Source organism: Streptomyces violaceorubidus (assembly GCF_000717995.1).
GTDB classification, from domain to species: domain Bacteria; phylum Actinomycetota; class Actinomycetes; order Streptomycetales; family Streptomycetaceae; genus Streptomyces; species Streptomyces violaceorubidus.
Genome location: NZ_JODM01000029.1, coordinates 1 through 54,749 on the forward strand (window position 1 = coordinate 1; position 54,749 = coordinate 54,749).

Annotated in this window: 54 protein-coding genes, 3 tRNA genes and 3 pseudogenes (1 of these 60 running past the window's edge); 38 read left to right on the top strand and 22 right to left on the bottom strand. The window is 73.6% G+C overall.

Going from position 1 to position 54,749, the window contains the following annotated elements; genetic code table 11:
* A pseudogene (locus IE94_RS36135) lies at positions 1-391 on the top strand (3-hydroxyacyl-CoA dehydrogenase); the annotation flags it as partial.
* Positions 392-428: 37 nt separating this feature from the next.
* Entirely contained in the window at positions 429-2,267 is a 1,839-nt protein-coding gene (locus IE94_RS0127455; protein WP_030189427.1) for an AMP-dependent synthetase/ligase, read from the top strand.
* 217 nt (positions 2,268-2,484) lie between these two features.
* Here IE94_RS0127455 and IE94_RS0127460 read toward each other — a convergent pair whose 3' ends face one another.
* A complete protein-coding gene (locus tag IE94_RS0127460; RefSeq protein WP_030189429.1) occupies positions 2,485-3,624 on the bottom strand; it encodes an acyl-CoA dehydrogenase family protein in 1,140 nt (379 codons plus the stop codon).
* 74 nt (positions 3,625-3,698) lie between these two features.
* On the opposite strand from IE94_RS0127460, the gene IE94_RS0127465 reads away from it, so the two are divergent.
* Positions 3,699-4,295, top strand: a complete 597-nt coding sequence (locus IE94_RS0127465) for a TetR/AcrR family transcriptional regulator (protein ID WP_030189431.1) — start codon at positions 3,699-3,701, stop codon at positions 4,293-4,295.
* A 13-nt stretch (positions 4,296-4,308) separates the two neighbouring features.
* Here the strand turns inward: IE94_RS0127465 and IE94_RS0127470 are convergent, their stop codons facing one another.
* A complete protein-coding gene (locus IE94_RS0127470; RefSeq protein ID WP_030189433.1) occupies positions 4,309-5,814 on the bottom strand; it encodes an aldehyde dehydrogenase family protein in 1,506 nt (501 codons plus the stop codon).
* 359 nt (positions 5,815-6,173) lie between these two features.
* Between IE94_RS0127470 and IE94_RS0127475 the strand changes: the two genes are divergently transcribed.
* From IE94_RS0127475 to mnhG, 19 genes are all read left to right on the top strand, one after another.
* Complete coding sequence (locus tag IE94_RS0127475) at positions 6,174-8,030, top strand: sensor histidine kinase (protein ID WP_030189435.1); 1,857 nt, start codon at positions 6,174-6,176, stop codon at positions 8,028-8,030.
* A gap of 80 nt (positions 8,031-8,110) precedes the next feature.
* Positions 8,111-8,545, top strand: a complete 435-nt coding sequence (locus IE94_RS0127480; RefSeq protein WP_030189437.1) for a roadblock/LC7 domain-containing protein — start codon at positions 8,111-8,113, stop codon at positions 8,543-8,545.
* A 2-nt stretch (positions 8,546-8,547) separates the two neighbouring features.
* Positions 8,548-8,922, top strand: a complete 375-nt coding sequence (locus tag IE94_RS0127485; protein WP_003972202.1) for a DUF742 domain-containing protein — start codon at positions 8,548-8,550, stop codon at positions 8,920-8,922.
* Positions 8,900-9,529, top strand: a complete 630-nt coding sequence (locus IE94_RS0127490) for a GTP-binding protein (protein ID WP_030189441.1) — start codon at positions 8,900-8,902, stop codon at positions 9,527-9,529. Before IE94_RS0127485 ends, IE94_RS0127490 begins: the two co-directional genes overlap by 23 nt.
* Positions 9,526-10,101 (top strand): GAF domain-containing protein, encoded by a 576-nt coding sequence (locus tag IE94_RS0127495; protein ID WP_030189443.1) that lies wholly within the window; start codon positions 9,526-9,528, stop codon positions 10,099-10,101. The genes IE94_RS0127490 and IE94_RS0127495 overlap by 4 nt, the downstream gene beginning before the upstream one ends.
* Before the next feature lie 202 nt (positions 10,102-10,303).
* A complete protein-coding gene (tdh, locus tag IE94_RS0127500; protein WP_030189445.1) occupies positions 10,304-11,332 on the top strand; it encodes an L-threonine 3-dehydrogenase in 1,029 nt (342 codons plus the stop codon).
* Positions 11,333-11,360: 28 nt separating this feature from the next.
* On the top strand, positions 11,361-12,554 hold the full coding sequence (locus IE94_RS0127505) for a glycine C-acetyltransferase (protein WP_030189447.1): 1,194 nt from the start codon (positions 11,361-11,363) through the stop codon (positions 12,552-12,554).
* A gap of 29 nt (positions 12,555-12,583) precedes the next feature.
* Positions 12,584-13,486 (top strand): LysR family transcriptional regulator, encoded by a 903-nt coding sequence (locus IE94_RS0127510; protein WP_030189448.1) that lies wholly within the window; start codon positions 12,584-12,586, stop codon positions 13,484-13,486.
* 46 nt (positions 13,487-13,532) lie between these two features.
* The gene (locus IE94_RS0127515; RefSeq protein WP_030189450.1) at positions 13,533-14,111 is read left to right on the top strand and encodes a helix-turn-helix domain-containing protein; all 579 of its coding nucleotides are present in this window, start codon (positions 13,533-13,535) and stop codon (positions 14,109-14,111) included.
* Positions 14,108-14,653, top strand: a complete 546-nt coding sequence (locus tag IE94_RS0127520; protein WP_030189453.1) for a GNAT family N-acetyltransferase — start codon at positions 14,108-14,110, stop codon at positions 14,651-14,653. The genes IE94_RS0127515 and IE94_RS0127520 overlap by 4 nt, the downstream gene beginning before the upstream one ends.
* A 30-nt stretch (positions 14,654-14,683) precedes the next feature.
* A complete protein-coding gene (locus tag IE94_RS0127525) occupies positions 14,684-15,043 on the top strand; it encodes an MmcQ/YjbR family DNA-binding protein (RefSeq protein ID WP_030189454.1) in 360 nt (119 codons plus the stop codon).
* A gap of 138 nt (positions 15,044-15,181) precedes the next feature.
* Positions 15,182-16,489 carry an MFS transporter gene (locus IE94_RS0127530; RefSeq protein WP_030189456.1) on the top strand — a complete coding sequence of 436 codons (1,308 nt, stop codon included), beginning with the start codon at positions 15,182-15,184 and terminating at the stop codon, positions 16,487-16,489.
* Positions 16,490-16,595: 106 nt separating this feature from the next.
* Positions 16,596-16,669 (top strand) — tRNA-Pro (locus IE94_RS0127535).
* A gap of 116 nt (positions 16,670-16,785) precedes the next feature.
* The gene (locus IE94_RS0127540) at positions 16,786-19,689 is read left to right on the top strand and encodes a Na+/H+ antiporter subunit A (RefSeq protein WP_030189458.1); all 2,904 of its coding nucleotides are present in this window, start codon (positions 16,786-16,788) and stop codon (positions 19,687-19,689) included.
* Positions 19,686-20,450 (top strand): Na(+)/H(+) antiporter subunit C, encoded by a 765-nt coding sequence (locus IE94_RS0127545; RefSeq protein ID WP_030189460.1) that lies wholly within the window; start codon positions 19,686-19,688, stop codon positions 20,448-20,450. The genes IE94_RS0127540 and IE94_RS0127545 overlap by 4 nt, the downstream gene beginning before the upstream one ends.
* Positions 20,447-22,090 carry a Na+/H+ antiporter subunit D gene (locus IE94_RS0127550; RefSeq protein ID WP_030189462.1) on the top strand — a complete coding sequence of 548 codons (1,644 nt, stop codon included), beginning with the start codon at positions 20,447-20,449 and terminating at the stop codon, positions 22,088-22,090. The genes IE94_RS0127545 and IE94_RS0127550 overlap by 4 nt, the downstream gene beginning before the upstream one ends.
* Entirely contained in the window at positions 22,087-22,686 is a 600-nt protein-coding gene (locus tag IE94_RS0127555) for a Na+/H+ antiporter subunit E (protein WP_030189464.1), read from the top strand. The genes IE94_RS0127550 and IE94_RS0127555 overlap by 4 nt, the downstream gene beginning before the upstream one ends.
* A gap of 47 nt (positions 22,687-22,733) precedes the next feature.
* Positions 22,734-23,000 carry an MrpF/PhaF family protein gene (locus IE94_RS0127560; protein WP_166661578.1) on the top strand — a complete coding sequence of 89 codons (267 nt, stop codon included), beginning with the start codon at positions 22,734-22,736 and terminating at the stop codon, positions 22,998-23,000.
* Positions 22,997-23,362: a monovalent cation/H(+) antiporter subunit G gene (gene mnhG / locus IE94_RS0127565; protein ID WP_030189468.1), complete on the top strand. Its 366-nt coding sequence runs from the start codon at positions 22,997-22,999 to the stop codon at positions 23,360-23,362. Before IE94_RS0127560 ends, mnhG begins: the two co-directional genes overlap by 4 nt.
* A 26-nt stretch (positions 23,363-23,388) precedes the next feature.
* Here the strand turns inward: mnhG and IE94_RS0127570 are convergent, their stop codons facing one another.
* The 8 genes from IE94_RS0127570 to IE94_RS0127605 all read right to left on the bottom strand — a co-directional run bounded on the left by IE94_RS0127570 (position 23,389) and on the right by IE94_RS0127605 (position 30,153).
* The gene (locus IE94_RS0127570) at positions 23,389-23,916 is read right to left on the bottom strand and encodes an NUDIX hydrolase family protein (RefSeq protein ID WP_030189470.1); all 528 of its coding nucleotides are present in this window, start codon (positions 23,914-23,916) and stop codon (positions 23,389-23,391) included.
* 80 nt (positions 23,917-23,996) lie between these two features.
* Positions 23,997-25,145: an amidohydrolase family protein gene (locus tag IE94_RS0127575; protein ID WP_030189472.1), complete on the bottom strand. Its 1,149-nt coding sequence runs from the start codon at positions 25,143-25,145 to the stop codon at positions 23,997-23,999.
* Position 25,146: 1 nt separating this feature from the next.
* On the bottom strand, positions 25,147-26,547 hold the full coding sequence (locus IE94_RS0127580; protein WP_030189474.1) for a type I glutamate--ammonia ligase: 1,401 nt from the start codon (positions 26,545-26,547) through the stop codon (positions 25,147-25,149).
* 111 nt (positions 26,548-26,658) lie between these two features.
* On the bottom strand, positions 26,659-27,528 hold the full coding sequence (locus IE94_RS0127585) for a hypothetical protein (protein ID WP_030189476.1): 870 nt from the start codon (positions 27,526-27,528) through the stop codon (positions 26,659-26,661).
* Between the two features lie 442 nt (positions 27,529-27,970).
* Positions 27,971-28,621 (bottom strand): HhH-GDP family DNA glycosylase, encoded by a 651-nt coding sequence (locus IE94_RS0127590; RefSeq protein WP_030189478.1) that lies wholly within the window; start codon positions 28,619-28,621, stop codon positions 27,971-27,973.
* A 2-nt stretch (positions 28,622-28,623) separates the two neighbouring features.
* Complete coding sequence (locus IE94_RS0127595; RefSeq protein ID WP_030189480.1) at positions 28,624-28,956, bottom strand: DUF3140 domain-containing protein; 333 nt, start codon at positions 28,954-28,956, stop codon at positions 28,624-28,626.
* A 10-nt stretch (positions 28,957-28,966) separates the two neighbouring features.
* Positions 28,967-29,242, bottom strand: coding sequence for a WhiB family transcriptional regulator (locus IE94_RS0127600; RefSeq protein ID WP_051777706.1), 276 nt, complete (start codon positions 29,240-29,242; stop codon positions 28,967-28,969).
* A gap of 101 nt (positions 29,243-29,343) precedes the next feature.
* Positions 29,344-30,153 carry an alpha/beta hydrolase gene (locus tag IE94_RS0127605; RefSeq protein ID WP_030189484.1) on the bottom strand — a complete coding sequence of 270 codons (810 nt, stop codon included), beginning with the start codon at positions 30,151-30,153 and terminating at the stop codon, positions 29,344-29,346.
* 177 nt (positions 30,154-30,330) lie between these two features.
* Here IE94_RS0127605 and IE94_RS0127610 point away from each other — a divergent pair, with 177 nt between their 5' ends.
* The 3 genes from IE94_RS0127610 (at position 30,331) to IE94_RS0127620 (ending at position 33,934) form a co-directional block, all read left to right on the top strand.
* Positions 30,331-31,518, top strand: a complete 1,188-nt coding sequence (locus tag IE94_RS0127610; protein WP_030189486.1) for a thiolase family protein — start codon at positions 30,331-30,333, stop codon at positions 31,516-31,518.
* Positions 31,519-31,575: 57 nt separating this feature from the next.
* A complete protein-coding gene (locus IE94_RS0127615; RefSeq protein ID WP_030189487.1) occupies positions 31,576-33,099 on the top strand; it encodes a long-chain-fatty-acid--CoA ligase in 1,524 nt (507 codons plus the stop codon).
* A 61-nt stretch (positions 33,100-33,160) separates the two neighbouring features.
* A complete protein-coding gene (locus tag IE94_RS0127620; protein ID WP_030189489.1) occupies positions 33,161-33,934 on the top strand; it encodes a sulfite exporter TauE/SafE family protein in 774 nt (257 codons plus the stop codon).
* Between the two features lie 26 nt (positions 33,935-33,960).
* Here the strand turns inward: IE94_RS0127620 and cobF are convergent, their stop codons facing one another.
* The gene (gene cobF, locus IE94_RS0127625; protein WP_030189491.1) at positions 33,961-34,734 is read right to left on the bottom strand and encodes a precorrin-6A synthase (deacetylating); all 774 of its coding nucleotides are present in this window, start codon (positions 34,732-34,734) and stop codon (positions 33,961-33,963) included.
* Positions 34,735-34,791: 57 nt separating this feature from the next.
* Positions 34,792-35,331 (bottom strand): DUF309 domain-containing protein, encoded by a 540-nt coding sequence (locus IE94_RS0127630; RefSeq protein WP_030189493.1) that lies wholly within the window; start codon positions 35,329-35,331, stop codon positions 34,792-34,794.
* Between the two features lie 100 nt (positions 35,332-35,431).
* On the opposite strand from IE94_RS0127630, the gene IE94_RS0127635 reads away from it, so the two are divergent.
* Positions 35,432-35,505 (top strand) — tRNA-Pro (locus IE94_RS0127635).
* A gap of 67 nt (positions 35,506-35,572) precedes the next feature.
* Here the strand turns inward: IE94_RS0127635 and IE94_RS0127640 are convergent.
* Positions 35,573-35,995, bottom strand: a complete 423-nt coding sequence (locus IE94_RS0127640; protein ID WP_030189496.1) for an ankyrin repeat domain-containing protein — start codon at positions 35,993-35,995, stop codon at positions 35,573-35,575.
* A gap of 97 nt (positions 35,996-36,092) precedes the next feature.
* Here IE94_RS0127640 and IE94_RS0127645 point away from each other — a divergent pair, with 97 nt between their 5' ends.
* A complete protein-coding gene (locus IE94_RS0127645) occupies positions 36,093-37,079 on the top strand; it encodes an aldo/keto reductase (protein WP_030189497.1) in 987 nt (328 codons plus the stop codon).
* Positions 37,080-37,085: 6 nt separating this feature from the next.
* On the opposite strand, the gene IE94_RS0127650 is transcribed toward IE94_RS0127645, so the two are convergent.
* The 5 genes from IE94_RS0127650 to iolC are packed head-to-tail and all read right to left on the bottom strand — an operon-like array spanning position 37,086 to position 42,587.
* Positions 37,086-37,871 carry a GntR family transcriptional regulator gene (locus tag IE94_RS0127650; RefSeq protein ID WP_030189499.1) on the bottom strand — a complete coding sequence of 262 codons (786 nt, stop codon included), beginning with the start codon at positions 37,869-37,871 and terminating at the stop codon, positions 37,086-37,088.
* A gap of 50 nt (positions 37,872-37,921) precedes the next feature.
* On the bottom strand, positions 37,922-39,796 hold the full coding sequence (gene iolD / locus IE94_RS0127655) for a 3D-(3,5/4)-trihydroxycyclohexane-1,2-dione acylhydrolase (decyclizing) (RefSeq protein ID WP_030189501.1): 1,875 nt from the start codon (positions 39,794-39,796) through the stop codon (positions 37,922-37,924).
* Positions 39,793-40,689 (bottom strand): 5-deoxy-glucuronate isomerase, encoded by an 897-nt coding sequence (gene iolB / locus IE94_RS0127660; RefSeq protein WP_030189503.1) that lies wholly within the window; start codon positions 40,687-40,689, stop codon positions 39,793-39,795. Before iolB ends, iolD begins: the two co-directional genes overlap by 4 nt.
* 25 nt (positions 40,690-40,714) lie before the next feature.
* Entirely contained in the window at positions 40,715-41,611 is an 897-nt protein-coding gene (locus IE94_RS0127665) for a Cgl0159 family (beta/alpha)8-fold protein (protein WP_030189505.1), read from the bottom strand.
* Positions 41,612-41,624: 13 nt separating this feature from the next.
* Positions 41,625-42,587: a 5-dehydro-2-deoxygluconokinase gene (iolC, locus tag IE94_RS0127670; RefSeq protein WP_030189508.1), complete on the bottom strand. Its 963-nt coding sequence runs from the start codon at positions 42,585-42,587 to the stop codon at positions 41,625-41,627.
* Positions 42,588-42,839: 252 nt separating this feature from the next.
* Here iolC and IE94_RS0127675 point away from each other — a divergent pair, with 252 nt between their 5' ends.
* The 5 genes from IE94_RS0127675 to IE94_RS0127695 all read left to right on the top strand — a co-directional run bounded on the left by IE94_RS0127675 (position 42,840) and on the right by IE94_RS0127695 (position 47,391).
* Entirely contained in the window at positions 42,840-43,862 is a 1,023-nt protein-coding gene (locus IE94_RS0127675; protein WP_030189510.1) for a sugar ABC transporter substrate-binding protein, read from the top strand.
* On the top strand, positions 43,862-44,938 hold the full coding sequence (locus IE94_RS0127680; RefSeq protein WP_030189512.1) for an ABC transporter permease: 1,077 nt from the start codon (positions 43,862-43,864) through the stop codon (positions 44,936-44,938). Before IE94_RS0127675 ends, IE94_RS0127680 begins: the two co-directional genes overlap by 1 nt.
* 6 nt (positions 44,939-44,944) lie before the next feature.
* Positions 44,945-45,958: an ATP-binding cassette domain-containing protein gene (locus tag IE94_RS0127685; RefSeq protein ID WP_030189514.1), complete on the top strand. Its 1,014-nt coding sequence runs from the start codon at positions 44,945-44,947 to the stop codon at positions 45,956-45,958.
* Positions 45,959-45,960: 2 nt separating this feature from the next.
* Positions 45,961-46,863: a sugar phosphate isomerase/epimerase family protein gene (locus IE94_RS0127690; protein WP_030189516.1), complete on the top strand. Its 903-nt coding sequence runs from the start codon at positions 45,961-45,963 to the stop codon at positions 46,861-46,863.
* 114 nt (positions 46,864-46,977) lie between these two features.
* Positions 46,978-47,391, top strand: a complete 414-nt coding sequence (locus IE94_RS0127695; protein WP_030189518.1) for a VOC family protein — start codon at positions 46,978-46,980, stop codon at positions 47,389-47,391.
* Between the two features lie 32 nt (positions 47,392-47,423).
* Here the strand turns inward: IE94_RS0127695 and IE94_RS0127700 are convergent, their stop codons facing one another.
* Positions 47,424-48,428, bottom strand: a complete 1,005-nt coding sequence (locus tag IE94_RS0127700; protein WP_030189519.1) for a Gfo/Idh/MocA family protein — start codon at positions 48,426-48,428, stop codon at positions 47,424-47,426.
* A gap of 68 nt (positions 48,429-48,496) precedes the next feature.
* Positions 48,497-49,669, bottom strand: a complete 1,173-nt coding sequence (locus IE94_RS0127705; protein ID WP_030189520.1) for a phytanoyl-CoA dioxygenase family protein — start codon at positions 49,667-49,669, stop codon at positions 48,497-48,499.
* Positions 49,670-49,799: 130 nt separating this feature from the next.
* On the opposite strand from IE94_RS0127705, the gene IE94_RS0127710 reads away from it, so the two are divergent.
* The gene (locus IE94_RS0127710; RefSeq protein WP_030189521.1) at positions 49,800-50,846 is read left to right on the top strand and encodes a LacI family DNA-binding transcriptional regulator; all 1,047 of its coding nucleotides are present in this window, start codon (positions 49,800-49,802) and stop codon (positions 50,844-50,846) included.
* Between the two features lie 12 nt (positions 50,847-50,858).
* Here the strand turns inward: IE94_RS0127710 and IE94_RS0127715 are convergent, their stop codons facing one another.
* Entirely contained in the window at positions 50,859-52,022 is a 1,164-nt protein-coding gene (locus IE94_RS0127715) for a Gfo/Idh/MocA family protein (RefSeq protein WP_030189522.1), read from the bottom strand.
* Positions 52,023-52,145: 123 nt separating this feature from the next.
* Between IE94_RS0127715 and IE94_RS38455 the strand changes: the two are divergent.
* From IE94_RS38455 to IE94_RS0127735, 5 genes and pseudogenes are all read left to right on the top strand, one after another.
* A pseudogene (locus IE94_RS38455) lies at positions 52,146-52,298 on the top strand (GntR family transcriptional regulator); the annotation flags it as partial.
* Between the two features lie 11 nt (positions 52,299-52,309).
* On the top strand, positions 52,310-52,921 hold the full coding sequence (locus IE94_RS0127720) for a PIG-L deacetylase family protein (RefSeq protein ID WP_425337986.1): 612 nt from the start codon (positions 52,310-52,312) through the stop codon (positions 52,919-52,921).
* Positions 52,918-53,309 (top strand): annotated as a pseudogene (locus IE94_RS36140) (4-carboxy-4-hydroxy-2-oxoadipate aldolase/oxaloacetate decarboxylase); the annotation flags it as partial. The gene IE94_RS0127720 and the pseudogene IE94_RS36140, both read left to right, overlap by 4 nt.
* Before the next feature lie 194 nt (positions 53,310-53,503).
* Positions 53,504-53,577, top strand: a tRNA-Pro gene (locus IE94_RS0127730).
* Positions 53,578-53,779: 202 nt separating this feature from the next.
* A complete protein-coding gene (locus IE94_RS0127735) occupies positions 53,780-54,454 on the top strand; it encodes a glutathione S-transferase C-terminal domain-containing protein (protein ID WP_051777708.1) in 675 nt (224 codons plus the stop codon).
* Positions 54,455-54,615: 161 nt separating this feature from the next.
* Here the strand turns inward: IE94_RS0127735 and absR1 are convergent, their stop codons facing one another.
* A protein-coding gene (absR1, locus tag IE94_RS0127740; RefSeq protein ID WP_030189531.1) for a beta-glucuronidase AbsR1 crosses the window boundary here: on the bottom strand, positions 54,616-54,749 show its 3' end. The gene runs 946 nt beyond the window's last position; only the last 134 of its 1,080 coding nucleotides appear in the window; the start codon falls outside the window, past its right edge — the gene reads right to left on this strand; its stop codon occupies positions 54,616-54,618.

The window sequence follows — 54,749 nt, forward strand, 5'->3', positions numbered from 1 at the left end:
CGGTGGGGCGGGCTTCTACGCGTACGGCGAGGACGGCAAGCGCGCCGGGCTGTGGCCGGGGCTGCGCGAGCACTTCACCAAGCCGGGGTACGCGATCCCCTTCGAGGACATGCGGGAGCGCATGCTCTTCGTGGAGGCACTGGACGCGGTGCGCTGCCTGGAGGAGGGCGTGCTGACCTCCGTCGCCGACGCCAACATCGGCTCGATCCTCGGCATCGGCTTCCCGGGCTGGACCGGCGGCGTCCTGCAGTACATCAACGGCTACGAGGGGGGCCTGCCGGGCTTCGTCGCCCGCGCCCGGGAACTGGCCGACCGCTACGGCGAGCGCTTCACCCGGCCCGCGCTGCTGCTGCGCAAGGCGGAACGCTGCGAGACCTTCACGGACTGCTGACTCCGGCGTTTTCCATCCGACCCGCAAGGAGACCCCGATGACTCCAGAGCCCCGCACCGCCGGCGAACCACCCGACGCTCCGGCCCGGCCCACCCTGCCCCGGCTGCTGGCCCGCAACGCCCGCGACCACCCCCGACTCCCCGGCCTGTCCTGGCAGCCGCCGCAGGAGGACGGGAACGGCGACTGGACGACGCTCACCTGGGCGGAGATCCACGAGCACACCGAGCGCCTCGCCGCCGGCTACGCGGGGCTGGGCGTCGGCCGGGGCGACCACGTGCTGATGATGATGACCAACCGGCCCGAACACTGGCTGTCCGACCTCGCCCTGGTCCGCCTCGGAGCCGTCCCGGTCAGCGTCTACGGCACCTCGGCCCCGGAGCAGATCACCCACATCGCCCGCAACTGCCGGGCTCGGGTCGCCGTGGTGGAGGGGGCGGACCAGGCACGGGTGTGGGAGCCGTTGTTGGCCGACGCCGGCACCCCGCTGGAGCGGCTCGTGGTGACCGAGCCGGGCGCCGAGGGCGCCCACGTACCGTACGCCTCTCTCCTGCGGGAGCCGGTACCGGAGCGGTTCGCCAAGGAGCTGGACGCCGCGAGCCCCGAGGACCCGCTGACCGTCGTCTACACCTCCGGCACCACCGGCGAGCCCAAGGGCGTCGTCCTGACCCATCGCCAGGTGATGGCCAACGCCCTCGCGCTGGACGCCGTGGTGGAGCTGCCGCCGCACGTCGAGCACATCTGCTACCTGCCGTTCGCCCACATCGCCGAGCGGATGCTGGGCATCTACCTGCCCTGCCACCGGGCCTCGCACGTCTACCTCTGCGCCGACCCCACCCGCGTGGGAACGGTGGTGCGCAAGGTGCGGCCCGCGCAGTTCTTCGGCGTGCCCCGGATCTGGGAGAAGTTCTGCGCCGCCGTGCGGGCCGTCCTCTCCCTGATGCCGGCCGAGCAGCGCGAGGTCATCGACGCGGCGTCCGCCGTGGCCCGTGAGCACGTCGGCTACCGGGAGCGGGGCGAGGCGCCGCCCGCGGAGCTGGAGGAGCGCTACGCCCACGCCCGCGAGGAGGTCCTGCTGCCGCTGCTGGCCGCCGGCGGTCTCGACCGGGTGACATGGGCGGCGAGTGCGTCGGCGCCGATGCCGGTGGACGTCGTGGATTTCTGGGCCGGGTTCGGCATCGTGATCATGGACGCCTGGGGGCTGACCGAGACCACCGGCGTGGCCACCACCAACAGCCCGCGGACCGGGTTCCGGATCGGCTCGGTGGGGCGCCCCGTGGAGTCCGTGGAGGTCCGGCTCGCCGCGGACGGCGAGATCGAGGTGCGGGGCGAGTCCGTCTTCTCCGGCTACCTCCAGCCGGACGGATCGGTGCGCTCCGCCCTGGACGCCGACGGCTGGCTGGCCACCGGCGACCTCGGGCGGACGGACGAGGACGGGTACCTGTGGCTCACCGACCGGAAGAAGGAGATGATCATCACCTCGACCGGCAAGAACGTCTCTCCGGCCCTGGTGGAGAACGCCCTCAAGGAACACCCGCTGATCGGTCAGGCCCTGGTCCACGGCGACCGGCGCTCCTACCTCGTCGCCCTGCTGGTGCTGGACCCCGAGGCCGCCCCCGCCTGGGCCGCGGCCCACGGCGTCGAGGCGGACGGTACGGTCGCCGGGCTGGTGGCGCACCCGGCCGTGCGGGCCGAGGTGGACCGGGCGGTGGCCGCCGCCAACTCCCGGCTCAACCGCACCGAGCAGGTGAAGCGGTACGAGCTGCTGGCACGGGAGTGGGGCCCGGCGACCGGCGAGCTGACGCCCTCACTGAAGATGCGGCGCCGGGTCATCCGGGACAAGTACGCCGAGGCGCTGTCCGGCCTGTACGGGGACTGAACAGAGCCCGGTGCCGACGGCCTCCGGCGCCGACGGGCGCCGACGGGCGCCGACGGGCGCCGACGGGCGCCGACGAGCGCCGACGAGCACCGAGGAGCGGCCGTACCCGCCACCGACCGGTGGCGGGTACGGCCGCTCCTCGGTGAACCGGCTCGGTGAACCGGCTCGGTGAACCGGCTCGGTGAACCGGCTCGGTGAACCGGCTCGGTGAACCGGCTCAGAGGCCGTAGGTCTTCCCGATCACGTCCCGCTGGATCTCGCTGGTCCCGCCGTAGACCGTGGAGACGACCGCGGCCCGCAGATGGCGCTCCATGTCGAACTCGGTGGTGTAGCCGTAGCCGCCCATCATCTGCATGCCCTCCAGGGCAGCCCGCTTGGCGACCTCCGTGGCCTTCAGCTTGGCCATCGACGCCTCCCTCGGGAAGAGCCGCTCCGGCTCGGCGTCGCAGTCCAGGGCCACCTCGCGCACCAGCAGCCGGGTGCACTCGATCTCCGTGGCGAGGTCGGCCACCCGGTGCCGCAGGGCCTGGAAGGACCCGACGGGCCGGCCGAACTGCTCGCGCTCGCGGACGTAGCCGACGGCGTCGTCGAAGGCGCGCCGCGCCAGGCCCAGCATGTTCGAGGCCAGGAAGAGCCGCTCGTAGTTGAGTCCGGCCATCAACTGCCGCCAGCCGTCGTCCACCCGCCCCACCACCGCGTCGGCGGGCAGCCGGACCCCGGTGAGGAACACGTCGTTCACCTCCCGGCCGCCCATGGTCTCGATGCCCCGCACCTCCACGCCCGGGGTGCCGGCCGGCAGGTGGAACATGGTCAGCCCGCCGTGCTTGTCCTCGCCGGTGCGGGCCACCAGCAGGATGCTCCGCGCGCAGTGGGCGTTGGATATCCAGGTCTTCTGCCCGTCGATCAGCCACGTCCCGTCGGCCTCCCGCCGGGCCCGGCAGCGCAGCGCGCCGACGTCCGAACCGGCCTCCGGCTCGGACATGGCGATGGACAGGACGTCGCCGCCCACGGCGCCGGACAGCACCTCGTGCCGCTGCTCCTCGCTGCCGAACCGTTCGTAGGCCTTGGCGGCGATGACGGTGGTGATGAAGCCGCCCGCCGGGACCATCCCGTAGGAGGTCTCCTCCAGGAAGAGGCAGGCGTCGGCCAGCCCGCCCCCGGCGCCCCCGTACTCCTCGGGCAGGCACACTCCGAGCCAGCCCAGTTCGGCGAGCCTGCCGTACAGCCCGGGATGGTGGGCCTCGCGGCCCTCGCCGGTCAGCGCGTCGCGCTGCTGGCGGGTACCGCACTCGCGCTTGGCGAAATCTCTGACGGCCGCGACGAACGCGGACTGCTCCTCGGTGAGGCGACTGCCCATCAGGTCCTCCAGAAGTCGTGTGACAAAGTGGTGGTAGTTGTTTCTCGATCGCCCGGGACGGAGGTGTCGAACTCGTGACCACGGCCACGAAGACCGAGACGGAGGACCCGACGGCGCGACGCATCCTCGACGCCGCGCTGGAGCAGTTCACCGTGTTCGGGTTGCGCCGCTCCTCCATGGACGACGTCGCCAAACGGGCCGGCGTCTCCCGGGTCACCGTCTACCGGCGCTTCGGCACCAAGGACACGCTGGTCGAGCAGACCCTGCTGCGCGAGAACAGCCGGTTCTTCCAGCGCCTCGACCAGGCGGTGGCGGCCCTGCCGACCATGGAGGAGCGGGTCGTCGAGGGATTCGTGGTCGCCCTGCGCCACACCCGCGCGCATCCCCTCTTCGGCGGCCTGCTGCGCCTGGAGCCCGAGGTGGTGCTGCCGTACCTGACCGTGCACGGCGGATCCTCGCTCGCCGCCACCGTCGACTACCTGACGGCTCACCTGCGCCGTGCGCAGCAGGCCGAGGGCCGGCTCGGGGACGATCCGCGGCCCGTGGCCGAACTCATGGTGCGGGTGGCCGTCTCCTTCCTGCTCAACCCCGCCAGCTGCATCGAGATGGAGGACGAGGACCAGGCCCGCGCCTTCGCCCGCCGCTACCTGGCCCCCCTGCTCACCGCCTGAGCCGCCCGGCGGTTCAGTGCCGCAGATGCAAGGCCCGGGCCAGCCGTACGGCGCGCTCCCTGGTGGCCGCCGGCACCTCGAAGGAGGTCAGCGCGACCGGCGGGGCGAACCGCTGCACGGTCGTCGACTGCACCGCCGTGAAGGCCCGCAGCCCCTCCGCGCCGTGGATCCGCCCGAAGCCGGAGTCCCCCGAACCGCCGAACGGCAGCGCCGGTACGGCCGCGAAGCCCAGCACCGAGTTCACCGACACCGCCCCCGCGCGCAACCGCGCCGCGATCGCGGCCCCGGTCCGGCGGGAGCCGCAGAACACCGCGGCGCCCAGGGCGTAGCGGGAGTCGTTGGCCCGGGCCACCGCCTCGTCCACGTCGGCCACCGCGTTCACGGCGACGACCGGTCCGAAGGTCTCCTCCGTCATCGCCGCCGACTCCTCGGGAACCGAGGTGAGGACGACGGGCGCGACGAACGGTGCCCGCACCGACTCGGGCCCGCCCAGCACGGCCCGCGCGCCCGACGACACCGCGTCGGTCACATGGCGCTCCACGGTCGCGATCTGACCCGGCAGGGTCATCGGACCGTAGTGCGCGTCGCCGTCGGCGCCCGGCCGCAGCGCACCGGCGCGCCGTACCACCCGTTCGCACAGGTCCGCGTGGATCTCGCGCACGGCGTAGACGCGCTCCACGCCCGCACAGGTCTGCCCGGCGTTGCTCAGCGCGCCCCACACGATCGCGTCGGCGGCGGCGTCCAGGTCCGCGTCCGCGGTGACGATCACGGCGTCCTTGCCGCCGCACTCGGCGAGGAACGGGGTCAGCGTCTCGGCGCAGACCGCCATCACCTTGCGCGCCGTGCCGGGGGACCCGGTGAACGCCAGCTTGTCGATCCCGGAGCGGGCCAGCGCCTCCCCGGTGGCCGCGGCGCCGGTGACGACGGTGAGCAGCCCGGCGTGCGCGGGCACGGCCCGGTCGAACAGCTCGGCGAGCAGGAGACCGGTGCCCGGGGTCAGTTCGGAGGGCTTGAGGACCACCGCGTTCCCGGCGGCCAGGGCGTACCCGACGGAACCCATCGGGGTGTAGCAGGGGTAGTTCCAGGGGCCGATCACGCCGACCACTCCCACCGGCCGGTGCGTCAGCCAGGCCCGTTGGTGCACCGTGAACAGCCCGGTGCGCACCCGCCGCCGGCCCAGCACGCGGTCGGCGTTGCGGGCGGCCCAGCCCAGGTGCTCCAGCGTGAGGACGACCTCCAGAGCGGCGTCACCGGCCGGCTTCCCGGTCTCCTCGGCGATGGTCCGGGCGACGGCGTCCAGATCGGAGGCGAGGGCCCGTTTCCAGCGCAGCAGGTGCGCACGGCGCCGGGGCGCGGACAGCGCGGCCCACCCCGCCTGGACCTGCCGGGCCCGGGCCACGGCACGGGCGACCTCCTCGGGACCGTCGACCGGATGCTCGGCGAGCGGCGCGCCGGTCGCCGGGGAGCGGAGGGTGAAGGTCGAGGAACGGGGTGCGGCGTCCGGGGCGGTGTCGGTCATCGGTCCCCCAGCGAGTCGAAGATACAAAATCCATTTACTTGTTTCATGCGGTGCGCCGGGGCGTCAATGGGTGCGGCGGGACCGCGGTCCTTTCGAGGGGGCCGCCCCGGGCGCGAACCCCCGGGGGGCGTCACTCGCCGTGACTGAATCTGATCGAGTTCGACCGGTCCTCATCGCTTCCCGAACGCGGACTTCACCGGCTTATCGGTCTGTCGTACGAGGCCTCATACCAGAGCGGGACCTTGTCCGGGGGACTTTGGCAACTGCCCACCGCACATGAGGAGCAGACGACTACTGTCAGTGTCCGTCGGGCGACGTAGGGCCGACGGACCAGTACACGGACCAGTACGAGGACACCGATGTCTCACCTCCGCGCCCCGGCCGCGCGAGCAGACCGCCGCGAGGGCGGGCGGCACGGCCGGCCGGCCCCGCGCACCACCGCCGCGCTGCCCGAGACCCCCATACGGTCCCAACTCCTGAGGCTGGCCGTCCTGCCGCCGGTCGCGGTCGCCCTCAGCGCCTGCGCGGTCGTCCTGTTCACCGTCCGCTCCACCGGCGCCCGGCCCGCCCCCGTCCTGTGGGGCGTCCTGGCCGGCGCGGTCTCGGTGACCCTCGCGGCCGTGGCCATCGCCGCCGTCGCCGCCGACCGGGCCGCGCGGTCCGTGCACGACCGCGTCGGCGCCCTGCGGCGCAGCACCGCGCGCCACGAGGGCGACCTGCGCGCCGTCGTCGAGACCTTGCGCCGCGGTGAGACCCCGCCCCCGCGCAGGTCGCGCGGCGGACCGCCGGACGACGCCGACGACCTCGAACTGCTCGCCGCCGACCTCTCCCGCGCCCACGACGGCGCCGTCACCGCCGTCGTCCGGGCCGCCCAGCTCTCCAGCCAGGCGGGCAGCGAACAGAAGCTGGAGGTCTTCGTCAACCTCGCCCGGCGCCTGCAGTCCCTGGTGCACCGGGAGATCTCCATCCTGGACGAGCTGGAGAACGAGATCGAGGACCCCGACCTCCTCAAGGGCCTCTTCCACGTCGACCACCTCGCCACCCGCATCCGCCGCCACGCCGAGAACCTCGCCGTGCTCGGCGGCGCCGTCTCCCGCCGCCAGTGGAGCAACCCGGTCGACATGACCGAGGTGCTGCGCTCGGCCATCGCCGAGGTCGAGCAGTACTCCCGGGTCCGGCTGGTCCCGCCGATCGACGGGACCCTGCGCGGCCACGCCGTCGCCGACGTCATCCACCTGCTGGCCGAACTCGTCGAGAACGCCACCCTGTTCTCCGCCCCGCAGACCCAGGTGCTGATGCGCGCCAACCTCGTCACCTCGGGCCTGGCCGTCGAGGTCGAGGACCGCGGACTGGGCATGCCCGTCGGCGAACAGAGCCGGATGAACGCCCTGCTCGCCGACCCCGACCAGGTCAACGTCGCCCGCCTGCTGGCGGACGGGCGCATCGGGCTGTTCGTCGTCTCCCAGCTCGCCAAGCGGCACGGGATCACCGTGCGGTTGCAGACCAACATCTACGGCGGTGTCCAGGCCGTCCTGGTCGTGCCGCAGGCGCTGCTGGGCGCGGAGCCGGGTGCGCTCGCCGCGGGCGCGGTCCGTGTGGCGGAGGCCGCCGGGGGCGGGCCGGTGCCCGTAGCGCCGCCCCGGCAGCAGCCCCGGGCCGTGGCCCCCGCGACGCCGCCGGCGGTGCCGGCCCCACCCGCTCCGGCCCCGCCCGCTCCGGCCCCATCCGCGCCGGCCCCATCCGCGCCGGCCCCATCCGCTCCGTCGCCGCCCGCTCCCGCCCCGCCTGTGCCCGCTCCCGCTCCCGCGGCGACGGGCCAGGTCCAGGTGCGCGCGGCCGACGGCGAACCCGTGCCGCTGCCGGTGCGCGGTACGCACCGCAACCGTCCCACCCCGGCCGCCGCCGTGCCCGGTGTGCGGCCCGAGGACCGGGGAGCCCTCGCCGAGCACGCGGCCACCCCGCCCGTCCCGCGGCACAGCGCGGTGCGCGGCACCATGGGCAAGCCCCGGCTGCCGCTCCGCCGTGCCCAGGAGCACATCGCGCCCCAACTGCGCGGCGGCCCCGCACCCCGCCAGGAACCCGAGCAGTACACCGGTCACGACCCGGGCCTGATGGCGGCCTTCCAGCGCGGCGTCGGCCTCGCGGAGGCCCAGCAGCACGCCGAACCCGCGCCCCTGACACCGCCCCGCGACGAACCGGGCGTGACAGCCGAATGACCATCCCCACAACCACCTCCACCCCCCACCCCACGACCAGCGCTCCCGCAGCCCTTCGTACCCCAAGGAGTCGATCCACCATGGCGAGCGATGCGCCGACCGGCCAAGTGTCCGACCTCGACTGGCTGATGAGCGGCCTCGTCCAGCGCGTGCCGCACACCAGCAGCGCGGTGCTCCTGTCCGCCGACGGACTCGTCAAGTCCGTCCACGGACTCGACGCCGACAGCGCCGACCACATGGCGGCCCTGGCCTCCGGCCTGTACTCCCTCGGCCGCAGCGCCGGCGTCCGCTTCGGCGACGGCGGGGACGTGCGGCAGGTCGTCGTCGAACTCGACTCGACCCTGCTCTTCGTCACCACCGCGGGCTCCGGCACCTGCCTCGCCGTGCTGGCCGGCCGCGAGGCCGACGCGGCCGTGCTCGGCTACGAGATGGCGATGCTCGTCAAGAGCGTCCGCCCCTACCTGGTCACCGCGCCCCGGCAGCACGCCGTCGAACCCCCGGCGATGAGGCCTTGACGGTGGCCGCGGCCGGCGACGGGCCCTGGCTCGACGACGCGGCCGGACGGCTGGTGCGCCCCTTCACCGTCAGCAACGGCCGTACCCGGCCCACCGTCGCGCTCGACCTGATGTCCCAGGTCATGGCCACCGGGGCGACCCCCCTCGGTTACCTGGGACCCGAGCACACCCAGGCGCTCGACCTGTGCCGGGCGCCCCTTCCGGTCGCCGAGCTCGCCGCCCATCTGCGGCTTCCGGTGGCGGTCACCAAGGTGCTGCTCTCGGACCTCGTCGACTGCGGCGCGCTGACCACCAAACCCCCCGCCGCGTTCCACCACCACCCCACGGACCGGGCCCTTCTGGAGGCAGTGCTCGATGGACTACGACGACAGCTCTGACCACGCACACGGCGAAGGCGCCGACCCGTTCCCCACCGCCCTGAAGATCCTCGTGGCGGGCGGCTTCGGCGTCGGCAAGACGACCTTCGTCGGCGCGGTCAGCGAGATCGCACCGCTGAGCACGGAGGAACTGCTCACCACGGTCAGCGCCGCGACCGACAACCTCGACGGAATCGAGAACAAGCTCGAAACGACCGTGGCCATGGACTTCGGCCGCATCACCCTCGACGCCGAACACGTCCTGTACCTCTTCGGAACGCCCGGCCAGGAACGCTTCTGGTTCATGTGGGACGAGTTGTGCGAGGGCGCGCTCGGGGCGGTGATCCTCGCGGACACCCGCCGTCTGGAGGAGTCCTTCGCCGCCATCGACTTCTTCGAGGAACGCGGACTCGGCTTCGTCGTCGCGATCAACGAGTTCGACGGCGCCTACCGCTACGACCCCGAGGAGGTGCGCGCGGCCATGGACCTGCACCCCGAGATCCCGATCGTGCGCTGCGACGCCCGGATCTCCAGCTCCGGCGTCCAGACACTGCTCACCCTCGTACGCCACCTCATCGCCCACACCCCGGCCCCCACCACGGGGTTCGGCGCCGGAGTCCGCCCATGAGCTACGACCCGCCGCGCCCGGCCGGACGTCTGCTGCTCACCCCCGAGGACCGGGAGGCCCCCGAGCGGGTACGGCGCCTGCGCCGGCTCGGTCTCGCGGACCGCGCCGACCCGGCCCTCGACGCCTTCGCCGCGCACCTCGCCGTCCTCGCCGAGGCACCGTACGCGATGGTCAACTTCCCTGTGGAGGGCGGGCAGTTCTTCGCCGGCCTGCGGGTGCCGGAGGTCCCGCCGGTGACGCGGGGCGACGGGACCAGCCCCGAGTTCGGCCGGGTCCAGCCCCGGGACCACGGCTTCTGCCCCCACGTGGTGGTCCGGCGCAAGGCACTGGTCCTGGAGGACGTGCGCGACTACCCGCGCTTCGCGGGCAACCACGTCGTCGACGCGTTCGGCATCCGCTCCTACCTCGGCGCGCCCCTCATCGACAGCACGGGGACGGTCCTCGGCACGGTGTCCGCCGCCGACGTGCGGCCCCGGACCTGGGGGACCCCGGGGCTGGCCACGATCAAGTCGGCGGCGGCCGACCTCGTACGGCGCATCGAGCGCAGCGCGGAGGACGGGCTGCCCCTGTGAGCCGCGGGCGGGCCCGCGCGGCGGCCTGAGCGGTGGCCCGTGCGGAGGGCGTGAAGGAAAGCTGCGGCCGGGCTTAAGAAAGGCTCGATGGACCGGGGGCGGTGCCGTACGGCAGATTGCTGTGCGATTCCCTCCCCTCCCCGGACGCGGGCCGCTTCGGCGTGCCCACCGCCGGGACCTCACCCCGTCAGGAGCCGTAGCGTTGAAGGCGCTGGTCAAGGAGAAGGCGGAGCCCGGCCTGTGGCTCGCGGACGTGCCGGAGCCCGCCGTGGGACCCGGTGACGTCCTCATCAAGGTGCTGCGCACCGGCATCTGCGGCACCGACCTGCACATCCGGGCCTGGGACGGCTGGGCGCAGCAGGCCATCCGCACCCCGCTCGTCGTCGGCCACGAGTTCGTCGGCGAGGTCGTCGGGACCGGGCGCGACGTCACCGACATCAAGATCGGCGACCGCGTCAGCGGCGAGGGCCACCTGGTCTGCGGCAAGTGCCGCAACTGCCTGGCCGGACGGCGCCACCTGTGCCGGGCCACGGTCGGCCTCGGCGTCGGCCGGGACGGGGCGTTCGCCGAGTACGTCGCCCTGCCCGCGACCAACGTCTGGGTGCACCGCGTCCCCGTCGACCTCGACGTCGCCGCGATCTTCGACCCCTTCGGCAACGCCGTGCACACCGCGCTGTCCTTCCCGCTGGTCGGCGAGGACGTCCTCATCACCGGCGCCGGACCGATCGGCCTGATGGCCGCCGCCGTGGCCCGGCACGCGGGCGCCCGCAACGTCGTGATCACCGACGTGAGCGAGCAGCGGCTGGAGCTGGCCCGCAAGGTCGGCGTCAGCCTCGCCCTGAACGTCACGGACGCCACCATCGCCGACGGACAGCGCGAGTTGGGCCTGCGCGAGGGCTTCGACATCGGCCTGGAGATGTCCGGCCGCCCCGAGGCCATGCGCGACATGATCGCCAACATGACGCACGGCGGCCGGATCGCCATGCTCGGCCTGCCCGCCGAGGAGTTCCCGGTCGACTGGGCCCGGATCGTCACCTCCATGATCACCGTCAAGGGCATCTACGGCCGCGAGATGTTCGAGACCTGGTACGCCATGTCCGTGCTGCTCGAAGGCGGCCTCGACCTCGCCCCGGTGATCACCGGCCGGTACTCCCACCGCGACTTCGAGGCCGCGTTCGCCGACGCCGCGAGCGGCCGGGGCGGCAAGGTCATCCTCGACTGGACCGCGTAAGTCATCTGCTTTACAAGGAGCTTGTGAGATGTTCGACTCCGTGCGCGACGACCTGCGCGCCACCCTCGACGAGATCCGCGCCGCCGGCCTGCACAAGCCCGAGCGCGTGATCGGCACCCCGCAGTCCGCGACCGTCAACGTCACGGCGGGCGGGCGCCCCGGCGAGGTCCTCAACTTCTGCGCCAACAACTACCTCGGCCTCGCCGACCACCCCGAGGTCGTCGCCGCCGCCCACGAGGCACTGGACCGCTGGGGCTACGGCATGGCCTCCGTGCGCTTCATCTGCGGCACCCAGGAGGTGCACAAGGAGCTGGAGGCCCGGCTCTCCGCGTTCCTCGGCCAGGAGGACACGATCCTCTACTCCTCCTGCTTCGACGCCAACGGCGGCGTCTTCGAGACCCTGCTGGGCCCCGAGGACGCGGTGATCTCCGACGCCCTCAACCACGCCTCGATCATCGACGGCATCCGGCTGTCCAAGGCGCGCCGCTTCCGCTACGCCAACCGTGACCTCGCCGACCTGGAGCGGCAGCTCAAGGACGCCTCCGACGCCCGGCGCCGCCTGATCGTCACCGACGGCGTCTTCTCCATGGACGGCTACGTCGCCCCGCTCGCCGAGATCTGCGACCTCGCCGAGCGCTACGACGCCATGGTCATGGTCGACGACTCGCACGCCGTCGGCTTCGTCGGCCCCGGCGGGCGCGGCACCCCCGAGCTGCACGGCGTCATGGACCGCGTCGACATCATCACCGGCACCCTCGGCAAGGCGCTGGGCGGCGCCTCCGGCGGCTACGTCGCCGCCCGCGCGGAGATCGTCGCCCTGCTGCGCCAGCGCTCCCGCCCGTACCTCTTCTCCAACACCCTCGCCCCGGTGATCGCCGCCGCCTCCCTCAAGGTGCTCGACCTGCTGGAGTCGGCCGACGACCTGCGCGTCCGCCTCGCCGAGAACACCGCCCTGTTCCGCCGCCGGATGACCGAGGAGGGCTTCGACATCCTCCCCGGCGACCACCCCATCGCGCCCGTCATGATCGGCGACGCGTCGAAGGCGGGCCGCATGGCGGAGCTGCTCCTGGAGCGCGGGGTGTACGTGATCGGCTTCTCCTACCCGGTCGTCCCGCAGGACAAGGCCCGCATCCGCGTCCAGCTGTCCGCCGCCCACTCCACGGACGACGTGAACCGCGCGGTAGACGCCTTCGTCCTCGCCCGGGAGCAGCTCGCCGCCTGAACCCCCGGTGACCTGAGAGAATCGATCCCATGATCGAGGCGCGGCGGCTGCACATCCTGCGAGCGGTGGCGGACCACCGCACCGTGACCGCGGCGGCCGCCGCGCTGTACCTCACCCCGTCCGCGGTCTCCCAGCAGCTCGCCGCCCTGGAGCAGGAGACCGGGCACCGCCTGGTCGAGCGCGGCGCCAAGGGCGTACGGCTGACCCCGGCCGGGGAGATCCTGCTCAGCCACACCAACGCCGTCCTCGCCCAGCTGGAGCGGGCGGAGGCCGAACTGGCCGCCTACGGCTCGGGCCAGGCCGGCACCGTCACGGTCGCCTCCTTCGCGACCGGCATCGCCCTCGTCGTCGCGCCCGCCCTGGCCCGCCTCGCCCGATCGGCGCCCGGCATCCGCGTGCGCGTCCAGGACGCCGAGGGCGACGCCAGCCTGCCGATGGTCCTGGACCGGCAGCTCGACGTGGCGGTCGCCGTCGAGTACCGCGGGGCGCCGTCCGCCGACGACCCGCGCCTGACCCACGTCCCGCTGTACGCCGAGCCCTTCGACGCGGTCGTGCCGGTCGCCCACCGCCTCGCCGACGCCGAGGAGGTGCCGCTCGCCGAGCTGGCCAAGGACACCTGGATCGGCCCCTACCCGGGCAACCCCTGCCACGACGTGGTCGTCCTGGCCTGCGAGAGCGCCGGGTTCCAGCCGCGCCTCGAACACTCCTCGGACGACTTCCGCGCCGTGGTGTCGCTCGCCGCGGCCGACGCCGGAGTGGCGCTCGTCCCGCGCTCGGCGCTGCACGGCACCGACCTCACCGGCGTGGTCGTCCGCCCCGTCGACGGGGTCGCGCCCACCCGCCGCGTCTTCGCGGCCGTACGCCGGGGAGCCGAGGAACACCCGCTGATCCGCCCGGTCCTCGGCGCACTCGGCGAGGCGGCCCGGGCGTGAGGCTTCCGTAACACGGACGTCTCATATTCGGGATAGCGTCCCGGATATGAGAGACGACGATTCCAGCACGGATGCGGTGGACGCCCGGCTCGCCGCCCGGCTGGCCGCACTGCGGGCCGAACGCGGCTGGTCGCTGGGCGAGCTGGCGGAGCGCAGCGGGGTGAGCCGGTCCACGCTGTCGCGGGCCGAGCGGGCGGAGACCAGCCCCACCGCGGCCGTGCTGAACCGCCTGTGCGCGGTCTACGGACGGACCATGTCCCGGCTGCTCAGCGAGGTCGAGGCGGAACCCGCGCTGCTGGTGCGGGCCGCCGAACAGCCCGTGTGGGAGGACCGCCCGGCCGGATTCGTACGCCGCTCGGTCTCCCCGCCGCACGCCGGACTGCGCGGCGAGCTCGTCGAGGGACGGCTCACCGCGGGTGCCGACATCGCCTACGACCGCCCGCCCGTGCCCGGCCTGGAACAGCACGTCTGGGTCCTGGAAGGGGCCCTGGAGATCACGGCACAGGACGTGGAGCACCACCTCGCCGCCGGGGACTGCCTGCGGATGCGCGTGTGGGGGCCGACCCGGTTCCGGTGCGCCGCGTCCGAGGGCGCGCGCTACGCGCTGGCGGTGGTGCTGCCGTGATCGTGGAACGGGTCGACGAGCGCGGGGCGACGGCACTGCTGGACGGTTTGGCCGCTCTGCTGACCGACACCGTCGCGGGCGGCGCCTCCGTCGGATTCCTCGCCCCGCTCGGCCACGCGGAGGCCGCGCACTGGTGGCGGGGGCGGGCCGCAGCCGTGGCCGCCGGGCAGCTCGCCCTCTGGGTGGCGCGGGCGGGGGAGCGGGTGACCGGGACGGTGAGCCTCGCGCTGCCGGACAAGCCCAACAGCCGCCACCGCGCCGAGCTGGTCAAGTTGATGGTGTCCCGCGAGGCGCGCGGCCAAGGACTGGGCCGGCGGCTGCTGACCGCCGCGGAGGAGGCCGCCGTGGCGGCCGGCATCACCCTCCTCCACCTGGACACCGAGACCGGCAGCCCCGCCGAGCGCCTGTACCGGTCCGCCGGGTGGACCCGGGTCGGCACGATCCCCGACTACGCGGCGGAGCCGCGCGGGGAACTGCGGCCGACGACGCTCTACTACAAGCAGGTCGGCGCGCGGCCGGGCGCACCCGCCGTCGCCGGGTGATTGTCGGTGGCGGCGGCTAGCGTGCCCGACATGCCGGACGCAGAAGACGTACGTCGTATCGCCCTGTCCCTGCCGGACACGACGGAGAAGACCGCCTGGAGCATGCCCACCTTCCGGGTCGCGGGAAAGATGTTCGCGACGCTGCCCGAGGAGGAGACCTCCCTCGCGGTGCGCTGCCCGAAGGAGGAGCGCGACGAACTGGTGCTGGCCGAGCCGGAGAAGTTCTGGATCGCCGCGCACGAGGCCCAGTTCGCCTGGGTGCGGGCCCGGCTCGCCGCCCTGGAGGGCGAGGACGAGCTGCGCGACATCCTCGCCGACTCCTGGCGCCAGGCGGCCCCGCCCCGGCTGCTGGAGGCCCATCCCCGGCTGGGGCTGCCCGCCGGGGGCTGAAAACCCCTCGGGCGTTGTCAGTGCCCCGTGGCATGATCCGAAGACGTGCGTGACAGCCGGGACCGGAGGGGGGTCCCGGCTGTCGGACGCACGGTGCGACGGGAGGGCAGGGGGAGGACAAGGGGAGGGGAGCACGGCATGGTCCGTACGTCGTCGCGGCCGACGGCCGCCCGAGCCGTCTGGTCGCGGGACTTCGCGCTGTTCTTCGCCGCCCGGGCCGTGGCCCGGCTCGGCGACACCATGCTGCCCGTCGCGCTCGCCGCCGGACTGCTCCAGCACGGGTACGGGGCGGGCGCGGTCGGCCTCGCCATGGCCGCGACGGCCGCCGCCTTCGCCGCTCTGGTCGTCTTCGGCGGAGTCCTCGCCGACCGCTTCAGCACCCGCAAGCTCATGATCGGCGCCGACCTGGTCCGGCTCGGCACCCAGGCCCTGGCCGCCGTGCTCTTCTTCTCCGGGCACGTCGTGCTCTGGCAGATCTGCGCGATCGGCTTCGCCAACGGCGTGGCGGGCGCCGTCTTCCAGCCCGGCGTCGCCAGCACCGTCCCCCGGCTCGCCTCCGACGTCCAGGGCGCCAACGGCGCGATACGCGTCGCCGAGTCCGCCGCCCAGCTCGCCGGCCCCGCCGTGGCGGGCCTCCTGGTCGGCTTCGCCTCGCCGGGCGGGGTCTTCGCCGCCCACGCCACCACCTACGCGGTCAGCGCCCTGTGCCTGCTGCTGCTCCGGCTGCCGCCGCTCGCGCCGGGGAGCCGAGCGGTGTCCGGGCGGGGGCGCAAGGCCTTCCGCGCCGACCTGGCCGAGGGATGGCGGCAGTTCCGGGCGAGGCGGTGGCTGTGGAGCGTCATAGCCGTCTGGTGCGTCTACATGATCGCGGTCTGGGGCCCCACCGTGCCGCTGGTCGCCACCGAGGTGGTGGGGGAGCACGGCCCGCGCGCCTACGGGCTGGTCAACTCCGCCCTGGGCGCGGGGACCGTGGTGGGCGGTCTGCTCGCCCTGCGCCTGCGGCCGGTGCGCATGCTCCGGGCGGGCGCGATCGCCCTCGTCGGCTTCGCCGCCTTCCCCGCGAGCGTCGGTGCCGGGCTCGGCCTGCCCGCCATGGCGGCCGGAGCCGCCGTCGCCGGGGCCGGCATGTCCTTCTGGGGCGTGATGTGGGCGACCAGCGTGCAGACCCAGGTCCCGCCGGACGTCCTCAACCGCATCCACGCCTACGACGTGGCGGGCTCGCTCGCGATGATGCCCGTCGGCCAGGCACTGGCCGGCCCGGCCGCCTCCGTCCTCGGCGCCGACCGGGTGCTGCTCGTCGCCGGTGCGACGAGCTTCGCCGTGTGCGCGGCCGTGCTGCTGATACCGGCGGTGCGCGGGCTGGTGCGGGTGGAAGCGGCCACGGCGGGGTCGGGCGGCGCCCTGGCCCCGGCCGGGGCCGAGCCGTCCCGCACGCCGACAGGCTGACGCCTGCGGGATCGCGCGCCGGAAAAGCGGTGCGCGACCACCGGCCCGAGTGCGGTATGGTTTCCCTGCGCGTTCGACCAGGGGAAACCCCAGGTCAGATGGGCAACGGGACGTGGCGCAGCTTGGTAGCGCACTTGACTGGGGGTCAAGGGGTCGCAGGTTCAAATCCTGTCGTCCCGACTGGAGACGGTCGTTGATCGAGGGGCGGTTGCGGAGAGATCCGCAACCGCCCCTCGATTGCTTTCCCTGCGGCGTGCCTGGACGCTCAGGCGAGATGCCCGATATATCACTGTCGGGTGTCCGCGCTCATCCTCTGCCACTTCGCGCTCGCGCTGTTCGCCGCGCCGCTGGTGAGACGGTGCGGCACCCGTGCCTTCCTCGTCCTGGCCCTGCCGCCCGCCGCGGCGACCGTCTGGGCCGCCACCCGGTGGAGCACGACGGCCGCGGGCGGCGCCGACACCGTCGAGTGGCGCTGGCTGCCCTCCTACCACGTGGACTGGGCGCTCAGACTGGACGCCCTCGCCGAACTCATGGTGCTGCTCGCCGCGGGCGTGGGCACCCTCGTCCTGGTCTACTGCGCCTCCTACTTCGACGACCGCTCGCGGCAGCTGGGCAGGTTCGCGGGGAACCTCCTCGCCTTCGCCGGGGCGATGCTCGGCCTGGTCCTCGCCGACGACCTCGTCCTGCTCTACGTCTTCTGGGAACTGACGACCGTCTTCTCCTACCTGCTGATCGGCCAGACCAGCGACCACAAGCGGAACCGGCGCAGCGCCCTGCAAGCCCTGACGGTCACCGCGTCCGGCGGACTGACCATGCTCGTCGGCCTCCTGCTCCTGGGACACGAGGCGGGCACCTACCGCCTCTCGGCGATCCTGGCCGACCCGCCGTCCGCGTCGGCGGCGCTGTCCACGGCGATCGTGCTGATCCTCGTCGGCGCCCTGTCCAAGTCCGCCATCTGGCCCTTCAGCCTCTGGCTGCCCAACGCCATGGCGGCCCCCACCCCCGTCAGCGCCTACCTGCACGCTGCCGCGATGGTCAAGGCCGGCGTCTACCTCGTCGCCCGGCTCGCCCCCGCCTTCGCCGACATCACGCCCTGGCGCCCGCTCCTGCTCGTCCTCGGCTCGGTGACGATGCTGCTGGCCGGCTGGCGGGCGCTCCGGCTGCACGACCTGAAACTCGTCCTCGCCCACGGAACCATCAGCCAGCTCGGCTTCCTCATGGTCCTCGCCGGGGCGGGCCGCCACGACACCGGTCTCGCCGCCACCGCCATGATCCTCGGGCACGCCCTGTTCAAGGCGCCGCTCTTCCTGGTCACCGGCATCGTCGACCACGCCACCGGTACCCGCGACCTGCGCAGGCTCTCCGGACTCGGACGCCGGCTGCCCGCCGTGTGCGCCGTGGCCGTGATCGCCGGAGCGTCCATGGCCGCGGTGCCGCCGCTGCTCGGCTTCGGTGCCAAGGAGGCCGCCTTCCAGGCGCTCCTGGACGGAAGCACCGGCGACCGCTGGGCGCTCGCCGCCGCCGTCGTCGGCTCCGCGCTGACCACCGCCTACACCCTGCGCTACCTGTGGGGCGCCTTCGCCCGCAAGCCCGGCCTCCCCGACACCGACGCGCACCCCGTCCGGGCGGTCTTCCTGGCGCCGCCCGCGGTACTCGCCGTGGCCTGCCTCGTCCTCGGCCCCGGTGTGTCCTGGCTCCAGGGCCTCCTCGGCACCTACGCCGGGCAGTTCCCGGCGCCCGCCCACCCGTACCACCTGGCGCTGTGGCACGGAGCGGGCCCCGCCCTCGGCCTGTCCGGCGCAGCCTGGGCGGGCGGGGTGCTGCTGTTCCTCGCCCGGGGCCCCGTCCAGCGGGTCGGCCAAGCGGTCGCCTGGCGCTCCGCGGACCTCGTCTTCGGACGGATGCTGCTCGCCCTGGAGCGCGCCGCCCTGCAGTGCACCGGACTCGTGCAACGCGGGTCCCTGTCGGTGTACCTGGTGACGACCATGAGCGTGGTCCTCGCCGGGCAGATCGCCGTGCTGGTCGCGGACGAACCCTGGACCGCGGTGCCCGCACCGCGCCTGTGGGACCACCCCGCCCAGGCCGCCGTCGCCCTGCTGACCTGCGCGGCGGCCCTGCTGTGCCTGGGCGTGCGGCGCCGGATGAAGGCGGTCGTCTTCGCCGGCCTCACCGGCTACGGCACCGCGCTCCTGTTCGTCGCGCAGGGCGCGCCCGACCTCGCGCTCACCCAGTTCTGCGTGGAGACCGTCTCGATGATCGTCTTCGTGCTGGTGCTGCGCCGGATGCCGGTGCGCTTCGAGGAGAACTTCAGCCGGTGGCGGCGGCTGCTGCGGATGCCGGTGGCCCTGGCGGGCGGCGCCGCCGTCGCCGTCGTCGTCTGGATCATGGCGGGCCACCGCCGGGCCGACGGCGCCGGAGCGGCGATGGTCGAGGAGACCGCGCACCACGGGCTCAAGGACGTCGTCGCCACGATCCTGGTCGACCTGCGGGCCTGGGACACCATGGGCGAGTCCGCGGTCCTCGCCGCCGCCGCGATCGGCGTCACCAGCCTCATCTACCTGCACCGCCGCGCCGACGGCGCCGAGCAGCCCGTACTGCCGCTGCCCGGGGACCACCCGCACGCGGGCCTGCGCACCGCCTGGCAGGCGTCCCGGTACGAGTCGGCGGGCCTGCCCAGCGGCGACGAGGGCGCACCGGAGCGGACCTGGCTCGCAGCCAGCGCCACCCTCGCCCCCGAACGCCGCTCCCTCGTCCTGGAAGTGGTGGCCCGCCTGATCTTCCACCCGGTCCTCGTCCTCTCCGTCTACCTGCTGCTGTGCGCGGAGAACCTGCCGGGCGGCGGCTTCGTCGCGGGACTGACCGCGGGCGTCGCCTTCATCGCCCGCTACCTCGCCGGCGGCCGTCACGAACTCGCCGACGCCGTGCGCTTCAAGCCGGGCGTGTTCACCGGCCTCGGCCTGTTCCTGTCCACCGGGATCGCGCTCGGCGGCCTCGGCGAGGGCACCGTGCTGCACGGCTGGGCCTGGCACGGCCACCTGCCCGTGTGGGGCGACGCCCACCTGTCCACCGCCGTCCTCTTCGACTGCGGGGTCTACCTCCTGGTGCTCGGCGTGGTCCTGGACATCGTGCGGGCCCTCGGCGCCCGGATCGACCGCCAGATCGAGCGGGCCGCCCCGCGCCCGGGGGCGGGCCGCGCATGACCGTGAGCCTGTCTTTGCTGGTGGCCGCCGCCGTCCTCAACGCCGTCGGAGCCTCCCTGCTGCTGACCCGCTCGCTGACCCGGATCCTGCTCGGCGCCGTCGTCCTCGGCAACGGCGTCAACCTGCTGGTCCTCGCCTCCACCGGCAGCGCGGGCGAGGCGCCCCTGCTCTACCCGTACATCATCCGCAACCGCGTCACCGACCCGCTGCCCCAGGCCATCGCCCTGACCGCGATCGTCATCACCCTCGCCACCACCGCCTTCCTGCTCGCCATGGCCTACCGCAGCCACCAGGTCACCGGCTCCGACGAGATCAGCGACGACACCGAGGACCGGCTGGTCGCCCTGCGCGCCGAGTTCCTCGACCGGCGCGGCGAACTGCGCGAGCGCTACCGCGAGGCCCGCGCCGAGGACGGCGGCGCCGACGCCGAGCAGCGCGCCCGCTACCGCGCCGCCCGCAAACGGCTGCGCCGCCGGGTCCGCGAGGAACGCGCCTACCAGGCCCGCGCCAACGACGTCTCGGGGAACCTCTGGAACGACATCCTCGGCGCCGACCCCGAGGACTACCGCGAAGGCCGCGAGCTGGGCTCCACCGACGCGGCCGGACGCCCCGGACCCGCCCCGGCCCGCGTCGCCGGGCCCTCCAACGACCCCGAGGAGACCGGCCGCGAACCCGACTCGCTCCCCGGCGAGGACTCCTGCCACCCGCCGCCCGACCAGCCCGACGACCCCGAGGGCGCCGGCACGGAAGGAACCAGGTGAACGCGCTCGTCCCGCTCCCCGTCCTGCTGCCCCTGTGCGTCACCGGCCTGAAGCTGGCCATCGGGCCCCGGCTGCACCGGTTCCAGCGCTTCATCAGCATCGCCGTGCTCGGCGCGGTCCTGGTGCTCTCCGTGATCCTCATGGTGGCCGCGGACCGGCACGGCCCGCTCAGCGTGCACCTCGGCGACTTCGCGCCGCCGGTCGGCATCACCCTCGTCGCCGACCGGCTGGCGGGCCTGATGCTCACCGTCTCCAGCGCCGTCACCCTGCTCGTCCTCGTGTACTCGCTGGGCCAGGGCATGGCCGACCGCGACGACCAGGCGCCGGTCGGCGTCTTCCACCCCGCCTACCTCATCCTCGTGGCGGGCGTCTCCTGCACCTTCCTCGCCGGAGACCTCGTCAACCTCTACGTCGGCTTCGAGATCATGCTGGTCGCGAGCTTCGTCCTGCTCACCATCGGCGGCACCGCGACCCGCATCCGGGCCGGGTCGACGTACGTGATCATCTCGCTGTTCTCCTCCGTGCTCTTCCTGGTCGCCATCGCCATGACCTACGCGGTCGCCGGCACCGTGAACCTCGCCCAGCTCGCCGAACGGCTCCAGGAGGTGCCGCTCGGGGCGCGCACCCTGCTGGAGGCGATGCTGCTGACGGTCTTCGCGATCAAGGCGGCGGTGTTCCCGCTCGCGGCCTGGCTGCCCGACTCCTACCCCACCGCCCCGGCACCCGTCACGGCGGTCTTCGCCGGACTGCTGACCAAGGTCGGCGTGTACTCGATGCTGCGCACCCAGACCCTGCTCTTCCCCGGCCACCGCCTGGGCGACCTGCTGATGCTCGCCGCACTCGCCTCCATGGCCGTCGGCATCCTCGGCGCCGTCGCCCAGACCGACCTGAAGCGGGTCCTGTCCTTCACCCTCATCAGCCACATCGGCTACATGGTCTTCGGCATCGCACTCGCCGGGCGCGGATCGATCGCCGGGGCGATCGTGTACGTCGCCCACCACATCACCGTGCAGACCACCCTGTTCCTCGTCGCCGGGCTCATCGAGCGGCGCGACGGCACCACGGAACTCACCCGCCTCGGCGGCCTGGCGAAGGCGGCACCGCTGCTCGCCGTGCTGTTCTTCGTGCCCGCCATGAACCTCGCGGGCATCCCGCCGCTGTCCGGCTTCATCGGCAAGCTCGGCCTGATGCGGGCGGGCGTCGCCGACGGCGGCGGCTGGGCCTGGGCCCTCGTCGCCGGATCCGCCGCCACCAGCCTGCTCACCCTCTACGTCATGGCGAAGGTCTGGAACCTCGCGTTCTGGCGCGACGCGCCGCCCGGCGCCGAGGAGGAGGGCCTCGTGCTGGAGTCCGCCGAGGACGACGACCCGGACGACGACCCGGACGACGGGGAAAGGCCGACCGGCTCGGGGAGCGGACTGCCGGTGCCCGCGGGTGCCGTGGTCGCCGCCGGTTTCCTCGGGCAGTCCATCACCACCACCCAACGGCTGCCCTGGCCGATGGTGGTGGCCACCGGCGCCGCCGTCTCGCTCGGCCTGTCCTACACCGTGCTCGGCGGCCCCCTCACCACCTTCACCCAGGCCGCCGCCACCGAACTGCTCGCCCGCACCCCCTACATCGAGGCGGTGCTCGGCCGGTGAGCGACCTCTTCCGCGACCGCTCCCCCTACAGCTGGTCCTTCCGCGTCGGCCGCGGCAGACGCGTGCTGGACCTCCCGCTCGTCGGGTGGCTCACCGTCATCTGGATCCTGCTGTGGGGCACCCCGTCCTGGGCCAACCTCGTCAACGGCGTCCTCGTCGCGGTCTGCCTGTGCCTCGCCTTCCCGCTGCCCGCCGTGGACATCGGCCTCCGGCTGCGCCCGCTGGGCGTCCTGCGCCTGGCGGCCTACCTGCTGTACGACATGTTCTCCTCCAGCGTCGAGGTCACCCGGCAGATCTTCGCCAAGGGCCCCTACCACGCCGCGGTCGTCGCCGTCCCGCTGCGGGTGCGCAGCGACCTCATGCTCACCGCCACCGCCGTCGCCGTCTCCAACGTCCCCGGCGGCTCCGTGATCGAGGTGCGCCGGTCGACGGCCACCCTGTTCCTGCACGTCCTCGACGCGGCCAACCCCGGCGAGATCGAGGGCGCCCAGCGGCAGGTGTGGCGCATGGAGGAACTCGTCGCCCGCGCCTTCGGCACCGCCGAGGACATCGCCGACGCCGCCCGCCCCGTACCGGAAGGTGACCCCCCGTCGTGACCACCCTGCACGCCGTCGAAGACGCCCTGCTCGTCGCCTCGCTCGCGATGATCCTCGTCGCCGGCGCACTGCTGCTGTACCGGATCTGGTACGGCCCCTCGATGCTGGACCGCGCCGTCGCCCTGGACGTGGCCGCGGCGCTCATCATCGCCGGCATCGGCGTCAAGGCCGCCCACGACCGCGACTCCTTCTACTTCCCGGTGATGCTGGTGCTCGCCTTCCTCGGCTTCACCGGCTCGGTGGGCATCGCCCGCTTCATCGCCGTACGCGACCGGCCCTCCGTGCGGGCGGACGGCAGGCAGGACCACCGGTGAGCGCCTGGGCCGACGCCGCTGACCTGGCCGGAACCGTCCTGCTCCTCCTCGGCTGCCTGCAATGCCTCCTCGGTGTGATCGGGATGCTCCGCTTCCCCGACGTGCTCTCCCGCAGCCACGCCGCCACCAAGCCGCAGACCCTCGGCATGCTCCTCGTCCTGGCCGGCGTGGCGCTGAGGCTGCGCCACGGCACCGACGTGGGCACCCTCGCGCTCATCGCCTTCTTCCAGTTCCTCACCAGCCCGGTCGCCTCCCACCTGGTGGCCCGCTCCGCCTACCGCACCGGGCAGACGGGGTCCCGGGGCCTGCTCAGGGACGACCTGGACCCGCAGCTCAGCGACGGGGGACGACGGGAGGAGTGACCCGGGGAACGGGGGAACGGGAGCGTTCAGTCCACGCAGCCCACGTGTGCCAGCGCCTGCTTCAGCAGCACCCCGTGCCCGCCCGGCATCTCGCTGCGCACCGCCTCGGACAGGGCCTCGCGCGGATCGAACCAGACCAGGTCGAGGGCGTCCTGGCGCGGCCGGCAGTCACCGGTCACCGGCACGACGTAGGCCAGCGAGACCGCGTGCTGCCGGGGGTCGTGGTACGGCGTGACACCGTGCGTCGGGAAGTACTCGGCCACCGTGAAGGGCTGGAGCGAGGCAGGCACCCGGGGCAGCGCCACCGGGCCGAGGTCCTTCTCCAGGTGGCGCAGCAGGGCGTCCCTCACCCGCTCGTGGTGCAGCACCCGGCCGGAGACCAGCGTCCGGCTGACCGTCCCGTCCGGCCCGATGCGCAGGAGCAGGCCGACGCTCGTGACTTCCCCGCTGTCGTCCACCCGCACGGGTACGGCCTCGACGTACAGGATCGGCATCCGGGCGCGCGCCATCTCGAGTTCGTCGCTCGTCAGCCAGCCCGGCGTGGTTTCGGTCATGTCAGACATCGCTTGATCATACTTTCAGCCGTTCGTGCTTCCCGGGCGGCGCTCCGGGACTGTGACCCGTCCCACGCCGCTCAGTCGTCGTCCGCCGGACCGCCGGGCAGCCGGTAGACCCGGCGGGCGTTGTCCCGCCCCGCCCAGCGCGCCAGGCGCAACGCGTCCGGCAGCGACAACTCGTCGGCGTCCAGCCGCTCCTGCAACAGCCCGGCCAGTCCCCGCCGGAAGGCCAGCGCCCCCAGGTGGTGGAACTCGGCCACGCCGTAGGCGTCGGAGCTGTAGAGCAACTTGCGGAACGGGGTGATCTCCAGTGCCTCGGCGAGGATCGCGCCCGCCCGCGCCGGGCCCACGTGGTGCAGGGTGAGCCCCACGTCCAGGTACACCCGCTCGAAGACCGCGGACAGGTAGGCCGCCTGCCGCTGAAACGGCCAGCAGTGCAGCAGCAGGACCGGGATGGTGCCGGCGGTCAGGCGCAGCCAGTCGGTCAGCAGCGCGGGGTCCGCCCGGTGCAGCCGGATGTCGCCGTCCCCGAACCCCGTGTGCAGTTGCAGCGGCCGGCCGAGGTCCACGGCGGTCCACAGCAGGTGGCGCACGAGCACCGGGTCGTCGAGCCGGCCGCCGCCGCGCCCGAGCCAGCGCCGGGCGGCCTCGGTGACCTCGGCGGGCGAGGGGCGGGCCGGGTCCAGGTCGAACCCGGTGCGGTAGGCCGCCACCGACTTGACCGCCACCACACCCGGCCGCCGTACCGCCTCCCACGCGGCCGAGCGGAACGCCCGCGCGTACGCGTCCGGTTCGACCCCGCCCGCCGCCACCGCCTCCGCGACGCCCTCCAGCCGGACCACCTCGTACGCCGTCGCGCCCGCCGCCCCGGCCAGCTCGGCCGGGGTGGTCACACGGTGCGGGGCGTACCCCGTGTCCACGCAGAACACGCCGGTCCGCGCGGCCCGCAGGAACCGCCGGTTGACCTCGGCGGCGCCCAGCTCCGCGCGCCGGGCCAGGTACACGTCGGCGGGGGAGTGGCGCGGCAGACCCAGCAGGGGCGCGCAGTGCCGGCGCACGGCGAGGCCGGCCGGGCTGTCGAAGGGGGAGACACCGGGCCACGCCCCGCCCTCGGTGAGCAGCGACTCGAAGTCCGCGCGGTCCAGGTCGTCGGTGACGGTGCCGTGGCAGTGGTGGTCCACCAGCTCCAGCGCGGCCAGCCGCTCCTGCACGGGCCCGGCGCCCATCTCAGTACCTCCAGCGGTAGGCCGCCGCCACGCCGTCGTCGTCCAGCCCCTCGACGGCCCCGGCCTCCCCCAGCCGTACGGCGGTCACCGCGTCGGCCAGCACCGGACCCAGCGCCCGGCGCAGGACCTCGTCGGCACGGAACGCCTCCACCGACTCCGCAAGCGTGACCGGCAGCCGCCGCACGCCCCGGGCAGCGGCCTCGCCGGGATCGAGCCGGGCAGGGTCCCCGGTGGTCTCCTCGGGCAACGGGGCGCTGGAGGCGAGCCCGTCCAGTCCGGCGGCGATCACCGAGGCGAGGGCGAGATAGGGGTTGGCGGCGAGGTCGACCGGCTTCACCTCCAGGTTCGCCGCCCGGTCGCGGATCCCGGCGGTGCCGGTGACGACCCGCAGCGCGGCCTCGCGGGTCTCCCGGCCCCAGGCCGTGAACACCCCGGCCCACTGCGAGGGGCGCAGCCGCAGCCGGCTGGCCGGGCTCGGCGCGGTCACCGCGGTGAGCGCCGGGAGCCGGCCGAGGATCCCGGCCACGAAGGACTCGGCCTCGGCGGTCATGCCGTACCGGCCGGTGCCGCCCGCGTGCAGATTGGTCCCGTCGCGCCAGGCGGAGAGATGGAGGTGCCCGCCGTTGCCGACGCCCTGTCCGAGGACCGCCGGGGCGAAGGAGACCCGCAGCCCGTGCCGCCGGGACACCGCCCGGATCGTCTGCCGCACCAGCACGCTGTGGTCGGCCGCCGCCACCGGGTCGAGCGCGCCCACCGAGACCTCGAACTGCCCCGCCGCGTACTCCGGATGGAACTGCTCCACCTCCACGCCCTCGGCCGCGAGCGCCGCCAGCAGGTCGGCGGCGCAGTCGCTCAGCTCGACCTGCCGGGCGGCCCCGTACGCCGGTCCGGACACCGCCGGGACGAACGCGTCACCGGCCGCGTCCGCACGGCCCACCGTCCACTCGATCTCGACGGCGGCCCGGAAGTCGATGCCGTGCCGCTCGGCGGCCCCGGCCACGGTCCGGCGCAGGACGGTGCGCCCGCACCCCGGATGCGGCGCGCCCTCCTGCGTGATCCGGTCCACCGGCGCCCACGCCCAGCCGGGCTGCGCCGCCAGTACGGTCAGCCGGTCGAGGTCGGGGTAGAGGCGCAGGTCGCCGTCGGGGGAGCCGAGGACGTCCGTTGTGACGATCGAGTCGTCGGCCAGGAAGGTGTCGAACACCGGCGACATGCCCACGCCCCAGGCCACCACCGCGGGGAGCCTGGCGGTGGGCACGGTCTTCACCCGGGCGATCCCGGCGGTGTCGACGTACGCCAGCACCACGCCGTGCACGCCCCGCCCGGTCAGTTCGCCGGTCAGCGCGGTGGCCCGCTCGACCTCACCGGGGCGCCCGCCGGGCACGGGGTCGCTGTCGCTCACGTCTCGGCTCCTTCGCGGGTGCGCCGTCCGTCGCGACCATTGTGCCGCCCGGTGATCACCCTGTCCGGGTTTCGCCGGATGTGCGCACGAGGAGGTGGAACCCGGCCCCGGTCAGTCCAGATCGGCGGGCTGCGGCGAGGGGGTGCCGCCGTCCAGGACGGTCTTCAGGCGCTCGGTGCCCTGGCGCACCGCCTGTTCGACGGAGTCGGTCTGCCCGCCGTCCAGGCCGCCGCCCATGACGGTGACGGCGGAGGTGTCGACGCGGACGGCGGCGACGTCCAGGGTGAGCGTGGCCTCACTGCCGCCGGCGTCGCCCTGCACGGTCACCCGCAGGCCCGTGCGCGCGTCGCCCACCTCGGGCACCGACGCCTCGGTCACCCGGACCGTGCGCCTGGCGCCCCCGGAGCCGGTGGCGGTGAACTCGTCGCAGGTGTCCGGCAGGGTCCGCAGCCACTTCATGCGGGCGTCCAGACCGGCGCGGTCGTACCCGGCGACCTGTTCGAGCAGGCGGGAGTCGCCCTGCTCGAAGCCGGTGAGGGCCGACGGTCCGGAGGGGTCGCCCAGCAGGCCGTCGCCGTAGAGGGCGTCCAGGAGGGCCTGGCAGTCCGTGGCGTTGGACTTGGCGGTGACGAAGTCGGCCACGTCGACCTCGCCGACGAGCAGCCGGTCGCGCCACTTGTCCGCGCCCTGGACCTGGTTCCAGCCGCCCTCCAGGTCGGCCTCGGTGAGCAGGGCCGCCCTGGCGCCGGATTCGGTGAGCGTGGTGGGGGAGGCGCTGGGGGAGCCGGTCGGGGAGTTCGTGGGCGAGCCGCTCGGGGTCTGCCGCGCCGCGTTCTGCCGGGCGATCCCGGCCTCTTCGGCGGCGGTGTCCGAGGCGCTGTCCGACCCGCCGCCGTCCGAGCAGGCCGCGGTGGTCAGCAGCGCGCCCGCCGCCAGGGCGGAGGCCAGGAGACGGACGGGGTGGGAGGGACGACGGCTCATCGCGGGATGCCTCCTGGACGGTGTACGGGGTCCTCAGCGCATCACCGCGGCCGGGGGCGCACCAGCGCACGGGCCTGTTCGGGTGACCGGCGCGATGCGGGTCTGTTGGGTGGGCGGTGCGTCACGGGCTTGTTGGGGTGGGCGGCGCGATGTGGGCTTGTTGGGGTGGGCGGCGCGATGTGGGCTTGTTGGGGTGGGCGGCGCGATGTGGGCTTGTTCGGGTGGCCGGCGCGATGCGGGTCTGTTGGGGTGGGCGGCGCGATGTGGGCTTGTTCGGGTGGCCGGCGCGATGCGGGTCTGTTGGAGTGGCCGGCGCGATGCGGGCCTGTTCGGGTGACCGGCGCGTCACGGGCCTGTTCGGGTGGGCGGCGCGATGCGGGCCTGTGCGGGTGGCCGGCGTGGCCGGGTGGCGGGGCGGGCCGGAACGCCGGGCCCGGCGTGCTCAGCCCGCGCGGTCGAGGGTGTCCTCGGCCACGTCCCTGTCCACCGCCGCGCGCACCAGCGCGGCCGCGAGCACGGCGGGTTCCGTCTTCCCGGCCAGGGCGAGGAGCCGGTCCCGGTCCCCGGGCAGACCGAGCCGCTCCGCGCCCTGGAGGGCCTTGCGGTCCAGGCGGGGCGCCGCCTGCGGCCAGACCAGCTGGGCCTCCCGCAGGAAGATGTCCGCGCCCGTCGGCCCCACGCCGGGGAACTCCTGGAGCAGCCGCCGTATCTCCTCGACGTCGCCGCCCGCCTCGTCGCGGAGCCGGCGCAGGTCGCCGCCCCACCGCTCGGTCAGCAGTTCGGCGGCCTCGCCGAGCTGGGTGGCGGTGCGCTCGTCGTAGCGCCGGTAGCCGCCCCGGCCGAGCGCGTCCACCCGCTCCTGCCAGGTGGCGTCGGCCATGCGGCGCGGGTCGCGCAGCCCCGCCTGGCTCAGGGCACGGGCGGCGGCGACCGCGACGGAGGCGCTGATGCGCGCGCTGAGCAGGTGCGCGAGGACGAGCAGCCGGTACAGCGGCTGCGGGGTGTCCTTCAGTCGGATGCCCGCCTCCTCGGCGTACGTCTGCCCGTGCGCGTCGACGAGTTCGCGCACGGTCCGCCGCTGGTCGCGACCCACGGCTACGGCTTCAGCGGATCGTGACCGACCGTCATGAGCCGGTGCCGCAGGCGGGTGTCCTCGGCCTCGGGCTCGTTCTCCAGGTCGGCCTGTGCCGTCACGGTGTCCACGACCTCGCGCATCGCCCGCAGGTCGTCCTCGGTCAGGTCGGTGCGCCGCTTCTGCAGGATCGCGAGCACGTGCCGTCCCAGCGGCGGCCCTGCGTCGTCCGGCAGCGGCTCGGTCAGCTCACCGGAGTCGCGCACCCGGAGCCAGTCGGCGAGTTCCGCGGAGGTCATGTTCACCACGCGGTGGAAGTCCTCCCACAGCGCGTCGAGTTCGAGGGCGTCGGCCATGAGGTGTCCCTCATTTCGTCGTGCGTACGTGCATGTCGTCGTGTGTGGGTGCGTGCCGGGTGGTCAGCCGGAGCAGGGCCACGCGCTCGGCCTCGTCGGTGCCGCCCCACACGCCCGAGGTCCGCCCCGACGAGAGGGCGAAGGCCAGGCACTCGGGGGTCACCGGGCATCTGGCGCAGACGCGCTTGGCGGCCGACGTGTCCCGCAGGGCGGGTCCGGCGGTGCCCACCGGGAAGAACAGATCCGGGTCCTCATCCACGCAGGCGGCGCGGCGCAACCACTCCATGCGGGCGCGGGTGCCCAAGGGGAGCGGGGGACAAACGCCCGCCGTGCCCCGGCAGCCGGCACCCGGACACCCCGGCACCCGACACCCGGGGGTCCGCCCCCTCAGCGGGCGAGCACGCCGTCCAGGAAGCGCGTGAGGTCCGCGATAACCTCCGCCCGGTTCGTCTCGTTGAAGACCTCGTGCCGGGCGCCCGGGTAGATCCGCTCGGTCAGGTCGCCGCCGCTCAGCCTTTCCACGCCGACGCGGCTGCCGGGCAGCGGCACCAGCCGGTCGTCGTCCCCGTGCACCCACAGCAGCGGCAGCCGGCCGATGTCGCCGCCCTCCGCCACGGTCTCCAGCGTCCGCACGAACGCCTGAAGCGTCGGCCGCTTCATCGGCCCGTGCCACACCAGCGGATCCGCCGCGTACGCCGCTCCCACCGCCGGGTCGCGGGAGAGCGAGGCCGGACTGATCGGGATGTCGGGGATCTCCTCCTGGGCGAGCAGCCGGCGCGGCAGCTCCCAGTCGCCGATGACGGGCCCCGACAGCACCAGCGCCGTCAGCTCGCCGGGGTGGCGCTGGGCGTAGCGGGCGGCGACGAGGCCGCCCATGGAGTGCCCGATCATGACGACCGGCAGGCCGGGGTGGGCGGCGCGGGCGAGGTTTGCCGCGGCGTGCACGTCGGTGACCACGTCCTCGAAGTCCTCGATCACCACCCGCTCGCCGTCCGAGCGGCCGTGCCCGACGTGGTCCGGCGCGTAGACGGCCGCGCCGCGGCCGGTCAGGACGCCGGCCACCTCCTCGTAGCGCCCGGTGTGCTCGCCGTACCCGTGGACCAGCAGCGCGACGCTGCGGGGACGCCCGGCGGGCCACTCGCGGACGGCGATCCGCCCCCGCGTCCCGGAAAGCGTGTGCTCGCGGGCCTCGGCCATGTCTCCTCCGGCTGTGTCGGTGACGTCCCTCGGAGGATCTTCCCAGGACGCCGTCCGGCGGTCTATAGTCCAAAACTAGCAGTGCTAATTAAGGGTGGTGCTCATCAGGATCCGTGGTGGCCGACGCGGCGGCGGTGTGCCGTCCGGCGACCGCGTGACGACGGTCAGGAGTCCCTCGTGCGTCCCGTCCACTTCGCGGCCGCCCGCCGCACCCCGATCGGCAGGCTGCGCGGCGCGCTGTCCGCCGTACGGCCCGACGACCTCGCCGCCGCGGTGATCCGGGGCCTGGTCGCCGACGTGCCCGCGCTGGACCCCGCCCGGATCGACGACGTGTACTGGGGCGCCGCCAACCAGGCCGGCGAGGACAACCGCAACGTCGCCCGCATGGCCGCCCTGCTCGCCGGCCTGCCCGAGACCGTGCCCGGCGCCACCGTCAACCGGCTGTGCGCCTCCGGCCTCGAAGCCGTCACCACCGCCGCCCGCACCATCGCCGCGGGCGAGGCCGACGTCGTCCTCGCGGGCGGCTCCGAGTCGATGAGCCGCGCCCCCTTCGTGCTGCCCCGCCCCGACGAGGCCCTCCCGCACCGCATCGAGACCGCCGACACCCGGCTCGGCTGGCGCCTGGTCAACCCGGCGATGAAGGAGCTGCACGGACTGCTCGCCATGGGGGAGACGGCCGAGGAGGTCGCCGAGCGGTACGGCGTCCCGCGCGAGCGCCAGGACGCGTTCGCCCTGCGCAGCCACCGCCTGGCCGCCGAGGCCCGCAGGCGCGGCGACTTCGACGACGAGCTCCTTTCCGTCGAGCGCCCCGACGGCGTGGTCGTCGACACCGACGAGTGCGTCCGCGAGGACACCTCCCTGGAGAAGCTGGGCCGCCTCAAGCCGGTCTTCCGCCCCGGCGGCACGGTCACCGCGGGCAACGCCTCCCCGATGAACGACGGCGCCGCGGGCCTCCTGCTGGTCAGCGAGGAGGCGCTGAACGACCTCGGCTTGGAGTCGCTCGGCCGCTACGTCGCCGGCGCCTCGGCCGGTGTCCATCCCGACGTCATGGGCATCGGCCCGGTCCCGGCCACCCGGAAGGTGCTGGCCCGGGCCGGCTGGAGCGTCGGCGACCTCGCGGAGGCCGAGTTCAACGAGGCGTTCGCCGCCCAGGCCCTCGCCTGCGTCGACCGGCTCGGCATCGACCCCGACCTGGTCAACCCCACCGGCGGGGCCATCGCGCTGGGCCACCCGCTCGGCTGCTCCGGCGCCCGCATCCTCACCACCCTGCTCCACCGCATGCGCCGTACGGGGGCGGGCCGCGGGCTCGCCACGATGTGCGTGGGCGTGGGCCAGGGCAGCGCGGTCCTCGTCGAACGCCACTAGGCCGCCCCAGAGCCACCCCCTCCTGCAGAGCCGCAGCAAGGAACGGAGCAACACCCCATGGCAACCCTCTCCGTCGCCGCCATCCTCGCCGAGAACGCCCGGCGCCGCCCCGACAAGGAGGCGCTGGTCGAGGGCGACCTGCGGCTGACCTTCGCCGAGGTGTGGCGGCGGGCCCGCGCCCGGGCCGGTGCCCTCGTCGGCCTGGGCGTCCGGCCGGGGGACCGGGTGGCGCTGATGGCCCCGAACACCGCCGACTTCCCGGTCGCGTACTACGCCGCCGCCGCGGCCGGGGCCGTCGTGGTGCCGGTGCACCTGCTGCTGTCCCCGGCCGAGGTCGAGCACGTCCTGCGCGACAGCGGTGCCACCCTGCTGCTGTGCCATCCGGCGCAGGCCGCCACCGGAGCGGCCGCCGCGCGGGAGGCGGGCGTGCGGACGATCACGCTCGGCGCCGAGTTCGACCGGCTCGCCGCGGACGCCGAGCCGCTGCCCTCCTACGTCACCCGCGACGCCGACGACCCCGCCGTCGTCTTCTACACCAGCGGCACCACCGGCGTCCCCAAGGGCGCCGTGCTCAGCCACTTCAACCTGGTGATGAACGCGACGGTCAATGCCTTCGACGCCAACGACATCCGGCCCGACGACGTGGCGCTCGGCGCGCTGCCCCTCTTCCACGCCTTCGGCCAGACGGTCTCCCTGAACTCCACCTGGCGGGCGGGCGCGACCCTGGTCCTGCTGCCGCGCTTCGACGCGGCGGCAGCGATCGAGCTGATGGTGAAGGAGGGCGTCAACACCTTCCACGGGGTGCCGACCATGTTCGTCGCCCTCGCCGCCGCGGCGCCCGGCGCCGGGGCCCTGCCGGAGCTGCGGGTGTGCGTCTCCGGCGGCGCCTCCCTGCCGGTGGCCGTGCTCGAACGGTTCGAGGAGGCCTTCGGGGCCAAGATCTACGAGGGGTACGGACTGTCGGAGACCTCCCCGGCGGCGGCAGTGAACCAGCCCGTGTTCGGCGCCAGGCCCGGCACCATCGGGCACCCGCTGTGGGGCGTCGACGTGGAGATCGCCCGCGCCGAGGTCGAGGGCGCGGTGGAACTGCTGCCCCCCGGCGAACTGGGCGAGGTCGTCGTGCGCGGCCACAACGTCTTCTCCGGCTACCTCGGCCGCCCCGAGGCCACCGCGGAGGCGCTCGTCGACGGCTGGTTCCGCACCGGGGACCTGGGCACCAAGGACGGCGAGGGGTTCCTCAGGATCGTCGACCGGAAGAAGGACGTCATCATCCGCGGCGGCTACAACGTCTATCCGCGGGAGGTCGAGGAGGTGCTGATGCGCCACCCCGGCATCGCGCAGGTCGCCGTCATCGGACTCCCGGACGAGCTGCACGGCGAGGAGGTCTGCGCCGTGGTCGTGCGCGCCCAGGGCACGCCGCCCGACGCGACGCCCGACGCCGGGGAGGTCACCGAGTGGTCCAAGCAGCACCTCGGACGGCACAAGTACCCGCGCCGGGTGGAGTTCGCGGACGAGCTGCCGCTCGGGCCGAGCATGAAGGTGCTGAAGCGGGAGCTGCGTGTGCGGTACACCGACCGCTGAGGATCAAGGGGCGAGACGGTGCTGACGGTGCCGGTGGGTGCGCATAGCATCGGTCCCCGCAATGGACACCATGACGCTCTGGCACCTCACCGGCTGGGAGTTCGCCGCCCTCGCCTTCGCGGCCCTGCTCGTCGGCTTCTCCAAGACCGCGGTGAGCGGGGCCAACACGGTCAGCCTCGCGATCTTCGCGGCGGTCCTGCCCGCCCGCGCCTCCACCGGAATCCTGCTGCCGGTCCTGATCGCCGGTGACGTGCTGGCCGTCCTCACCTACCGGCGCCACGCGCACTGGCCCACGCTGTGGCGGCTCTTCCCGGCGGTCGGGGCGGGCGTGCTCGTCGGCACCCTGTTCCTGGTGTGGGCCGACGACGCGGTCGTACGCACCTCGATCGGCGCGATCCTGCTGTTCATGGCCGGGGTGACGGTGTGGCGCCGCCGCCGGGACGATGCCGCCGAGCAGCCGGAGGAGGTCGCCTCGCGCACCGGCCGGGCGAAGGCCCGCTCGTACGGCGTGCTGGGCGGGTTCACCACGATGGTCGCCAACGCGGGCGGCCCGGTGATGTCGATGTACCTGCTCTCCGCGGGGTTCAGGAAACTCGGCTTCCTCGGCACGTCGGCGTTCTTCTTCCTGATCGTCAACGTCTCCAAGCTGCCCTTCAGCGCGGGGCTCGGCCTGATCGACGGCCACTCCCTGCTGCTCGACGCGGCACTGGTCGTCTTCGTGGTGCCCGGCGCGCTGCTCGGCAAGTGGGCCGTGAACCGGATCAACCAGCGCCTGTTCGAGCGTCTGGTGATCGCGGCGACGATCCTGGGCGGTCTGCAGCTCCTGCTCGCCTGACCCGCCGCGGGAGACCGCTGCCCGGGTCAGCGGTCGCCGGGGTTGCGCCGCAGCAGGTAGGTGTCCATGATCCAGCCCTTGCGCTCCCGCGCCTCGGCACGCAGCCGCTCGATACGGGGCGCGGCCTCGGCGATCGGCCCGGAGTCGAGGATCTCGTCCGGGGTGCCCAGGTAGGCACCCCAGTAGATGTCGATGTCCTGGTCCGCGTACTGCCGGAAGGTCTGGTGGGCGTCCAGCATCACGACGACGTCGTCCACGTCCTCGGGAAAGCCCTCGGCCAGCCGCCGCCCCGTGGTGATCTGCACCGGGCGCGCCACCCGGTTCAGCCCGGTCCGGTGCCGGGCGACCAGCGAGGAGACGCTGCTGATGCCGGGCACCACGTCGTACTCGAACGCCACCGCGCCGCGCTCCAGGATCTCCTCCAGGATGCCCAGCGTGCTGTCGTAGAGCGCCGGGTCGCCCCACACCAGGAACGCGCCGCTCTCGTCCTCGCCCAGCTCCTCGGCGATCAGCCGCTCGTAGATGCCCGCGCGGGCACTGCGCCAGTCACCGACGGCGGGGGAGTACGCCGCACCGCCCGCCCCCCGGTCCCGCTCGGGGTCGCGTGCCTCGACGACCCGGTACGTCCCCCGCGGCACATGCGTCTCCAGCATGTCCCGGCGCAGCCGCACCAGGTCCGCCTTGGCCTCGCCCTTGTCCAGGACGAAGAACACGTCCGTGCTCCGCAGCGCCGCGACTGCCTGGAGCGTCAGCTGGTCGGGGTCGCCCGCGCCGATTCCGATCACATGAATGGTCCGCACGCCACGAGTCTGCCGTACGCCCCCGGCAACACCCCGGCCGGGCCGCCCCGGCGGGGCTCAGCCCCGCAGCCGGGGCGCCCGCGCCGCCGCGTCCACGGACCCGCCGCCCTCCACCTCACCGGCCAGCCCCCGGGCCCACCCGGCGACCGCCGCCAGATCCATCCCGTACGGCCGCTCCCGCCCGGCCCCCGACGCCGCCCACGCCGTGACGGCCCCCGCCCCGCGCCGCAACAGCCTCGCCCCGCCGGTGACGTTGCCGCGCGCGGAGTGGGTGAGTCCGACGGCCAGCTGGGCCATGCCCCGCCACAGCTCACGCTCCTCCTCGGGCCCCGACTTCCAGGCGTCCTCGAAGACCTCGTGCGCGTGGAACGGCTTGCCGTCGTCCAGCAACCGCTGCGCCTCGGTCACCGTCTCGTCCGGAGCCCGTACGACACCCTCGGGCTGGCGGGGCACGCCGGCCTCGCCGTACGGCAGCGGGCGTCCGAGCCCGTCCCGTGGCCGGGCGTTGCGCGCCCGGCCCTCCTCGTCGCGGTCCCGGCCGTCCGCCGGGCGGTCGGGGGTGGTGCTGTCCACGGGGTTGTCGGCAGGGCTGTCCATGGGTCCGATTGTCCCTCGCCGACGCCCGCTTAGGCCCCGCCCGGTGTGTGGGGTAAAGTGCTGTCCGCGTGATCGCGCGGTGCACCGCGCGTGAGCACACCGGGACGTGGCGCAGCTTGGTAGCGCACTTGACTGGGGGTCAAGGGGTCGCAGGTTCAAATCCTGTCGTCCCGACGGTGCGAAGGGTCTTCATGGACGCGAGTCCGTGAGGGCCCTTCTTCGTGTCCTCTCCTTCCGCCGGTCAGGCCCGCGCCCGCGCCCCCGCGGCGCGGAGCAGATCCACCGTCTCCGGGTACGGCCCCGTCGACGCCCAGTCCAGCGGCGTCCGGCCGGTGCCGTGGTCCTCGCGGAGGTTGGGGTCGGCTCCGTGTTCGAGGAGTGCGCGGACGGTCTCGGCGTGCCCCCAGCAGGCCGCCCCGCACAGCGGTGTGCCCTCCGTGCCGGTCCCGCTCTCCGTGTCCGGCCGGGCGCCGGCCGCGAGCAGGACGCGGACGATCTCGGTGTCCCCGTTCACGGACGCCAGGTATAGCGGGGTGCTCCCCGCCGAGTCCGTCGTCTCCGCCGGGGCCTTGGCCCGCAGCGCCGCCCGCACCCGCGCCAGGTCGCCGACGAGCGCGGCGTCGACGAGGCGCCCGGACAGTTTCTTGTGCTTTCGCCTGTTCACACGAGCCGAGACTACTGAGCGCTTGACTTGAAGCGCACTTCAAACTGAAGACTCCTCCGCGTACCCGGACGACCGGGAGCGAATGGGGAGGAACACCATGAAGTACCGCACCATCGGCACCGATCCGGCGCACCGCCGCGAGGTGAGTGTGCTCGCGCTGGGCGCGATGCTCTTCGGCTCGCAGACCGACGAGAAGACCTCCTACGCCCTCCTCGACCGCTATGTGGAGGCCGGCGGGAACTTCGTCGACACCGCCGACAACTACGCCTTCTGGACCGACGGCGGCCAGGGCGGCCAGAGCGAGGAACTCCTCGGCCGCTGGCGGCGCAGCCGCGGGATCGGCGACGAGGTCGTCATCGCCACCAAACTCGGCGCGCGTCCGCTGGCACCCGGCACCCACTACACCGACAACCCGGAGGGCCTGTCGGCCAAGGTGATCCGCGAGGCCGCCGACCGGAGCCGGGAACGGCTCGGCATGGAGAAGCTGGACCTGCTCTACGCGCACCTCGACGACTTCACCGTGGAGCAGCGCGAGACCGTCGAGGGGTTCGGCGCCCTGGTCGCGGAGGGCACCGTCGGACTGCTCGGCGTCAGCAACCAGGCGACGTGGCGCGTCGAGCGGGCCCGGGCCCTGGCCGCCGCGGCCCGACTGCCCGGCTACGAGGTGCTGCAGTACCAGCACAGCCACCTGCGGCCCCGCTTCGACGTGCCCGGCGAGTTCTCCCCGTACGGCAGCCTCGCCCACGCCGGCGCCGAACTCCTCGGCTACCTGCGGGCCGAGCCGGACCTGACCCTGGTCGCCTACTCACCGCTGCTGGCCGGCGCCTACGTCCGCGAGGACAAACCGCTGCCCCCGGACTACGACCACCCGGGCACGCCGGCCCGGCTCGCCGTGCTCCGCGAGGTCGCCCGGGAGACCGGGGCCACGGTCAACCAGGTCGTCCTCGCCTGGCAGATCGGCGCCGAACTGCCGATCGTGCCGCTGGCCGGGGCCTCGTCGGTGGCCCAGTTGGAGGAGAACCTGGCGGCCGTGGAGCTGGAACTGACGGTGGACCAGCGGGCCCGGCTGGACACCGTGCACTGAGCCCGGTCAGTTCCTGACCAGCAACTGGAAGTCGAACGCGTACCGGGACGCGCGGTAGACGTGCGTCCCGTACTCGACCGGCCGTCCGGTGTCGTCGTACGCGATCCGCCGCATGGTGAGCAGCGCGGCGCCCTCCTGCTCGCCGAGGAGCCCGGCCTCCTCAGGGGAGGCGATGCGGGCGCCGACGGCCTGGCGGGCGCTGTGCAGGCTGATGCCGGACGAGCGCATCATACGGTACAGACCGGTCGACTCCAGCCGGGTGCCGTCGAGTTCCAGCAGGTCCGCCGGGAGGTGGTTGCACAGCATCGCCACCGGCTGCCCGTGGGTGAGGCGCAGCCGCTCCAGGACGGCGACCTCGGTGCCCTCCGCGATACCGAGGGCCGCGGCGACCTCGGCGGTGGCCGGGACGCGCTCGTTGCGCACCACCCGGGTGCCGGGGCCCTGCCCGGCGGCCTCCAGGTCGTCGTAGAGGCTGCTCAGTTCCAGCGGGCGCCTGACCTGGCTGTGCACCACCTGGGTGCCGACCCCGCGCCGCCGCACCAGGAGCCCCTTGTCGACCAGCGACTGGATGGCCTGCCGGACCGTCGGCCGGGACAGGCCGAGGCGGACGGAGAGGTCGACCTCGTTGCCCAGCAGGTTCCCCGGCGCGAGGACGCCCTGCGCTATCGCCGCCTCCAACTGCTGGGCCAACTGGTAGTAGAGCGGCACCGGGCTGCTCCGGTCCAGGGCGAAGTCCAGGGTGCCGGTCGCGGGGGCGGTCACGGCACGTGCGGGGTCGCCGGTCTTCGCCATGGACGTACCTCCCTTGCGTAGGGGACGGGCTGTCGGGGGAGCCGGGAGCGTCAGAGGTGGCGGCGGCGGTCGGCGACCGCGCGCTCGTAGGCGGCCCGCGCGTTCGTGGCCGCCTCGCGGGCCGACACCTCGGCCACCGGCACGTCCCACCAGGCCTGCGCCGGCAGGGCGTTCGAGGCGGGTGCCGTCTCGACGTACACGCATGTCGGGCGGGTCGCCGCGCGGGCCGTCGCCAGTGCCTCGCGCAACTCCCGCACCGTCTTGGCGCGCAGCACGTCCATGCCGAGGCTGGCCGCGTTGGCGGCGAGGTCGACGGGGAGCGGGGCACCGGTGAAGGAGCCGTCGGCGACGCGGTGGCGGTAGTCGGTGCCGAAGCGCTCGGCGCCCACCGACTCGGACAGGCCGCCGATGGAGGCGTAGCCGTGGTTCTGGACCAGGACCAGCTTCACCGGCAGGTTCTCCTGGACCGCCGTGACGATCTCCGTGGGGTTCATCAGGTACGTGCCGTCGCCGACCAGGGCCCACACGGGCACGTCGGGCGCGGCCTGCTGGACGCCGAGCGCGGCCGGGATCTCGTAGCCCATGCAGGAGTAGCCGTACTCCAGGTGGTACTGGCGCGGGGAGCGGGCCCGCCACAGCTTGTGCAGGTCGCCGGGGAGCGAACCGGCCGCGTTGATCACCACGTCCCGGTCGCCGACGACCGCGTCCAGCGCGCCCAGCACCTGCGTCTGGGTCGGCACCGCGCTGTCGTCGTCGGCGCGGAAGGCCGCCTCGACCGCCTCGTCCCAACGGGCCTTCCACGCGCGGTACTCGCTCTCGTACGCCGCGTCCACCCGGTGCCCGACCAGCGCCCCGGTCAGCGCGTCGAGCCCCGAGCGGGCGTCGCACACCAGGGTGGCGGCGGCGAGCTTGTGGGCGTCGAAGGCGGTGATGTTGAGGTTCAGGAAGCGGACGCCGGGGTGCTGGAAGAGGGTGCCGGAGGCGGTGGTGAAGTCCGAGTAGCGGGTGCCGACGCCGATCACCAGATCCGCGGTACGGGCGAGGGCGTCGCTCACCGCGGTGCCGGTGTGGCCGATGCCGCCGAGGTCCGCCGGGTGGTCGTGGCGCAGCGCGCCCTTGCCGGCCTGGGTGGAGGCGACCGGGATGCCGGTGGCGTCCACCAGTGCCTTGAGGGCCTGTTCGGCCTCGCTGTGGTGGACACCGCCGCCCGCGACGATCAGCGGCCGGGCGGCGGCGCGGACCGCCCGGACGGCCTCGGCCAGCTCCGCCGGGTCGGGCGCCGGGCGGCGCACCCGCCAGACACGGTCGGCGAAGAACTCCTCCGGCCAGTCGTACGCCTGCGCCTGCACGTCCTGCGGCAGCGCGAGGGTGACCGCGCCGGTCTCCGCCGGGTCGCTGAGCACGCGCATCGCCTGGAGCGCGGAGGAGAGCAGCGCCTCGGGGCGGGTGATCCGGTCGAAGTAGCGCGACACGGGCCGCAGGGCGTCGTTGACGGACACGTCGGCCTCGACCGGGTGCTCCAGCTGTTGCAGCAGCGGGTCGGCGGCGTGCGAGGCGAAGTAGTCGCCGGGCAGGAGCAGGACCGGCAGCCGGTTGATCGTGGCGAGGGCGGCGCCGGTGACCAGGTTGGTGGCGCCGGGGCCGATGGAGGTCGTCACCGCCTGCGCGGACAGCCGGCCCAGCTGTCGGGCGTGCCCGACGGCGGCGTGCACCATGGCCTGTTCGTTGCGGCCCTGGTGGAAGGGCATGACGTCGGCGCACTCGACCAGCGCCTGGCCGAGGCCGGCCACGTTGCCGTGGCCGAAGATGCCCCAGGTGCCGGTGATCAGGCGGTGCCGTACGCCGTCGCGTTCGGTGTACTGCGCGGCCAGGAAGCGCACCAGGGCCTGTGCGGTGGTCAGTCGGCGGGTGGCGGGGGCGCTCATGCGGACCTCTCCGGTGCGGTGTAGAGGGGGAGCCGGGGATCGACCGGCTGCTCGGGCCAGGTGTCGCGGATCCAGGCGTGGTCGGGGTGGTCGCGGATCAGCCAGGCCCGCTCGGGCTCCGGGCCCGCCATGACGTTGAGGTAGTACATGTGGTGGCCGGGGACCGCCATCGACGGTCCGTGCCAGCCGTCGGGGATCAGCACGACGTCCCCGTCGCGCACTTCGGCGAGGACGTCGGTCCCCTGGCCCTGCCCGGACGGTGAGACGCGCTGGTAGCCGAGGCCCGGGGTGCCGTCGTGGGGCGCGAACTCGAAGTAGTAGATCTCCTCCAGCACCGACTCCTCGCCGGGCCGGTGCTCGTCGTGCTTGTGGGGCGGGAAGGAGGACCAGTTGCCGCCCGGGGTGAGCACCTCGACCGCGATCAGCCTGTCGCACTCGAACGTCCCCGCCGCCGCGAAGTTGTTGACCTGCCGCGAGCAGTTCCCGGTGCCCCGCAGCTCCACCGGCACCGAGGACGCCGGGACGTACCGGGCGGGCAGCCGGCGGGTGCAGCGGGCGCCGGTCAGGGCGAACCGGCCGCCGCCGGTGGACGTCAGGGTCGTGCGGGCGTCGCGCGGGACGTACGCGAAGTCGGTGACCCCGCTGAACACGCTGTCCCGACCGCCGAGTTCGAAGGTCTCAGGGCCGAAGTCGTCGGCGCTCGCGACCGTGCAGCCGCCGCTCAGCGGCAGGACGATCCACTCGCTCCCGCCGCTGTCGAAGGTGTGGCTGCCGCCGGGGGCCAGGTGCACGACCCGCAGGCCCGAGTAGCCCCAGCCCGCGCTCTCGGGCGTCACGTCCACGGCGTACGGGCCGTCCGCCGCCGTCTTGCCCGCGGGAAGGTGATACCTCATCGTCCGCTCCTCCGCCTCTCCTCGCTCACAGCAGTCCGACGGCCGTGTCCACCGCCTCCTCCACGCTGCCCCCGGCCGGGTAGAGCAGCGAGCGGCCGACGACCATGCCCTGCACGGTGGGCAGCCTCAGTGCCTTGCGCCAGCGTTCGTAGGCCGCGGTCTGGTCCGCCCGGGAGCCCCCTATGTCGCCGCCGAGCAGGACCGCGGGCAGTGTGGAGGTCGCCAGGACCTCGGCCATGTCGTCCGGGTCGTGGGTGACGGGCAGTTTCAGCCAGGTGTAGGCGGAGGTGCCGCCGAGACCGGAGGCGATGGCGATGGAGCGGGTGACCCCCTCGGCAGAGAGGTCGTTGCGGACCCGGCCGTCGATCCGGCGGGAGACGAACGGCTCCACGAACAACGGCAGCCGGCGCTCCGCCATGGCGTCGACCGCCCGGGCGCTCGCCTCCAGCGTGGCCAGGGAGCCGGGGTCCTCGTAGTCGATGCGCAGCAGCAGCTTGCCCGCGTCGAAGCGCAGCCGGGCGATGTCCTCGGCGCGGTGGCCGGTGAAGCGGTCGTCCATCTCGAAGGCGGCGCCCGCGAGTCCGCCGCGGTTCATCGACCCCATGACGACCTTGTTCTCCAGCGCCCCGAGCAGCAGCAGGTCCTCCAGGACGTCGGCGGTGGCGAGCACCCCGTCGACGCCGGGCCGGGACAGCGCGGTGCACAGGCGTTCCAGCAGGTCGGCCCGGTTGGCCATGGCGAGCCCGCGGTCGCCGACGCCGAGCGCGCCGCGCGCCGGGTGGTCGGCGGCCACGATCATCAGCCGGCCGGAGTCGCCGATCAGGGGGCGGCGCACCCGGCGGGCCGCGGCCTCGGCGATCGCCTCCGGGTGCCGGGCTCGGACCGCGGTGAGGTCCGGGATGCTGGAGATGCTGAGGGACAAGGCGTTGCTCCGTTCAGGGAGTGGCTCGCGCGAGGAGGTCGTCGACCTCCGCCTCGGTGGGCATCGCGGAGGAACAGGCGAGGCGGGAGGCGACGAGGGCGCCGGCCGCGTTGGCGTACCGCATGATCCGCTCCAGCTCCCAGCCGGAGAGCAGACCGTGGCTCAGGGACCCGCCGAACGCGTCGCCCGCGCCGAGCCCGTTGACCACCTCGACCGGGACCGGCGGCACCTCGGCCGACCGGCCGTCGCGGTGCACGGCGAGGACGCCCTTCGGGCCCTGCTTGACGACGGCCAGCTCCACCCCGGCCGCCAGCAACGCCTCGGCGCAGGCGCGGGGTTCGCGCACACCCGTGGCGATCTCGCACTCGTCCAGGTTGCCGACCGCGACGGTCGCGTGGCCGAGCGCCTCGGCGTAGTACGGGCGGGCCTGGTCGGGGTCGGTCCAGAACATGGGGCGCCAGTCCAGGTCGAAGACCGTGGTGCCGGACTTCGCGCGGTGGGCGAGGGCGGCCAGGGTCGCCGTACGGCTCGGTTCCTCGCTCAGCCCGGTGCCGGTCATCCAGAAGATCGAGGCCGCGCGGATCGCGTCGAGGTCCAGCTCCTCCGGTCGGATCTCCAGGTCGGGGGCCTTGGGACGGCGGTAGAAGTACAGCGGGAAGTCGTCCGGCGGGAAGATCTCGCAGAACGTCACGGGGGTCGGGTAGGCGGCGACCGGGGTGACCCAGCGGTCGTCGACGCCGAACTCCTTCAGCGCGCCGTGCAGATAGGCGCCGAAGGGGTCGTCGCCCGTGCGGGTGATGACGGCCGTGGCACGGCCGAGCCGGGCGGCGGCGACCGCCACGTTGGAGGCCGAACCGCCGAGGAACTTGCCGAAGGTCTCAACCTCCGCCAGGGGTACGCCCGTCTGCAAAGGATAGAGATCGACCCCGATGCGACCCATCGTGATCAGATCGAAACGCGGGACTGACTCGGCCATGTGCGACGCTCCTTTGGCTGGGCGGGGGCCTGCCGCCTCCCAGGTGTATGACTCCTGGACGACGCTGTCAATACTTTGTACTTACATTCGGACCTGCGAGTGAAATGATGTCTTGACAAAGTATTGACAGTGGGCGCCCCAAGGACTTGTATCCGGTCCCAGCGCAGCAACAGCCATTCTTCTCGGGTCTGGCACTCGGGTCTGGCACACGGCATTCCCGTCGCACAGTCGCACAGTGAGGTGCAGGAAAAGATGGACCGCTCTTCGCACGCCCGCTCTCGCAGATTCGCCCCTGCCGTGGCCCTCGCCGCCGCCGCGGCCCTGACCCTCGCGGGCTGCTCCAGCAGCTCGGGCGGGAAGAAGGCCGACGAGGAGAGCGACTCGGGCGCCTCCGCGGGCAAGGCGAACACCCCCCGCATGACGGTCGCCCTGGTCACCCACCAGGCGCCCGGCGACACCTTCTGGGACATCGTCCGCAAGGGCGCCCAGGCCGCCGCCGACAAGGACAACGTCAAGCTCGTCTACTCCGCCGACCCGAACGCGGGCAACCAGGCCAACCTGGTGCAGAACGCGATCGACCAGAAGGTCGACGGCATCGCCGTCACCCTCGCCAAGCCGGACGCCATGCGGAGCGTCCTCGCCAAGGCGGAGAAGGCCGGCATACCCGTGGTCGGGCTCAACTCCGGTCTGGCGGACTGGAAGAAGCTCGGCCTGATGGAGTTCTTCGGCCAGGACGAGACCGTGGCGGGCGAGGCCCTCGGCAAGCGGCTCAACGAGGACGGGGCCAAGAAGGCCGTCTGCGTCATCCACGAACAGGGCAACGTCGGTCTGACCCAGCGCTGCGACGGCGTGAAGAAGACCTTCGAGGGCTCGATCGAGAACCTCTACGTCAACGGCACCGACATGCCCTCGGTGAAGTCGACCGTCACCGCCAAGCTCAAGCAGGACGGCGGCATCGACCACCTGGTCACGCTCGGCGCCCCCTTCGCCATGACCGCCGTGCAGTCGGTGGACGAGTCCGGCAGCAAGGCCAAGGTCGCCACCTTCGACCTCAACAAGGAACTGACCGGCGCCATCGAGAAGGGCGACATCGAGTTCGCCGTCGACCAGCAGCCCTACCTCCAGGGCTACCTCGCGGTCGACGGACTGTGGCTCTACAAGAACAACGGCAACTACAGCGGCGGCGGTGAGCAGCCGGTGCTGACCGGCCCCGCCTTCGTCGACAAGTCCAACGTCAAGGCCGTCGCCGAGTTCGCCTCGAAGGGCACCCGGTGATGAGCGTGGCCAGGCAGGCCGAGCCGGCGGTGACCGCACCGCCGGTCCCCGGCCCCAAGGAGACCGACGGGCGGACCCGTGAGCGTCCCGTGGCGCTGCGGCTGCTCGCCCGGCCCGAGGTCGGGGTCTTCCTCGGTGCCGTCGCCGTGTTCGTGTTCTTCCTGATCGCCGCGCCCGCCCTTCGCGACGGCGGCTCCATGGCGACGGTGCTGTACCAGTCGTCCACCATCGGCATCATGGCGCTGCCCGTCGCCCTGCTGATGATCGGCGGCGAGTTCGACCTGTCCGCCGGTGTCGCCGTGGTCACCTCGGCGCTCACCGCCGGCATGCTCAGTTACCAGTTGACCGTGAACGTCTGGGTCGGCGTGATCGTCGCCCTGGTGGCCTCGCTCGCCGTCGGCGCCTTCAACGGCTGGGTGCTGGTGAAGACCGGCCTGCCGAGCTTCCTGGTCACGCTGGCCACCTTCCTGGTCCTCCAGGGCGTCAACCTCGCCGTCACCAAGCTCGTCACCGGCAACGTCGCCACCGACGACATCAGCGACATGGACGGCTTCGACCAGGCCAAGGCGCTGTTCGCCTCGTCCTTCGACGTCGGCGGCGTCGAGGTGAAGATCACGGTGGTGTGGTGGCTGGTCTTCGCGGCCCTGGCCACCTGGGTGCTGCTGCGCACCAAGTACGGCAACTGGGTCTTCGCCGTCGGCGGCAGCCAGGAGTCCGCCCGCGCGGTCGGCGTGCCGGTCACCTTCACGAAGATCACGCTGTTCATGCTGGTCGGCTTCGGCGCCTGGTTCGTCGGCATGCACCAGCTGTTCTCCTTCAACACCGTGCAGTCCGGCGAGGGCGTCGGCCAGGAGCTGATCTACATCGCGGCGGCGGTCATCGGCGGCTGCCTGCTCACCGGCGGCTACGGCTCCGCCATCGGCCCCGTCTTCGGTGCCTTCATGTTCGGCATGGTGAACCAGGGCATCGTCTTCGCGGGCTGGAACCCCGACTGGTTCAAGGCCTTCCTCGGCGTGATGCTCCTGGGCGCCGTCCTCATCAACCTGTACGTCCGCCGCGCCGCGACCCGGAGGTGATCGGAAATGACCAGCAAAACCCCCGCAGCCCCCGGCACCCACGGCGCCGTCCTCGCCGACCCCGTACCCGAGCAGGACCGCCCGCTCGTCGAACTGCGCGGCGCCGGCAAGTCCTACGGCAACATCCGCGCCCTGCACGGAGTGGACCTCACCATCCACCCCGGCAGGGTGACCTGCGTGCTCGGTGACAACGGTGCCGGCAAGTCCACCCTCATCAAGATCATCTCCGGGCTGCACCAGCACACCGAGGGCGAGTTCCTCGTCGACGGCGAGGCCGTGCGCTTCGCCACCCCGCGCGACGCCCTGGCCCGCGGCATCGCCACGGTCTACCAGGACCTCGCGACCGTCCCGCTGATGCCGGTGTGGCGCAACTTCTTCCTCGGCTCCGAGATGACCAAGGGCCCCTGGCCCGTGCGCCGCCTCGACATCGCCCGCATGAAGCGGACCGCCGACACGGAACTGCGCAACATGGGCATCGTCCTGGACGACCTCGAACAGCCCATCGGCACCCTCTCCGGCGGCCAGCGCCAGTGCGTCGCCATCGCCCGCGCCGTCTACTTCGGCGCCCGCGTCCTGATCCTCGACGAGCCCACCGCCGCGCTCGGCGTCAAGCAGTCGGGCGTGGTCCTCAAGTACATCGCCGCCGCCCGCGAACGCGGCCTCGGCGTCATCTTCATCACCCACAACCCCCACCACGCCTACATGGTCGGCGACCACTTCAGCGTGCTGCGTCTGGGCACCCTCGAACTGAGCGCGGCCCGCGCCGACATCACCCTCGAAGCGCTCACCAACCACATGGCCGGCGGCGCCGAACTCGCCGCCCTCAAGCACGAGCTGGCGCAGGTCGGCGGGGTCGACGTTCAGGCGCTGCCCGACGACGCGGGCGATGCGGCGAAGGCCGCCGCGCCCGATACTGCCGACAGGACCGGCGCCGCCGCCTCCGCCGCCTCGGGCAGCACCGCATCCGACAGCACCGCATCCGACAGCACCGCATCCGGCACCGCCGAAGGGAAGGCCTGAGCATGACCTCTGCCCTCGACCGCATCCGCGTCGGCTCGGCCCCCGACTCCTGGGGCGTCTGGTTCCCCGACGACCCCCGGCAGGTGCCGTGGGAACGGTTCCTGGACGAGGTCGCCGAGGCCGGCTACGACTGGATCGAGCTGGGCCCCTACGGCTACCTCCCCACCGACCCGGCCCGGCTCACCGACGAGGTGACCCGGCGCGGACTCAAGGTCTCCGCGGGCACCATCTTCTGCGGCCTGCACCGCGGCCCCTCCGAATGGGACGCCACCTGGGAACAGGTCGGCCGCGTCGCCGCCCTCACCCGGGCCATGGACGCCAAGCACCTCGTCGTCATCCCGTCCTTCTGGCGCGACGACAAGACCGCCGAGATCCTGGAGCCCCCGGAGCTGACCGGCGAGCAGTGGACCCACCTCACCCGGGGCATGGAGCGCCTGGGCCGCGAGGTACGGGACACCTACGGCCTGGACATCGTCGTCCACCCGCACGCCGACACCCACATCGACACCGAGGAGCACGTCGAGCGCTTCCTCGACGCCACCGACTCCGACCTGGTGAACCTCTGCCTGGACACCGGTCACTACGCCTACTGCGGCGGCGACAGCGTCAAGCTGATCAAGACCTACGGCGAGCGCATCGGCTACCTCCACCTCAAGCAGGTCGACCCGGAGATCCTGGCCGGAGTGCGGGAGGGCGGGGTGCCGTTCGGCCCGGCCGTGCAGCGCGGCGTGATGTGCGAGCCGCCCGGCGGTGTGCCGGAGCTGGGCCCGGTGCTCACCGCCGCCCAGGAACTCGGCGTGGACCTGTTCGCCATCGTCGAGCAGGACATGTACCCCTGCGAGCCGGACAAACCGCTGCCCATCGCGGTACGCACCCGGAAGTTCCTGCGCTCCTGCGGCGCCTGAGGACGGCCGCGCCGGCGGGGGAGCGTCCCGCCGGCGCGCCGTTCGGCGGGCCGAGGCCGGTGGTGCGCGTTAGCGTGCGAGCACTGACACCTCGTCCCGCTCCGGGAGGCACCCATGTCCTCGCGTCTCAACCCGTACCTCAGCTTCGACGGCGACGCCCGTCAGGCGATGGAGTTCTACGAGCAGGTCTTCGGCGGCACCCTGGCCCTGAACACCTTCGGCGAGTCCGGCATGCCGGACCCCGCCTACGCCGACAAGATCATGCACGCCATGCTGGAGACCCGGGGCGGCTTCACCCTGATGGCCTCCGACACCCCGCCCGGCATGGAGTACAGGCCGGGCAGCAACTTCTCGGTGAGTCTCAGCGGCGACGACGCGACCGAGCTGCGCGGCTACTGGGAGAAGCTGTCCGCCGGCGGTTCCGTCTCCGTGCCCCTGGAGAAGCAGATGTGGGGCGACGTCTTCGGGATGTGCACGGACCGGTTCGGCGTCCCCTGGATGGTGAACATCAGCGAGCCGGCGAGCTGACCGGGCAGCCCGCCGGACCGTGGCCCCGCCGCTCAGCCGCGCCGCACCTCCGCGATCGTCACCGGCCGGTGCTCGTGCAGCGACAGGGTGCACGCCTCGGCGATCCAGCCCGCCTCCAGTGCGTCCTCGACCGTGCAGGGCGAGGTGCGGGTACCGGCGACGACCTCGGTGAACGCGGTCAGCTCGGCGCGGTAGGCGGCAGTGAAGCGGTCCATGAAGAAGTCGTGCGGAGTACCGGCCGGGAACGTCGCACCGGGCTCGACCGAGCGCAGCGGCAGCCTGTCCTCCAGTCCGACGGCGATCGAGTCGTCGAAGCCGTGGATCTCCATCCGGACGTCGTAACCGCGGGCGTTGTGGCGGCTGTTGGAGACCACGGCGACGGTGCCGTCGTCCAGGGTGAGGATCGCGCCGGTGGTGTCCGCGTCACCCGCCTCCCGGATGAAGTCGGCACCGCGGTTGCCGCCGACGGCGTACACCTCGCTCACCTCCCGGCCGGTCACCCAGCGGATCGAGTCGAAGTCGTGCACCGAGCAGTCCCGGAAGATGCCCCCGGAGGCGGCGACGTACGCGGCGGGCGGCGGCGCCGGGTCCAGCGTGGTCGCCCGCACGGTGTGCAGCGTGCCCAGCTCTCCGCCGCGCACGGCGGCGCGCGCGGCGGCGAACCCGGCGTCGAAGCGGCGCTGGTAGCCGATCTGGACCGGCACGTCATGGCCCGCGAGCGCCTTGAGCACCTCGACGCCCTCGGTCATGGTGCGGGCGACGGGCTTCTCGCAGAAGACGGGCACCCCGGCCTCGACGGCGGCCAGGATCAGGTCCGGGTGGGCGTCGGTCGCCGCCGCGACCACCACACCGTCCACCCCGGCGGCGAGCACCGCCTCGGGCGAGCCGGCGACCTCGGCGCCGAACCGCTCGGCGGCGGCCCGCGCGGCGTCCGCGAACGGGTCGGCCACGACGAGCGAGGTGACGGCGTCGAGTCCGGCGAGGGTCTCGGCGTGGAAGGCGCCGATGCGGCCGAGGCCGAGGATTCCGATACGCATGTGCTGTGCTGCTCCTTGCTCGGGGTGCGGGGTGTCCGTGCCGGGGCCCGTGCCCCGTACGCCCCCCTTCACCGGCTCTCTCGTCGTACCCGGCCCGCCCGCAGTTCGGCGCGCAGCGCCTGGGGCGTCCACTCCTCGCGCAGCGCCCGCCGTACGACCTCCGCCTGGGAGGGCGGGGCCAGGCCGCCGACCGGCGGGTCGCGGTCGAGGTTGGTGGGGAAGGGGTACCCTTCCGCGCTCGCGGCGACCACCTGCTCCAGCCACCGCTCGCCCACGCCCTCGGCCTTCCGCCTCAGCAGCACCGGGTAGACGGCCTCCACCACCGCCTGCCGGTCCACGCTCTCCATGGCCCGGCCGAACGCGGAGGAGATCTGCAGCAGGTTGGCCGTCCGGCGGACGTCCGCCGAGCGGTTGGCGCCCGCGGCGTGGAACAGCGCGGGGTTGAAGAACACCGCGTCGCCCCCGGCCAGCGGCAACTGCACGTGGTGCGCCTCGAAGCAGGCCCGGAACTTGGGCAGGCGCCAGGCCAGGTAGCCCGGCTCGTACTTCTGGGAGTGCGGCAGGTACATCGTGGGCCCCGACTCCAGCGGCATGTCGCAGTGCGCGACCGCGCCCTGGAGGGTGAGTACCGGGGACAGGCGGTGCACGTGCGCCGGGTACGCGGCGGCGGCCTCGCCCGAGAGGAAGCCCAGGTGGTAGTCGCGGTGCGCGCTCTGGGCGGCTCCGCCCGGGTTGACCACGTTGACCTGGGAGGTGACCTGGTAGCCGGGGCCGAGCCAGGCGCGGGCGACCAGGGCCAGGGCGTCGTTGGCGTAGTACGCGGCGAACGCCTCCGGATCGCGCAGGGCCGCCTTCTCCAGGGCGTTCCACACCCGGTCGTTGGCCCCGGGCGCGGCGAAGTGGTCACCGGCGGCGGCTCCCGAGGCGCGCTGCTCGGAGATCAGCGCGTCGAACACGGCGGTGACCCGGTCGACCACCGCCGGGTCCGGGAAGGCGCGCCGCAGGAGGACGATGCCGGGGCCGTCGGCGAGGGCGTGGACGAGTTCGGCCGCCGTCCCCGGGTCGTCGCGCAGCTCCCCGGCGTCGTACAGGGGGACGTTCCGCTCCACGGCGGCGGCCCGCGGGTACGCGGCCGGGTCGGTCCGCTGCCCGACGAGGGCGCGGAAGGCGTCGAGGTCGCAGTCCTGTTCGGACAGCGGGGCACGGTGGGCACGCGGGCCGGGGAGGGGCGCTCGGGACATCGTCGTCCTTTCGCTGACAGGGGCGACGCGGTGCTGTCATTCTTGTCCTGACAAACGCGTCGAACAACCAGCAGGCGGCCATCAAAAACCCCTCAGAGCGTGCCGCGCGGACCAAGCCGAGGAGCCGGTCATGGGGCACCCCTTTCCGATCCGTGAGATCGCCCGGCAGGCGGGCCTGAGCGAGGCCACCGTCGACCGGGTGCTCAACGGCCGCGGCGGCGTGCGCGAGAGCACCGCGTACGAGGTGCACCGGGCCATCGCCGACCTGGACCGCCAGCGCACCCAGGTCCGGCTGGTCGGCCGCACGTTCATGTGCGACATCGTGATGCAGGCGCCGGAGCGCTTCTCCAGCGCCGTGCGGGCCGCGCTGGAGGCCGAACTGCCCGCCCTGCACCCCGCGGTGGTGCGCTGCCGCTTCCACTTCCGCGAGACCGGCCCGGCCGGGGAGCTGGCCCGCACCCTGGACCGGATCGCCCGGCGCGGCTCCCAGGGGGTGATCCTGAAGGCTCCGGACGTCCCCGAGGTGACCGCCGCCGTGAGCCGGCTGACCGCCGCGGGCGTCCCCGTCGTCACCCTGGCGACCGACCTGCCGGCCAGCCCCCGGGTGGCCTACGTCGGCATCGACGACCGGGCGGCCGGCGCGACCGCCGCCTACCTCATGGGCCAGTGGCTCGGCGACCGCCCCGGCAACGTCCTCACCAGCCTCAGCAGCGGCTTCTTCCGCAACGAGGAGGAGCGCGAGATGGGCTTCCGCGGTGTCATGCGGGTCCGGCACCCCGGGCGGGTGCTCGTCGAGATCGCCGAGGGACAGGGCCTGGACGCCACCCAGTACGACCTGGTGCGGGCCGCGCTGGAACGCGACCCGGAGATCCGGGCGGTCTACTCGATGGGCGGCGGCAACATCGCCACCCTGCGCGCCTTCGCGGACCTCGGCCGCCCCTGCGAGGTGTTCGTCGCCCACGACCTCGACCAGGACAACACCCGTCTGCTGCGCGAGCGCCGCCTGTCCGTCGTCCTCCACCACGACCTGCGCCAGGACCTGCGCGAGGCCTGCCGCCACGTGATGCGGGCCCACGGCGCCCTGCCGTCCGCCGGTCCGGCGCGGCCGTCGGCGATCCAGGTCGTCACCCCGCACAACATGCCGCCGGACACGCCCTTCGAGACGGCGACCGGGTGACCCGCGGCGCCGTCACCCGGACGTCTCGGGGCTGACCCAGGTGCCGCGCTCCGCCGACCGGGCCATCGCGTCCAGCACGGCCGCGCTGTGCACGGCGTCCGCCGGGGTGGCGCCGTACGGGGTGCCCTCGGCGATCGAGCGCAGGAAGCGGTGGGCCTCCACCACCTTCAGGTCGTCGTACCCCATGGCGTTCGCGGCCCCCGGCTGGAAGGCGGCGAACTCGCCGTCCCCGGGGCCGACGTACACGGTGCTCACGGGCTGGTCCTGGTACTGCGTGCCGCGACTGACGCCCAGTTCGTTCATGCGGCGGAAGTCCCAGAACACCGCGCCCCTGGTGCCGTGCACCTCGAAGCCGTAGTTGTTCTGCTCGCCGACGGAGACCCGGCAGGCCTCCAGGACACCGCGGGCGCCGGAGGCGAAGCGGAGCAGGCAGTTGACGTAGTCCTCGTTCTCGACCGGGCCCAACTCGCCGCCCGCGGCGCGCGCGTGTCCGGCGGTGGCGGCGGCGGGACGGGCCCGCTCCGGCAGGAAGACCGCCGTGTCGGCGGTCAGCGACGCGATGTCGCCGAGCAGGAACCAGGCCAGGTCCGCGCCGTGCGAGGCCAGGTCGCCGAGCACCCCGCTGCCGCCGCGCTCGCGTTCGTAGCGCCAGGTCAGCGCGCCTTCCGGGTGGGCCGCGTAGTCGCTGAAGAGGCGGATGCGGACATGGGTGACGCGGCCCAGCTCCCCGGCGGCGATCAGATCGCGGGCGGCCTCCACGGCCGGGGCGTTGCGGTAGTTGAAGCCGACCGCGCCCTGCACACCGGCCTCGGTCACCGCGTCCGCCACCGCCCGCGCGTCGTCGGTGGACAGGCCCACCGGCTTCTCCACCCAGATGTGCTTGCCCGCCCCGGCCATCGCCACGGCGATCTCGCGGTGCAGGAAGTTGGGGGCGGTGATGCTGACCGCGTGCACCCGCGGGTCCGCCGCCACCTCGCGCCAGTCGCGGGTCGTCGAGGCGAACCCGTACTGCGCGGCGGCCTCCTCGGCCCGCCCCGGCACCTCCTCGGCGACCGTCACCAGTTCCGGGCGCAGCGCGAGGTGCGGATAGTGGTGGCGGACCCGGGCGTACGCCTGGGTGTGCACCCGGCCCATCCAGCCGAAACCGACGACGGCGACACCGAGTGCCTCGACCATGAGAGCCCCTCTTCGGACCGGTCCGTGAGCTGTCCAGCGTGATCTGTCCAGGACACCCTGGGCGGGCATCGGCATCATGTCAACCTTTTGACAGGACAAAGCACTCGCTCAGGGAGGGCAACCATGCCGAACCAAGCCCGTCCGGGCACCGGGGAGCAGGCCAAACAGCGTGCGCTCGGGCAGCCGCGGCAGGCGATCCTGCGCGGCGACATGGCACCCGCGCAGCGGCTGGTGGAGAACGAACTCGCCGAGCAGTTCGGCGTGACCCGAAGGTCACCCTCGCGTGCCTGACCTTCGGCGAGCGCGGCGAGTCCGCCAAGGCCTGGCGGGAGGGGAGGACGCTGGCGGAGATCAAGGCGCTGCGCCGGGAGGAGGCCGAGAGGTCCGCCGCCACCCTGGGCGCCGAGGTCCGCTTCTTCGACGCCGGCGACTACCCGCTGGCCGTCACCCCGGAGCTGACCGACCGGCTCGTCGAGGTCTACCGCGCCACCCAGCCCGACGTCGTGCTCACCCACCCCGTCGAGGACCCGTACAACGGCGACCACCCGGCCGCCAACCGCATGGCCCTGGAGGCACGCGTCCTCGCCCAGGCCATCGGCTACCCGGGCGAGGGCGAGATCATCGGCGCTCCGCCCGTCTTCTACTTCGAGCCGCACCAGCCCGAGATGAGCGGCTTCCGGCCCGAGGTGCTGCTCGACATCACCGAGGGGTGGGAGACCAAGCGCAAGGCGATGGAGTGCCTCGCCGCCCAGCGGCACCTGTGGGACTACTACACCGACCTCGCCGTCCGCCGGGGCGTCCAGCTCAGGCGCAACGCGGGTCCCCTGGGCCTGGCGCACCGGACCATGGCCGAGGCGTACATGCGCCCGTACCCGCAGATCGCGAAGGAGCTGGCATGAGCGGCGTCGTCGTCACCAACCCGCCCAAGGCCGACGCCGGGGACGTCGAGGCACTCGCCGGGTACGGCGTGGCGACCCTCGGCGAGGCCATGGGCCGCACCGGACTGCTCGGCCCGGGGACCCGCCCGGTCCAGCAGGGCGTACGGGTCGCGGGCACCGCGGTCACCGTGTTAGCTGGCCCGGGGACAACCTGATGATCCACGCGGCCGTGGAGCAGTGCGGCGAGGGCGACGTCCTCGTCGTCACCACCACCTCCCCGTCCACCGACGGCCTGTTCGGCGAGCTGTTCGCCACCGCCCTCAAGCGGCGCGGCGTCCGCGGCGTCGTCATCAACGCGGGCATCCGCGACACCCGGGAACTGCGGGAGATGGGCTTCGCCGCGTGGTCCGTGACGTCGCCGCCGAGGTGGTCGTCGCGTTCGGTGTTGGCGGTTCTTTCGGTACGCACCGTGCGAGGTAACGCCCGGTGGGCGAGGTGACGCAGAGGCGTCTCGCGATGTGATCCCCCCGTCCGGTCCTCCGCCCCACCGCGCGGATGGGGTAGGCTTGACCAGCGCGATCACGGAAAACGCGGATCGCGCACCGGGACGTGGCGCAGCTTGGTAGCGCACTTGACTGGGGGTCAAGGGGTCGCAGGTTCAAATCCTGTCGTCCCGACGGTTTGCGAAGGGTCTTCGCGGGCGGAAGCTCGCGGAGGCCCTTTTTGCCGTGGCCCCCGTTGCCGCCGTCGCCCCCGGCGCCGCGCCGCCTCGTCCTGGTGGTTTCCTGGTGGGCGGACACCCTCTTGACGCGTCCTGGGCAGCGGTCGACACTTCCCCAGTAATCCTAGTGATGAGGTAGGGAAACCCCGGAGAGAACCATGACCGTCACACCACTCGTCCCTGCCCCCGCCTTCCGCGGCCGGATCGGCCGCGACCCGAGCAGCGGCCACTACGCCGTGCCGCGCCGCTACCGCCTCCACCTCGCGCCCGGTCACGACGGATGTCTGGGCATCGCCGTCGTGCACCGCCTCCTCGGTCTGGACGAGGTCTGTCCGGTGACCCTCCTGCCTCGGCGCCCCGACTGTCCCGACGGCGGCTACACCGCCCTGCGACCGCTGTACGAGGCGAGCGCCCACCACTACCGGGGTCCGGCCCTCGCGCCGGTGCTCAGCGACGGCTGGTCGGGCCGGATCGTGAGCACCCACGCGCGCGACATCATGCGCGACCTCGCCCGGTCCTTCACCCCCGCCGCCGGTCCGGTGCTGTACCCCCGCGGCGCGGAGGCGGAGATCGCCGCCGTCGAGGAGCTGTGCACCCGGGCCGCGGACCCCGCGGCGCTGCCCGGGGTGCTGGACCTGCTGGAGCGGCGCCTGGGTGCGCACTCCCACCTGGCGGGCGACCGGCTCACCGCCGCCGACGTCGAGGTGTGGGCGGCCCTCGCCCGGCGCGACACCCCGCGGCGCACGGACGAGCACCCCGCCCTGCGGTCCCACCTCCGGCGCCTGAGCGCCCACCCCGCCTTCGGCCGCCACCTCGCGGGCCGCCCCGCCTGACGGGACGAGACCTCCGGAAGTCGCCGTGTCCGCCGCCCCCCAGCGGCGGACACGGCATGGGCCGCGGCGCGCGTCGCCCTCCCCCGAAGGCGGCGCACGCCGCGGCCGGCCCCCGGCGCCGGTCCGTGGCCACGGCGCCCGGGTGTTCGTGAGCCGCGCGGTCACCAGTACATGACCGCCGTCTCGCCCGCACCCCACGAGGAGTACAGACGCACCCGGACGACATAGCGGCGGCCCTTGACGAAACGGGCCCTGATGGTGGCGTTGCGGGGGGTTCCCCCGTCGTCCTGTCCGG

What these genes read in the sequence shown, in the direction of transcription:
- IE94_RS0127455 (WP_030189427.1), top strand. Translation starts at nt 429, where the DNA reads ATGACTCCAGAGCCCCGCACCGCCGGCGAACCACCCGACGCTCCGGCC.
- IE94_RS0127460 (WP_030189429.1), bottom strand. Translation starts at nt 3,624, where the DNA reads ATGGGCAGTCGCCTCACCGAGGAGCAGTCCGCGTTCGTCGCGGCCGTC.
- IE94_RS0127470 (WP_030189433.1), bottom strand. Translation starts at nt 5,814, where the DNA reads ATGACCGACACCGCCCCGGACGCCGCACCCCGTTCCTCGACCTTCACC.
- IE94_RS0127475 (WP_030189435.1), top strand. Translation starts at nt 6,174, where the DNA reads ATGTCTCACCTCCGCGCCCCGGCCGCGCGAGCAGACCGCCGCGAGGGC.
- IE94_RS0127480 (WP_030189437.1), top strand. Translation starts at nt 8,111, where the DNA reads ATGGCGAGCGATGCGCCGACCGGCCAAGTGTCCGACCTCGACTGGCTG.
- IE94_RS0127490 (WP_030189441.1), top strand. Translation starts at nt 8,900, where the DNA reads ATGGACTACGACGACAGCTCTGACCACGCACACGGCGAAGGCGCCGAC.
- IE94_RS0127495 (WP_030189443.1), top strand. Translation starts at nt 9,526, where the DNA reads ATGAGCTACGACCCGCCGCGCCCGGCCGGACGTCTGCTGCTCACCCCC.
- IE94_RS0127505 (WP_030189447.1), top strand. Translation starts at nt 11,361, where the DNA reads ATGTTCGACTCCGTGCGCGACGACCTGCGCGCCACCCTCGACGAGATC.
- IE94_RS0127510 (WP_030189448.1), top strand. Translation starts at nt 12,584, where the DNA reads ATGATCGAGGCGCGGCGGCTGCACATCCTGCGAGCGGTGGCGGACCAC.
- IE94_RS0127515 (WP_030189450.1), top strand. Translation starts at nt 13,533, where the DNA reads ATGAGAGACGACGATTCCAGCACGGATGCGGTGGACGCCCGGCTCGCC.
- IE94_RS0127525 (WP_030189454.1), top strand. Translation starts at nt 14,684, where the DNA reads ATGCCGGACGCAGAAGACGTACGTCGTATCGCCCTGTCCCTGCCGGAC.
- IE94_RS0127530 (WP_030189456.1), top strand. Translation starts at nt 15,182, where the DNA reads ATGGTCCGTACGTCGTCGCGGCCGACGGCCGCCCGAGCCGTCTGGTCG.
- IE94_RS0127545 (WP_030189460.1), top strand. Translation starts at nt 19,686, where the DNA reads ATGACCGTGAGCCTGTCTTTGCTGGTGGCCGCCGCCGTCCTCAACGCC.
- IE94_RS0127560 (WP_166661578.1), top strand. Translation starts at nt 22,734, where the DNA reads ATGATCCTCGTCGCCGGCGCACTGCTGCTGTACCGGATCTGGTACGGC.
- IE94_RS0127570 (WP_030189470.1), bottom strand. Translation starts at nt 23,916, where the DNA reads ATGACCGAAACCACGCCGGGCTGGCTGACGAGCGACGAACTCGAGATG.
- IE94_RS0127575 (WP_030189472.1), bottom strand. Translation starts at nt 25,145, where the DNA reads ATGGGCGCCGGGCCCGTGCAGGAGCGGCTGGCCGCGCTGGAGCTGGTG.
- IE94_RS0127585 (WP_030189476.1), bottom strand. Translation starts at nt 27,528, where the DNA reads ATGAGCCGTCGTCCCTCCCACCCCGTCCGTCTCCTGGCCTCCGCCCTG.
- IE94_RS0127595 (WP_030189480.1), bottom strand. Translation starts at nt 28,956, where the DNA reads ATGGCCGACGCCCTCGAACTCGACGCGCTGTGGGAGGACTTCCACCGC.
- IE94_RS0127600 (WP_051777706.1), bottom strand. Translation starts at nt 29,242, where the DNA reads ATGGAGTGGTTGCGCCGCGCCGCCTGCGTGGATGAGGACCCGGATCTG.
- IE94_RS0127605 (WP_030189484.1), bottom strand. Translation starts at nt 30,153, where the DNA reads ATGGCCGAGGCCCGCGAGCACACGCTTTCCGGGACGCGGGGGCGGATC.
- IE94_RS0127615 (WP_030189487.1), top strand. Translation starts at nt 31,576, where the DNA reads ATGGCAACCCTCTCCGTCGCCGCCATCCTCGCCGAGAACGCCCGGCGC.
- IE94_RS0127620 (WP_030189489.1), top strand. Translation starts at nt 33,161, where the DNA reads ATGGACACCATGACGCTCTGGCACCTCACCGGCTGGGAGTTCGCCGCC.
- IE94_RS0127630 (WP_030189493.1), bottom strand. Translation starts at nt 35,331, where the DNA reads ATGGACAGCCCTGCCGACAACCCCGTGGACAGCACCACCCCCGACCGC.
- IE94_RS0127645 (WP_030189497.1), top strand. Translation starts at nt 36,093, where the DNA reads ATGAAGTACCGCACCATCGGCACCGATCCGGCGCACCGCCGCGAGGTG.
- IE94_RS0127650 (WP_030189499.1), bottom strand. Translation starts at nt 37,871, where the DNA reads ATGGCGAAGACCGGCGACCCCGCACGTGCCGTGACCGCCCCCGCGACC.
- iolD (WP_030189501.1), bottom strand. Translation starts at nt 39,796, where the DNA reads ATGAGCGCCCCCGCCACCCGCCGACTGACCACCGCACAGGCCCTGGTG.
- iolB (WP_030189503.1), bottom strand. Translation starts at nt 40,689, where the DNA reads ATGAGGTATCACCTTCCCGCGGGCAAGACGGCGGCGGACGGCCCGTAC.
- iolC (WP_030189508.1), bottom strand. Translation starts at nt 42,587, where the DNA reads ATGGCCGAGTCAGTCCCGCGTTTCGATCTGATCACGATGGGTCGCATC.
- IE94_RS0127675 (WP_030189510.1), top strand. Translation starts at nt 42,840, where the DNA reads ATGGACCGCTCTTCGCACGCCCGCTCTCGCAGATTCGCCCCTGCCGTG.
- IE94_RS0127680 (WP_030189512.1), top strand. Translation starts at nt 43,862, where the DNA reads ATGAGCGTGGCCAGGCAGGCCGAGCCGGCGGTGACCGCACCGCCGGTC.
- IE94_RS0127685 (WP_030189514.1), top strand. Translation starts at nt 44,945, where the DNA reads ATGACCAGCAAAACCCCCGCAGCCCCCGGCACCCACGGCGCCGTCCTC.
- IE94_RS0127690 (WP_030189516.1), top strand. Translation starts at nt 45,961, where the DNA reads ATGACCTCTGCCCTCGACCGCATCCGCGTCGGCTCGGCCCCCGACTCC.
- IE94_RS0127695 (WP_030189518.1), top strand. Translation starts at nt 46,978, where the DNA reads ATGTCCTCGCGTCTCAACCCGTACCTCAGCTTCGACGGCGACGCCCGT.
- IE94_RS0127700 (WP_030189519.1), bottom strand. Translation starts at nt 48,428, where the DNA reads ATGCGTATCGGAATCCTCGGCCTCGGCCGCATCGGCGCCTTCCACGCC.
- IE94_RS0127705 (WP_030189520.1), bottom strand. Translation starts at nt 49,669, where the DNA reads ATGTCCCGAGCGCCCCTCCCCGGCCCGCGTGCCCACCGTGCCCCGCTG.
- IE94_RS0127710 (WP_030189521.1), top strand. Translation starts at nt 49,800, where the DNA reads ATGGGGCACCCCTTTCCGATCCGTGAGATCGCCCGGCAGGCGGGCCTG.
- IE94_RS0127715 (WP_030189522.1), bottom strand. Translation starts at nt 52,022, where the DNA reads ATGGTCGAGGCACTCGGTGTCGCCGTCGTCGGTTTCGGCTGGATGGGC.
- IE94_RS0127735 (WP_051777708.1), top strand. Translation starts at nt 53,780, where the DNA reads ATGACCGTCACACCACTCGTCCCTGCCCCCGCCTTCCGCGGCCGGATC.